The organism is Paenibacillus sp. AGC31 (assembly GCF_057334655.1).
In genome coordinates, this window is the sequence record NZ_JBHFJH010000001.1 from 57,672 (window position 1) to 115,342 (window position 57,671).

43 protein-coding genes (2 of these 43 cut by a window edge) are annotated in these 57,671 nt (G+C 46.4%); 11 read left to right on the forward strand and 32 right to left on the reverse strand.

Annotated elements, in window-relative coordinates:
- The 6 genes from ACE04G_RS00235 to spoVAC form a co-directional block, all read right to left on the reverse strand.
- On the reverse strand, positions 1–70 hold the 5' end (the start) of the coding sequence (locus ACE04G_RS00235; protein WP_449003550.1) for a DUF4129 domain-containing transglutaminase family protein. The gene continues 2,144 nt to the left of window position 1, outside the view; only the first 70 of its 2,214 coding nucleotides appear in the window; the start codon lies at positions 68–70; the stop codon falls past the left edge of the window.
- Positions 67–1,251 carry a DUF58 domain-containing protein gene (locus tag ACE04G_RS00240; RefSeq protein WP_237175703.1) on the reverse strand — a complete coding sequence of 395 codons (1,185 nt, stop codon included), beginning with the start codon at positions 1,249–1,251 and terminating at the stop codon, positions 67–69. Before ACE04G_RS00240 ends, ACE04G_RS00235 begins: the two co-directional genes overlap by 4 nt.
- A 66-nt stretch (positions 1,252–1,317) precedes the next feature.
- The gene (locus tag ACE04G_RS00245; protein ID WP_221821935.1) at positions 1,318–2,274 is read right to left on the reverse strand and encodes an AAA family ATPase; all 957 of its coding nucleotides are present in this window, start codon (positions 2,272–2,274) and stop codon (positions 1,318–1,320) included.
- Positions 2,275–2,482: 208 nt separating this feature from the next.
- On the reverse strand, positions 2,483–2,833 hold the full coding sequence (spoVAE, locus tag ACE04G_RS00250; RefSeq protein WP_036615159.1) for a stage V sporulation protein AE: 351 nt from the start codon (positions 2,831–2,833) through the stop codon (positions 2,483–2,485).
- 5 nt (positions 2,834–2,838) lie between these two features.
- Positions 2,839–3,855 carry a stage V sporulation protein AD gene (spoVAD, locus tag ACE04G_RS00255; protein ID WP_076214289.1) on the reverse strand — a complete coding sequence of 339 codons (1,017 nt, stop codon included), beginning with the start codon at positions 3,853–3,855 and terminating at the stop codon, positions 2,839–2,841.
- Positions 3,852–4,355: a stage V sporulation protein AC gene (gene spoVAC, locus ACE04G_RS00260; protein ID WP_036615164.1), complete on the reverse strand. Its 504-nt coding sequence runs from the start codon at positions 4,353–4,355 to the stop codon at positions 3,852–3,854. Before spoVAC ends, spoVAD begins: the two co-directional genes overlap by 4 nt.
- 579 nt (positions 4,356–4,934) lie before the next feature.
- Here spoVAC and ACE04G_RS00265 point away from each other — a divergent pair.
- Positions 4,935–6,008 (forward strand): M42 family metallopeptidase, encoded by a 1,074-nt coding sequence (locus ACE04G_RS00265; RefSeq protein ID WP_076214286.1) that lies wholly within the window; start codon positions 4,935–4,937, stop codon positions 6,006–6,008.
- A 159-nt stretch (positions 6,009–6,167) separates the two neighbouring features.
- Complete coding sequence (locus tag ACE04G_RS00270) at positions 6,168–6,488, forward strand: hypothetical protein (RefSeq protein ID WP_076214284.1); 321 nt, start codon at positions 6,168–6,170, stop codon at positions 6,486–6,488.
- A 230-nt stretch (positions 6,489–6,718) separates the two neighbouring features.
- Here ACE04G_RS00270 and ACE04G_RS00275 read toward each other — a convergent pair whose 3' ends face one another.
- Positions 6,719–7,426, reverse strand: coding sequence for a metal-dependent hydrolase (locus ACE04G_RS00275; protein WP_036615169.1), 708 nt, complete (start codon positions 7,424–7,426; stop codon positions 6,719–6,721).
- 274 nt (positions 7,427–7,700) lie between these two features.
- Between ACE04G_RS00275 and nirB the strand changes: the two genes are divergently transcribed.
- The 4 genes from nirB (at position 7,701) to ACE04G_RS00295 (ending at position 12,185) form a co-directional block, all read left to right on the forward strand.
- On the forward strand, positions 7,701–10,130 hold the full coding sequence (gene nirB, locus ACE04G_RS00280) for a nitrite reductase large subunit NirB (protein ID WP_405130490.1): 2,430 nt from the start codon (positions 7,701–7,703) through the stop codon (positions 10,128–10,130).
- 58 nt (positions 10,131–10,188) lie between these two features.
- On the forward strand, positions 10,189–10,515 hold the full coding sequence (gene nirD / locus ACE04G_RS00285) for a nitrite reductase small subunit NirD (RefSeq protein WP_449003549.1): 327 nt from the start codon (positions 10,189–10,191) through the stop codon (positions 10,513–10,515).
- 49 nt (positions 10,516–10,564) lie between these two features.
- Positions 10,565–11,347, forward strand: coding sequence for a formate/nitrite transporter family protein (locus ACE04G_RS00290; RefSeq protein ID WP_339305110.1), 783 nt, complete (start codon positions 10,565–10,567; stop codon positions 11,345–11,347).
- Between the two features lie 208 nt (positions 11,348–11,555).
- Positions 11,556–12,185, forward strand: a complete 630-nt coding sequence (locus tag ACE04G_RS00295) for a YfbR-like 5'-deoxynucleotidase (protein ID WP_221821926.1) — start codon at positions 11,556–11,558, stop codon at positions 12,183–12,185.
- On the opposite strand, the gene ACE04G_RS00300 is transcribed toward ACE04G_RS00295, so the two are convergent.
- Both ACE04G_RS00300 and ACE04G_RS00305 read right to left on the reverse strand, forming a co-directional pair.
- On the reverse strand, positions 12,186–12,995 hold the full coding sequence (locus ACE04G_RS00300) for a response regulator transcription factor (RefSeq protein ID WP_083677409.1): 810 nt from the start codon (positions 12,993–12,995) through the stop codon (positions 12,186–12,188).
- A 4-nt stretch (positions 12,996–12,999) separates the two neighbouring features.
- On the reverse strand, positions 13,000–14,877 hold the full coding sequence (locus ACE04G_RS00305; protein WP_449003548.1) for a cache domain-containing sensor histidine kinase: 1,878 nt from the start codon (positions 14,875–14,877) through the stop codon (positions 13,000–13,002).
- A 178-nt stretch (positions 14,878–15,055) separates the two neighbouring features.
- On the opposite strand from ACE04G_RS00305, the gene ACE04G_RS00310 reads away from it, so the two are divergent.
- The 3 genes from ACE04G_RS00310 to ACE04G_RS00320 all read left to right on the forward strand — a co-directional run bounded on the left by ACE04G_RS00310 (position 15,056) and on the right by ACE04G_RS00320 (position 18,159).
- Positions 15,056–16,360: an ABC transporter substrate-binding protein gene (locus ACE04G_RS00310; protein ID WP_449003547.1), complete on the forward strand. Its 1,305-nt coding sequence runs from the start codon at positions 15,056–15,058 to the stop codon at positions 16,358–16,360.
- Positions 16,361–16,460: 100 nt separating this feature from the next.
- Entirely contained in the window at positions 16,461–17,333 is an 873-nt protein-coding gene (locus ACE04G_RS00315; protein WP_449003546.1) for a carbohydrate ABC transporter permease, read from the forward strand.
- 1 nt (position 17,334) lies between these two features.
- Positions 17,335–18,159, forward strand: a complete 825-nt coding sequence (locus tag ACE04G_RS00320; protein WP_017687163.1) for a carbohydrate ABC transporter permease — start codon at positions 17,335–17,337, stop codon at positions 18,157–18,159.
- A 161-nt stretch (positions 18,160–18,320) separates the two neighbouring features.
- Here ACE04G_RS00320 and ACE04G_RS00325 read toward each other — a convergent pair whose 3' ends face one another.
- From ACE04G_RS00325 to ACE04G_RS00405, 17 genes are all read right to left on the reverse strand, one after another.
- On the reverse strand, positions 18,321–19,649 hold the full coding sequence (locus tag ACE04G_RS00325) for an MFS transporter (RefSeq protein ID WP_221821919.1): 1,329 nt from the start codon (positions 19,647–19,649) through the stop codon (positions 18,321–18,323).
- Positions 19,650–19,669: 20 nt separating this feature from the next.
- A complete protein-coding gene (locus ACE04G_RS00330) occupies positions 19,670–20,305 on the reverse strand; it encodes a TetR/AcrR family transcriptional regulator (RefSeq protein WP_076214243.1) in 636 nt (211 codons plus the stop codon).
- A 60-nt stretch (positions 20,306–20,365) separates the two neighbouring features.
- Positions 20,366–21,133 carry an ABC transporter ATP-binding protein gene (locus tag ACE04G_RS00335; protein ID WP_047843824.1) on the reverse strand — a complete coding sequence of 256 codons (768 nt, stop codon included), beginning with the start codon at positions 21,131–21,133 and terminating at the stop codon, positions 20,366–20,368.
- 12 nt (positions 21,134–21,145) lie between these two features.
- Complete coding sequence (locus ACE04G_RS00340; protein ID WP_486094108.1) at positions 21,146–23,479, reverse strand: ABC transporter permease; 2,334 nt, start codon at positions 23,477–23,479, stop codon at positions 21,146–21,148.
- A 35-nt stretch (positions 23,480–23,514) separates the two neighbouring features.
- A complete protein-coding gene (locus ACE04G_RS00345; RefSeq protein ID WP_221821916.1) occupies positions 23,515–24,255 on the reverse strand; it encodes a thioesterase II family protein in 741 nt (246 codons plus the stop codon).
- Between the two features lie 25 nt (positions 24,256–24,280).
- Complete coding sequence (locus ACE04G_RS00350; protein ID WP_179086485.1) at positions 24,281–25,165, reverse strand: hypothetical protein; 885 nt, start codon at positions 25,163–25,165, stop codon at positions 24,281–24,283.
- Positions 25,162–25,425: an acyl carrier protein gene (locus ACE04G_RS00355; protein WP_017687156.1), complete on the reverse strand. Its 264-nt coding sequence runs from the start codon at positions 25,423–25,425 to the stop codon at positions 25,162–25,164. The genes ACE04G_RS00350 and ACE04G_RS00355 overlap by 4 nt, the downstream gene beginning before the upstream one ends.
- A 15-nt stretch (positions 25,426–25,440) precedes the next feature.
- Entirely contained in the window at positions 25,441–25,692 is a 252-nt protein-coding gene (locus ACE04G_RS00360; RefSeq protein ID WP_486094109.1) for a hypothetical protein, read from the reverse strand.
- On the reverse strand, positions 25,662–25,994 hold the full coding sequence (locus ACE04G_RS00365; protein WP_313771468.1) for an HAD-IIIC family phosphatase: 333 nt from the start codon (positions 25,992–25,994) through the stop codon (positions 25,662–25,664). Before ACE04G_RS00365 ends, ACE04G_RS00360 begins: the two co-directional genes overlap by 31 nt.
- A gap of 19 nt (positions 25,995–26,013) precedes the next feature.
- Positions 26,014–26,865 carry a 3-hydroxyacyl-CoA dehydrogenase family protein gene (locus tag ACE04G_RS00370; protein ID WP_449003543.1) on the reverse strand — a complete coding sequence of 284 codons (852 nt, stop codon included), beginning with the start codon at positions 26,863–26,865 and terminating at the stop codon, positions 26,014–26,016.
- A gap of 28 nt (positions 26,866–26,893) precedes the next feature.
- Entirely contained in the window at positions 26,894–28,213 is a 1,320-nt protein-coding gene (locus ACE04G_RS00375) for an aspartate aminotransferase family protein (protein ID WP_449003542.1), read from the reverse strand.
- Positions 28,210–29,190 carry an ACP S-malonyltransferase gene (locus tag ACE04G_RS00380; protein ID WP_449003541.1) on the reverse strand — a complete coding sequence of 327 codons (981 nt, stop codon included), beginning with the start codon at positions 29,188–29,190 and terminating at the stop codon, positions 28,210–28,212. The genes ACE04G_RS00375 and ACE04G_RS00380 overlap by 4 nt, the downstream gene beginning before the upstream one ends.
- Positions 29,187–30,338: an acyl-CoA dehydrogenase family protein gene (locus tag ACE04G_RS00385; RefSeq protein ID WP_449003540.1), complete on the reverse strand. Its 1,152-nt coding sequence runs from the start codon at positions 30,336–30,338 to the stop codon at positions 29,187–29,189. The genes ACE04G_RS00380 and ACE04G_RS00385 overlap by 4 nt, the downstream gene beginning before the upstream one ends.
- Entirely contained in the window at positions 30,335–30,592 is a 258-nt protein-coding gene (locus tag ACE04G_RS00390; protein ID WP_036668520.1) for an acyl carrier protein, read from the reverse strand. The genes ACE04G_RS00385 and ACE04G_RS00390 overlap by 4 nt, the downstream gene beginning before the upstream one ends.
- On the reverse strand, positions 30,589–34,785 hold the full coding sequence (locus ACE04G_RS00395; protein ID WP_449003539.1) for a non-ribosomal peptide synthetase: 4,197 nt from the start codon (positions 34,783–34,785) through the stop codon (positions 30,589–30,591). Before ACE04G_RS00395 ends, ACE04G_RS00390 begins: the two co-directional genes overlap by 4 nt.
- A complete protein-coding gene (locus tag ACE04G_RS00400) occupies positions 34,775–51,568 on the reverse strand; it encodes an amino acid adenylation domain-containing protein (RefSeq protein WP_449003576.1) in 16,794 nt (5,597 codons plus the stop codon). Before ACE04G_RS00400 ends, ACE04G_RS00395 begins: the two co-directional genes overlap by 11 nt.
- A 62-nt stretch (positions 51,569–51,630) precedes the next feature.
- Entirely contained in the window at positions 51,631–52,107 is a 477-nt protein-coding gene (locus tag ACE04G_RS00405) for a DUF6790 family protein (protein WP_237174316.1), read from the reverse strand.
- 423 nt (positions 52,108–52,530) lie between these two features.
- Between ACE04G_RS00405 and ACE04G_RS00410 the strand changes: the two genes are divergently transcribed.
- Together ACE04G_RS00410 and ACE04G_RS00415 are read left to right on the forward strand one after the other, a co-directional pair.
- Complete coding sequence (locus ACE04G_RS00410) at positions 52,531–52,956, forward strand: Rrf2 family transcriptional regulator (RefSeq protein ID WP_221821910.1); 426 nt, start codon at positions 52,531–52,533, stop codon at positions 52,954–52,956.
- 111 nt (positions 52,957–53,067) lie between these two features.
- The gene (locus ACE04G_RS00415; RefSeq protein WP_221821908.1) at positions 53,068–53,922 is read left to right on the forward strand and encodes an SDR family oxidoreductase; all 855 of its coding nucleotides are present in this window, start codon (positions 53,068–53,070) and stop codon (positions 53,920–53,922) included.
- Positions 53,923–54,094: 172 nt separating this feature from the next.
- Here the strand turns inward: ACE04G_RS00415 and ACE04G_RS00420 are convergent, their stop codons facing one another.
- From ACE04G_RS00420 to ACE04G_RS00445, 6 genes are all read right to left on the reverse strand, one after another.
- Positions 54,095–54,634: an RNA 2'-phosphotransferase gene (locus ACE04G_RS00420; RefSeq protein WP_449003538.1), complete on the reverse strand. Its 540-nt coding sequence runs from the start codon at positions 54,632–54,634 to the stop codon at positions 54,095–54,097.
- Between the two features lie 32 nt (positions 54,635–54,666).
- Positions 54,667–55,107: an Imm48 family immunity protein gene (gene imm48, locus ACE04G_RS00425; protein WP_449003537.1), complete on the reverse strand. Its 441-nt coding sequence runs from the start codon at positions 55,105–55,107 to the stop codon at positions 54,667–54,669.
- Between the two features lie 179 nt (positions 55,108–55,286).
- Positions 55,287–56,183: a nucleotidyl transferase AbiEii/AbiGii toxin family protein gene (locus tag ACE04G_RS00430; protein ID WP_449003536.1), complete on the reverse strand. Its 897-nt coding sequence runs from the start codon at positions 56,181–56,183 to the stop codon at positions 55,287–55,289.
- A 37-nt stretch (positions 56,184–56,220) separates the two neighbouring features.
- Entirely contained in the window at positions 56,221–56,802 is a 582-nt protein-coding gene (locus ACE04G_RS00435) for a hypothetical protein (protein ID WP_449003535.1), read from the reverse strand.
- A 203-nt stretch (positions 56,803–57,005) separates the two neighbouring features.
- On the reverse strand, positions 57,006–57,479 hold the full coding sequence (locus tag ACE04G_RS00440; protein WP_449003534.1) for an SMI1/KNR4 family protein: 474 nt from the start codon (positions 57,477–57,479) through the stop codon (positions 57,006–57,008).
- A gap of 64 nt (positions 57,480–57,543) precedes the next feature.
- Positions 57,544–57,671 carry the 3' end of a DUF6985 domain-containing protein gene (locus ACE04G_RS00445; RefSeq protein WP_449003533.1) on the reverse strand. Its footprint extends 154 nt past the window's final position, so 128 of the gene's 282 nt are visible here — the last part of the coding sequence; its start codon lies beyond the right edge, outside the window — the gene reads right to left on this strand; the stop codon is at positions 57,544–57,546.

Sequence of the window (57,671 nt, forward strand, 5' to 3'; positions counted from 1 at the left end):
TCCAGAGCAACGACGCTGCATGATACCAGGATCGTTTGCCTGCAACACTTTCATTTCCTTTTGTACTCATACAGAACCTCCCCCCATCACCGTTGGAAGCTCCTGCAAGTGAGAAACAGTGAATGACCTCGTGCCTCTTCCACGCAACATGGCATTCCACTCGGCACTCCGGCGGGATTCACTGGTATCGATCAGAATATGACATGGAGTCATGCCCCGCGTATCGGCCCAGCGCAACAGTTCCATTATTTTTTCATCCTTCTGGGGAGAAATCACGACAAAGTAGGCTCCCTGAGGCAGTTGACGTGCGATTCTTTCCACGCCGGGCAACAGATGGGTATCCTGACCGTTATATTGAATATCCACCAGATGATGCATCATCTTCTGTCGTTCCATCAGACTTTCACTGGGGGCCATGAAGGATGTCTGTTCTGACAATGTCAACAAACCCATCCCCATTCGTTCCCTGACACCATACTCCAGCAGAGAGGCAGCCGTGGAAACGGCAATTTCGAAAGCATCCCCATGTTCATAACTTGATGCCAGCGCATCCAGAACCAGAATGGTTTTGGGCACAGACTCATGTTCAAACTCCTTGGACTTCCAGTTCCCTGTCTTTGCCGTGGCATTCCAGTGAATGCGGGAAAGTCGATCTCCGTATACGTAGTCACGTACACCATTGATCTGAGTGGTCTCTCTCCGTGAACGGGTTAACGCCGTCTGAGGACCGGATAACCGTGATTTGCGGTCGTAGAGCTGCCAATATGGAATAAATACCGTTCTTGGCAGTACGCGAAACTCACCTTTGGCCTTAAACTTTCCTCGATGTTCAATCAGTCCAAATATGTCCTCGCTGGCACATTCCGTTTCTGAAAAAACATACTTTCCCCGCTCAAGTGGCGGTGTCTGAAAAGACAACTCGCCATTACCTCGCATATTGGGAATCAAACTTTCCTTGAATGACCACGATTCTCCGTTATGTCGATGCAGCATTTCACGTACAACAACATAGGGAAGCGGGAGGAATCCCGGAATCGTCAGACTCAGCTGTACTTGAACCTGGTCACCCGCATGCAGCAATTCTTCGTGGTCTGGACCAGAAGATAACCTACGAACTCCTTGAGCACGTCTTACCCCGCTAAATCCAGCAATGGCGAGATACACACAGAGCAGGGTCACCATCGACAGCAACATAAGGGATGTCTTCCCGCCCTGAAACAAAACATAAGCCAGACAGCACATCCACACCATTGCGATGCTCCATACGCGTGGGTGGCGTAACCCTCTATTGACTGTTCTAAAAAGCGGCTTCATGAACTATTGCCCCATGGAGACGGGCACGCGTACTTGCTGGAGTACGGCTTTCAAAACGGCCTCGGAACTCATACTGTCCAGTCTCGATTCGGGACGAAGCACAATACGATGAGAGATCACATAAGGGGCCATCGTTTTCACATCATCCGGAAGTACATAATCACGTTCCTGCAAGAAAGCAAAGGCTTTTACGGCCATCATGAACGATATGGCTGCCCGTGGGCTGGCACCCAGCAATACAGATGGGTGGGAGCGGGTTTGGCGAACAACATCCAACAAATAGTCCATAACCGGATCACCGATAAAGACCTCTTTAATCTCCTGCTGGATTGCCGAGATCTGGTCCATATGAGTCACGGATTCAAGGCGATCTACAGGCTGACCGAGCTGATGCTGTTTCAATAGAATTTTCTCAATTTCCTTATCAGGATAACCTAGACTTATTTTCAACATAAACCGGTCGAGTTGTGCTTCCGGCAAAGTATACGTACCTTCAAAATCAATCGGATTCTGAGTTGCACAGAGCATGAATGGATGTGGCAGATCATACGTATCACCATCAACGGTTACACTGCGCTCCTCCATCACTTCGAGCAGAGCCGATTGGGTTTTTGTTGTGGCCCGGTTAATCTCATCAGCTAGCAAAATGTTGGTCATCACAGGACCTGGCCGGAAGTAAAACCGCTCATCCTTCGGATGAAACACAGATACCCCCGTAATATCACTTGGTAGAATATCAGGATTACATTGAATGCGTCGGTACTCACCACGCATGGATTTCGATAATGCCTTGATTAATTGCGTTTTGCCAGTTCCCGGTACGTCTTCAATCAGAACGTGCCCGCCTGCAAGCAAAGCTGTAAGTAAAAGTTGAATTTCAAAGGATTTCCCCATAATACAGGATTCCAGATTTGAACGAACTGCGGATATGATTTGGATCGACTCTTTGCGCACAGGCATGTGGTCTAACCTCCTAAAAAAGCATACAGATTTCCTTTTATTGTACATGATCCAGAGTCACGAGTACACTCGAAGGAACTCACAATTTGTTTCCAGCCCGTCAGATTCACCGCAGTTCTCGCATGAATACGACAAAAAAGGCCCGGATAGAAGTTATCCGAAGCCTTTGTTGAATCGCAATATGTTCAAGTAGATTTCTCATTCTATGTTAGCCTTTTGGTCTAACGACCAATGCCGCGAGAAAAGAAAAGATGATCGCTGACGAAATCCCCGCCGCAGTCAGATCGAAAATCCCTGTAATCACACCCAGCCATCCCTCTTTTTCCAGCTCCGTCAATGCCCCGTGCACTAAGGAATTACCGAAACTTGTGATGGGGATGGTTGCACCCGCACCTGCAAATTTAACCAGGGGGTCATACACGCCAAATGCATCCGCAAGCGCACCTGTCACAACAAGTGTACTCATGGTATGAGCTGGCGTCAGTTTAACCCCATCCATTAGAAGCTGTCCGATAACACAGATTAAACCGCCAACAATAAATGCCCACAAGAACTGCATTACCCTTATCCCTCCTTTTCTATGGCTACGGCATGTGCAATACAAGGAATACTTTCACCCTGCTGGTACGAAATCGGAGATAACAGCGCACCCGTAGCAACGACGAGCACCCGTTTAAGATCACCCTTCTGCATCCGGTTCAAAATGTGACCATAGGTGACGGTGGCAGAACATCCGCAGCCACTTCCACCGGCAACAACATAAGGCTGTTTCTCCCGATCATAGATCATCAGGCCGCAGTCATTAAAAACCGTCTGTTCCATGGGAATGCCTTCTTTTTGCAAAAGCTCTTTCGTAATTGGCAGACCAACGGAAGCCAGATCCCCGGTCACAATGAGATCATAATAGCCGGGTTCCAATCCCGTATCCCTGAAATGAGAGATTATGGTGTCGGCTGCTGCTGGCGCCATGGCTGAACCCATGTTAAAGGGATCTTTGATGCCCAAATCCATAATGCGTCCAATCGTGGCTTTGGTAACAACGGGACCATCACCAGTACGGGAGACCACACCACACCCTGATCCTGTGACGGTATATTGCGCATAAGGCGGCTTTTGGGAACCATACTCCGTCGGATACCGAAATTGTTTTTCCACCGTACAGTTGTGGCTCACCGTTCCTGCAAGGACATAATCTCCAGCTCCGGAGTCAACAATCATGGACGCTAACGCTAACGTTTCCATGGAAGTAGAACAGGCTCCAAAGACACCCAGGTAAGGCACACCCAGTTTTCGCGCTGAAAAGGAACTGCTGATAATCTGATTCATCAGATCTCCACCCACAAAAAATTGAAGCTCTTCCTTGGTAATATTTGCATTAACCAAAGCCAGCTGAGAGGCCTGTTCGAGCAGTTTGCGTTCTCCCTTTTCCCACGTTTTCTCGCCGATCTCGAGATTGTCATAGACATAATCGAAATCAGATGACAGTGGACCCTCGCCTTCTTCTGGTCCTACAACTGCGGCTTTACCGATGATCCGCGGACGATTCTCAAACTGCCATGTCTGGCGACCCAATCGTTTCACAGGTGCCCACCTCCAAATCCCAAAAAGGCGTAAACAATCCCTACGACAAATGCTGCCACGACACCAAACACGATAACGGAACCAGCAAGTTTAAACATGTTGGCCCCTACACCGAGCACCAGTCCTTCAGCACGATGTTCCAGTGCAGCAGAACACATGGAATTGGCAAAGCCGGTAACCGGCACAGCAGTTCCTGCTCCTGCCCATTGAGCCATTTTATCGTAAACGCCGAGACACGTTAGAATAACCGATATGAGAATCATGACCGCCACTGTAGGACTGGAAGCTTCCTTTGATGTCATGTCGAAACCGGCCATAAAAGCCTCTTGAATGGCCTGTCCAATCAAACAGACAGTACCCCCAACCAGAAATGCTTTGAGGCAATTTTTCAGGATTGGACGAGGCGGCTCATGTTTTTTTGCGACTTTTTTGTACTCCTTTTCATCCATGGACAGGGACGACGATTTTTTTTCGCTTCCGGATGCAGATTGAGCTGGCAAGATACAAGACCTCCTCTATGTGAAATGGTTCAAAGCTACGGCTGAATGCCAATGTGTGTAATCCTATATTCATTGTTTGTTAATAATCGGAAGGTTATGTATCCGGCGACAGACAGCATATGTTTCCAACAAGATCATGTTGTGGAAGCAGGATGCGAATATGCCGGTTCTGAGGACTTCTAGATACGTTCTATAAATAAAGAAGAACAATCACGAGCAAGATAAAAAGAACGATAAACAGTACTTTTTCCGTGCCCTCTTCTGGAGGTTTCATTGGATATTTAGCTCCTTCCTGAAACAGACAAACAAATATCGAACATAAAGAACATCACAAAATGATGACATCTTCTCCATCTATTCATATTCATCGAAGTGTCATCAGGACTATGACTAAAGCGGATAGAATCATGAAACTTGGACACGGTAAGCGCCCAAAACATGCCTTAAATACGTGACATAAACATGGACAATCACTTGCGCAAGGTTCATACTGTAATGTGACCAGTGGTTAAATAACAACAGGCGGGTAGCCGTTCTACTGTGACCTGAAATACATACCAACAGAGGAGTTGTTGACACATGAATGAAAAAACGATGGATATGTTTCGTACGTTGACGGAATTTCCTTCCGCATCCGGTTTTGAACGTGAGCTTCGCGGCTGGATGAAAGATAAGCTTTCCGCTTATACCGATGAGTTCGTCCAGGATCGCCTGGGGAGTCTATTTGGAGTATTACGCGGGGAGGAATCCGGTCCCAAAGTTATGGTAGCCGGACACTTTGACGAAGTAGGTTTCATGACTACGGGCATTACGGAAACAGGCATGATCAAATTCCGCCCACTGGGTGGATGGTGGAGTCAGGCTGTACTGTCTCAACGATTGGAAATTATCACACCTGATCGTCGGATTACCGGAGTCGTAGGTTCTACACCTACACACTTGCTGGATGAGTCGCAGCGGAACAAACCTGTGGATCTGAACACCATGTATCTCGACATTGGGGCGGACAACCGTGCGGAAGCAGAATCTTGGGGCATCCACCCAGGTATGCAGATTGTGCCGATCTGTGAATTCACACCTATGGCCAATCCTAAGAAAATTATGGCTAAAGCGTGGGATAATCGTTACGGCGTAGGACTTGCACTTGAACTGGTTGAAGCGCTTCACAAGGAAAAACTGCCTAACACACTCTATGCTGGTGCAACGGTTCAAGAAGAACTGGGGCTTCGCGGTGCACGTACGGCGGCCAACTTGATTCAGCCTGATATCTTCTTTGCACTTGACTGTAGCGCGGCGAATGATATGACAGGTGACAAACAGTCCTTTGGACATATCGGAGAAGGCGCATTGCTTCGTATTTTTGACCCGGGTATGTTCACCCATCGCGGAATGGTGGAATATGTTCAAGATACGGCTTCATCCAATCAGATCAAAATGCAGTATTTCATCTCACCAGGTGGTACCGATGCAGGTCAAGTTCACCTGAGTGGCATTGGTGTACCGTCAACAGTGATTGGTATCTGCGCACGTTATATCCATACCTCATCTTCCATCATTCATACGGATGACTACGATGCAGCCAAAGAACTGATCGTGAAGCTGGTCAAAGGTCTTGATCGGACAACGATGAATACCATAATTAATAACGCGTAATAGCTGACAAGAGACCTCCTAACAATCGGGAGGTCTCTTTTTTATATTCACAACGATATCAGTTAGACACGTAGATTAATAGGCCGAACATTATAGGGAATTACACATAAGATACAATAACGGAAGATGAATTAAACACCAAGCAGCGGGGGACCTGTTATGGCAGTGAGAAGGAATGGAAAATCGAATAAAGGCTCCAAAAAAACAAATGCCGCAAACACCCTTCTCAATGGCAACCTTAAAGGAAGAAATCTGGAACTTATCGTTGCAGCATTACTGGTCAGTGGGAAGTTAAGAGTGGATGCGGTCACGTTGTTTCGAGAAGCTACACTGGTCGTTGAACTGGTCGGACAATATAAAACGTTACAAAATATCACACCATCGAATCAAGACAAACTGGTGCAATTCCTGGATGAGATTGGTGGGGACATGACGTTGAATGATGTTATACGGGCTTTCCAACAAAGAATCAATTCTTAACGCCAAGAAATGAGGTTGAAGTGATGTCTGACTTTGACGGAAATGGGTTCGCTGAACTACTGATTATTGTCATTCTTGTTGTTTTATTTGTATTCGGTTCTTCCGATATTGACGACCTGACTGATTCTCCTTCTCAATCCTGAATTGGCTAGGTTAATACGATCCATTCATTATGAATTGCATTCCTGTAAACGCCAGCCCACAATATGCGGGCTGGCGTTTTTGGATGGCTATAGAAATAGCGGTGAGAATGCAATCCAGGCCAAAATAAGAGTAAGCACAATGCAGACATTCTCTACAACGGCCCCACGCTTGGTCCCTGTACTCATCAGATTCACCCGTATGCGCCACTTGAGCGGTGGTAACGGACGAATACCCCGATTGGTTAGTGAATCGGCCAACAGATGCATCGCATATGCCGTGCCTCCCGCTACCCAGATCTCCGGTCCCTGCTGCTGGGTCGTGCTGTACAACAAGCCCGCCCATATTGCGGTTCCGTACAGGGTATGTGTCAGTCCCCTATGAGTCAGTGTGGTGCAGAGCATTAACAAACTGCCTGCAATCAAGTTCCACGGTGCGAACGCGTGACCATAAAAGACCAGCCCGAGTCCAATCGCAAACATCAACACTTTGCGAAGCGAACGCGAAGGCAGGAATGACACAAGCGCAATGAGGATCGCAAGCAACAGGTTCCATGGTTTGGCATGAACATAGAAGTACACAAATACAGCTGTGGGCAACAGAATCGTCTGTAACAGCCTGATCAGACTGTTAGGCAAGGCTCTGGATACCAGCAGCGAATTCGGCTCATCAATGTCAGGCAATAACGAACCAATCAGAGCAACCGTAACTGCCGGCGCTGTCACCGGCATACCGGCCAACTGCAGAACAGAAAGTGACACGCCTGTCCCGATAATAAGGTGGGATCTTCCCATCATGATGCAAAAACGTCCTTTCGAAGAAATCGGGAACAATACGGCCCATTTCCGATTTTACAACGAAAACAAAATAAGAACAATAGTTCGCATTTCTTATTTGTTAAAAATAAATATCACTTTCTGTGATGGGGCTCACACTATTATATTTATGACTCTTTTATCTTTATTAGTGAATTAAATCACATAAACTGTCGTCAACTACTTGTATAATTTCAAATATAAACCACTAAAATTGTTGGTAATGTACAGCGTCTAACCAAGGAGGCATACACACATGAACGGAAAAAAAGAGAAACTCGTTATCATAGGTAACGGAATGGCAGGAATCAGTACCGTAGAACAAATTTTGAAATTAACTACACGATTTGATATTACTGTTTTTGGCACAGAGCCCTACCCTAACTACAACCGCATTATGTTGTCCTATGTATTGGAAGGAAGCAAAACACTGGATGACATCGTCCTGAATGATCTCCACTGGTATCAGGATTATGGTATTACCCTCCATACAGGAACAACCGTAACCCGAATTGATTCGGATACCCATGAGGTTGTGACGGAGGATGGAACTCGCTTCCCTTATGACAAAATCATCATTGCGACAGGCTCTAACTCCTTTATTCTCCCCGTACCTGGACATGACAAAGAAGGTGTTGTCGGTTTCCGCGATATCGCCGATTGCAATGTCATGCTGGAAGCTGCTAAACAGTATAAACGAGCGGCCGTTATAGGCGGCGGACTGCTAGGCCTTGAAGCTGCCAAAGGGTTGGTACAACTTGGCATGGAAGTTACCGTAGTGCACTTGATGCAGGATCTGATGGAGCGTCAGCTTGATCCGCAAGCTTCAGCCATGTTGAAGGCGGAACTCGAACGTCAGGGTATCCGGTTCAAAATGGGTGCGCAGACTTCCGAACTGCTGGGGGGCGAACGGGTTGAAGGGATACGTTTTGCAGATGATACGGTTCTGAATGTTGATTTTGTGGTCATGGCTGTAGGCATTAAACCCAATACGGCTGTAGCCCGCGAAAGCGGTATGGAAGTCAACCGGGGTATTGTCGTGGATGACTATATGCAGACTTCACTTGAGAATGTGTACTCGGTCGGGGAATGTACAGAGCACCGCGGGGTATGTTACGGCCTCGTTGCCCCATTGTTCGAGCAAGGTATGATTCTGGCGAAACATATCTGCGGGGTTGAAACGGCTCCTTATGAAGGTTCTGTTGTATCTACGAAATTGAAAATTTCGGGTGTAGACGTCTTTTCAACCGGTGAATTCATCGACAGTCCCGAGCACACCGTCATTTCGCACAAAGATGACTGGAAACGGACTTACAAAAAAATTCTGCTTCGTGATAATAAAATGGTCGGCGCCGTGCTCTTCGGTGACATTACGGATTCTGCCGAATTGCAGAAGCTGATTAAACAACAGACCGAAATGACCGAAGAATTGTATGGTTCACTCATGGGTACAGGCTGCGGCGGTCATAAGAAAGCAACCTCTGTTGAAACGATGCCCGAGGACGAGATCGTCTGTGGATGTAACGGGGTAACCAAAGGAACCATTGTGGATGTCATTACAAACCAGGGCCTTACTACTGTAGATGAAATCAAAGCCTGTACCGGTGCAACCCGCTCTTGTGGTGGGTGTAAACCGGTTGTGGAACAGATTCTGCAATATGTACTTGGAGACAGTTTCAGCAGTGGAGCCAAACAGGGAATATGCGGATGTACTTCCATGGGACGGGATGAGATTGTAGCCGAGATTCGTGCAAAGGGATTACAAACAACCAAAGAGGTCATGAATGTACTGGGTTGGAGTCAACCTGAAGGCTGTTCCAAATGTCGTCCGGCGATCAACTACTACCTTGGCATGATTGCACCAGATACACACGAAGATGAGAAAGAATCCCGTTTTGTTAATGAACGTATGAACGCGAATATTCAAAAGGATGGAACGTATACGGTTGTACCTCGGATGTATGGCGGGGTGACTACACCAGCGGACCTCAAACGAATCGCTGATGTATCAGTCAAATATGATGTGAAAGCAGTCAAAGTGACTGGCGGTCAGCGTCTCGACTTGATTGGTGTTAAAAAAGAAGATTTGACCAAAGTCTGGGCTGAACTGGATATGCCTTCAGGTTATGCATACGCCAAATCGCTGCGTACGGTCAAAACATGTGTCGGCTCCCAATTCTGCCGATTCGGTACACAGGATTCCATGGCCATGGGCGCTCGCATTGAACGTAAATTCGAACGTCTGGATCTGCCAGCCAAGTTTAAATATGCTGTCAATGGTTGTCCGCGGAACTGTGCAGAGGCATGTACCAAAGATATCGGTATCGTTGGTAACGACGGAGGTTGGGAAATCTTCATTGGTGGTAACGGTGGTATTAAAGCAAGACTGGCTGATTCCCTATGTAAAGTGAAAACGGATGAAGAGTTAATTGAACTGTGCGGAGCCATCATGCAATATTATCGCGAGACAGGTAACTATCTGGAACGGACGTCCGAGTGGGTGGAACGCATGGGTCTGGAGCATATTCGTTCGGTGGTTGTGGATAACCTTGAGGAACGTAAAGCGTTGATGCAGCGGATTGAATTTGCACTTGAGCATGTTGAAGAACCTTGGCAAAAAGCGATTCGCAATGAAGAAGGCCAAAGCAAAATGTTCCATGGTATCGAAGTATCGGCTCGTCCATAAGTAAGTTCGCAAGATTAATATTGCCGGAATGTTAAATATAGATAAGGAGTGGTTTAAGATGACGACCAAACAATCAGGCACCTACTTCCCTGCCGGAGTAGTTGAAGAATTCCTGCCACGAATCGGAAGAGTAGTTGAAATTAAGGATCAACAGCTTGCTGTCTTTCGTGCATCGGATGGAACCATCTTCGCTGCGGATAATCACAACCCCCACCCTAAGGGTGGGCCGCTGGCTGAAGGTATCGTGTCCGGACATTATCTGTACGATCCACTGTATGATTGGAAAATCGACCTGACTACCGGTATTGTGCAAGCACCGGACAACGGTCAAGTACAGATGTATCCGGTGAAAGTAGAGAATGGTCAAGTCTGGATTGCAATATAGCTCCATTGAAACGTTCAAAGATTGATGCAAAATAATGGGGGAAACCGTGATGTATACACCAAGTGTTGAGGGAATTATTGAAGCTGCGGTTAAAAAACGGGACCAAATGAACGCAAGCCTGCCACGTTATATGGTTGCTGCCTTGATGGCTGGTGCCTATGTAGGACTTGGCATCGTTCTGATCTTCAGTATTGGTGCTCCGCTCCTTGCAGCTCAGTCACCACTGCAAACCATGTTGATGGGCATGTCCTTCGGACTCGCGCTCACGCTGGTCATTTTTGCCGGATCGGAACTTTTCACAGGTAACAATATGTTCTTTACCATGAGTACGCTGGCTGGCCGAACCACAGTGAACGAAACGTTGAAGAACTGGGGGCTCGTCTTTGTTGGTAACCTGCTCGGCGCAATTCTATTAAGTCTACTTATAGTCGGTAGCGGCCTGTTTAAAACGGCCACACCGGAACATCTGCTGTTTGCCGTCTCTGCCAAAAAGATGGCAGCGCCCGTATCCGAGTTATTCTTCCGAGGCATTCTCTGTAACTGGCTCGTCTGTCTGGCGATCTGGATGGCCGCTCGCTCCAAAGAAGATATCGCCAAACTTGTTCTTATCTGGTGGTGTCTGTACGCATTTATCGCAAGTGGTTATGAGCACAGTGTTGCCAATATGACTTTGCTGTCTTTATCCTGGTTGCTGCCAAACCACCCGGATACAATCACGATGGCAGGCTGGTTCCACAACATGATTCCGGTAACGCTTGGTAATATTATCGGCGGTGCCCTCTTTGTCGGCATGGCGTACTGGTATACTTCTCCGGTACGAAAAAAGGCATAATAGTTGATCTATTGCACTTATCTACGTTAAGTAGCATAACATTTGCACAGATGAAGCCACGATGGATGACGAGCTCACGTTCAGTCACCCATCGTGGCTTTTTGGCTTCATTTTACATTCAATGTATACATCGTTAATCCGTGGTTAATATAACTGAAGTATAGTCAGTGTATACGCCCACCTAACTTGTAAAGGATGATCTCTTCTTATGGGAATTCATACGTACTTCAGATCACTGAATGATCTTGAACGCATTATTCGGACCCCTGGCAAATTCAAGTTCGAAGAACATTGTGTATCCGCCCATTCCTGGAAAGTGGTTCAGTACGCCAAAACGTTGGCCGATATTGAAGAACAGCAAGGCGTAAGCATTGATTGGAAAAAGTTATACGAGATTACCAGCAGTCATGATTATGGCGAAATCTTCATCGGTGATATCAAAACACCAGTCAAACATTATTCACTGGAGCTGCGTTCGATGCTGCAAAAGGTGGAAGAAGGCATGGTTGAACATTTCATTAATGAAAATATTCCTGAAGAGTTCCAGCCTATTTTCCGCAGACAGCTGCGTGAGGGCAAAGACCAATCGGTTGAAGGACTGATTCTCGAAGTCGCAGACAAGATGGATCAGGTATATGAAGCCTTTGCTGAGCTCCAACGTGGCAATACGGAGAAAGAATTTATCGTTATGTACCGTTATGCCTTGGTCAAAATCAAAAATATCGACCTCCACTGTGTACAGTATTTCCTGGAACAGATTCTCCCCGACATGATCGAAGAAGGTATTCGCTCCCCATTTGATATTCGCAAAATAACCGAAGAAGCTCTGGCCCAGTAATTAGCTCAAGTCAACATGGTTCTCATCATCCATGGACAGAGCTTTTTTTCGTTCCTGCAATTGTAGTCGGTATTCGCTAGGGTACATGCCCGTTTTGTTTTTGAAGATCCGGCTGAAATAGTGGGAGTCACTATACCCTACCGCTCCACCAATGGTCTTGATATCCATATTCTCGTGAGTGACGAGCATACGCTTCGCTTCATTAATCCGCAGACCTGTCATATATTTCAGGGGAGTCTCCCCCGTCACCTTCTTGAAGCACTTTCCCAGATAGTCCACACTAAAATGCATCTGTCCCGCCATGTCCTGGAGTGTAATCTCATGCATGTAATTCTGCTTCAAATACAACTTAACAGCCTCTGCGATATCCTCCGGCTTCACCTGCTCATCCAGCACGGCACTGACATGGGCAAGCGAATCCACAGCGCTCCCAAGCTTCAATTCCATCGCATCCAGCAGTGTCCGAAGCTGTTCTTCCGATAATGGTTTGAGCAGATAATCCTCCACCTTGTAACTGATTGCCTGCCGTGCATATTCGAATTCATGGTAACCACTCAGAATGACAATTTTCACATGCGGATAGGCAAAATACAGATGTTTGGCGAGTTCCAATCCATTCATTACCGGCATCTGTATATCAGTTACAACCAGATCAGGTACGGAATGTTCAATGAGCTGTAACGCTTCCTGACCGTTCCTCGCTTCACCAATCACCTCGAACCGGGTATCCAGCTCTCTGAATTTGCGCGAGACATTCCGGCGAATCAAGGCTTCATCTTCCACAATAATCGTTCTATATTTGATTGTCATGGGTTCAGTCATGCTCCTTTCGAATGGAACCGCCTATAGTAATCTGGACACCGCCGGAAGGCTTGTTCGTAATCTGCATGTGGGCTGCTGTGCCATACCATAATTTCAATCGGACCCATATATTCTTGAGTCCCATGCCGTTAATTTCGAGGTCAGGCATACGCTCCCACTCCTGTGACTGTTCGATATAATGCATGATCTTGGCAAGTGCCTCGGGTTCCATGCCAGGCCCGTTGTCTTCCACGTGGATCTGCCAGGTCTGCTGTACCGGATCCAACTCTCCAGTAATATTCAGTTTCCATGGAGGGGTATCACCCAGTCCATATTTCATGGCATTTTCGAGTAGTGGTTGTACCATTAACATTGGAACCTGAATATGTTGCATCTCATCCGGAATATGAAACTCATAGTGTAGATCATCCTCGAACCTAATCTTCATACACTCCAGATATCGCTCACAATAATCCAATTCTTGAGACAGGGGAACTCCGTTCTTACCCGGAGTAGAAATATAACGCAGCATAGACGCAATATTGGCACAGAACGCGACAATCTGCTCATTCATGCCTTCTTCCGCCATGATGCTAATATTAGTGATGTTGTTGTAGAGAAAATGCGGGTTCATCTGGGATTGCAACGCCAGTAATCTCGCTTCTGTCTCCTGAGATTTCATCGCCAGCCTGTCCTGAAAAGACTGTACAAGCTGTTGATTCAGCCGTATAAACGTATCATTCAGCTCATCCATCTCCCGAATAGAACCGGGATGCTCCAGCTTGAACAATTGACCGGAATCCTGACCCGATACCAGATCATTCTCACCCGTTTTCTGAATAATGCGCTGCAAACGATGCAGCGGCAAAGTAACCCTTTTGGAAATCAGATACGAGAGAACCAGAATCAGCATGAGAGTAGCTAACGTGGCACCGATAAACATCACAGCCATCCGATTGAGACTCGCGAAAAGGGATTGTTTGGACTGCATGACAATAACGGTCCATCCCGTCTCCTGTGACGTCATGTACGTCATCATTTGTTTGGACTGACTCAAAGGATCGGTAATCTCCTGCATCGTATCAGGTGGAAATGAAAGATTTTGAATCAAGTCCACATCATCGAAATGGCCTGCTTGAGAAACATCGGCATCCGAAGAAAGTGGATACAACCGTGTATTTTGTTCATCCACTACATAGATCCGAAGATCGTTGTTATTCGCCTGCAATTCATTCAAATGCTGGAACAGGGTTCCGGCATCCTGCAAAATCTCAACGACACCCTGGCTGACATAATTGCCATCTTTGTATACCCGGGTAAGCGAAATGTAAGGTTGATCTGATTTACCCTCGCCCGTCGGCATGGGCAAAGCTCCGCCCTCTAACAATTGGATCACCCGCCAGCCACTCCGCTCCCAGGTTTCCTTGTACCACGGTCGCTGAGTCAGGTCTACCGACAGTTGACCGTTGAATGCACCCGCTCCCAGCATCTTGCCATTCACATCATAGATATTGGCCTGTTGAGCTGTGTTGGAGCTGCTGATGATCGCAAGAATGACATCAATCAGAGTGGTTGTATCCTTATACAATGCCGGATCACTCGTCATTGTCTGCTCACTATCCTCCGCTGGTGCCAAGTAGTGACTGAAGTGTTCTTTGACCAGATTGGAATACACAATATTCATGGAGAAGTTGTTCATTTTCACCACTTCCTGATCCAGGTTACTGACGATTGATACCCCCAGTTGTCTCTGCTGTTCTTCACTTCGATGACGGATGTCACTTGCGAGAAAAACATACAGGAGTCCTGCCACAATGAGCGAAAAAATAATGAATACCGCAGAGTAATAGACAAACAGACTTTGCTGAAGCGTTCCAAATCGATATCGCAAATCCCCACACACCTCGTCCTATGATGATAATTGTCACACCATTCGAAAATGTCCACCCAACAGAACGCTTTTGTCTATTGAGCACATCCCTTGTTCACAGTAAAGTTATCCACATAAGAATACGCTTACATTAAGCGTTTCGGCAAGTGACAATTTTCTTTATATTCCGGGAGGTTCAATGATGAGAAAACGATTTCTATTTCCGCTTGCAAGTGTGCTCCTGCTCTCCACTCTGCTGCTTGCCGGGTGCAACTCAGGTAAAAGTACGGAAGGCTCGGGTAAGGTGACACTAACGTTTGGAACAAGCCAATCCGGTATTCCACGTACAGGCATCATGCAGACGATGGCCAAGGAATATGAGCAGGAGACGGGTGTCAAAATCGACTTTCAGGTGGTACCTGACGCACAGTGGCGTGACCTGATCAAGGTGAAGCTGGCCTCTGGTGAAGCACCTGACATTTTCAATGTCGATGTGGACCCATTGAGCATGCCGGCTAACGTAAGACCAGAGGAAAATGCCATTGACCTGACCAATGAGGAATTCACAGGTCGGATGTCTGAAGAGATTTTGCCAACCGTCAGTCACAATGACAAGGTGTACGGGGTTTCTTTTGCGCCAACAAAAATCTGGTATGTATACTATAACAAACGTATCTTCCAAGAGCTCGGCATAGAGCCTCCTACATCCTATGCCGAATTCAAGGCAATCAGCCAGAAAATTAAGGATAAAGACATTATTCCGTTCTATCAAGCACCTGCCAGCGGGTGGTATCAGGTTCTGCCTTTGTTCGAAACGGGACCTAACTATGAGCAAACAACAGCAGGAACCTACGAGAAATTAAACAACAATGAGATGAAAGTAGCTGATATGACGCAACTCAAGACGGTCATTGAACAGTTGAAAGAATTTGCGGATCTCGGTTATTTCGGCAAAGACTTCTTGTCTAATACCGTTGAAGCGGGAATTGAAGCGTTTGGTCAGGAGAAAGCGGCTATGCTGCTGCGGGTGCCAGGTACGGAAAAGGAAGTGTCCGAAGCGTATCCGGAAATGGAAGACAATATGGGATTCTTCGTCATGCCATGGGGTGACAATCAGACGATTGGAGTGAACCCGGGCGGATCGGCCGCGATGTTTGGTAACAAAAACAGTAAACATCCCGAAGAAGTGCTGAAATTCTTCCGCTGGATTACCGAGCATGATCATCTGCAGCGTGTGTTCGATGAAGGTGAAGGCAACCTGACGATCTGCTGGCCGGAAATCGAACCAAAGCTGACACAGGACTATATTGATTATGAGAAAAATCATGAAAAAGGTACGGTCATGCAGGCCGCTGTGAAATACATTGATCCACAATGGATGGATATTGGCAAAGACTTGTCGGGCATGTTCGCTGGCGCAATGACATCGGATCAGATTCTGCAAAATATTGATAAACGCCGTGCTGAACAAGCCAAAGTGCTGAAAGATGAGAAGTGGCAGTAACCACGCATATTTCAGATAAACACAAACGCACAACAACGTTACATGTAGCGGGCGTTTGCCCGCTCATGTATTTTGGCAGGAAGGAAAGGTGTTACCGGTTATGAATGCAAACAAAATCTATCCCTGGTATTTCTCATCCGGAGCGATTGTATTATATCTGCTGTTCATCGTTGCTCCCGCCCTGCTGGGCATCTATTATTCCTTCACTGACTGGAACAGTTACAGTTCGGAGAAGAACTTTATCGGTCTGGAGCATTTCCGTACCATATTGTTGGGTGATCCGACCTATCTTCTTTTTATCAAAAACACAGTCCTGTTCACCCTCGTGACATCCATCGCCAAGACGGTTCTCGGCTTGTTTCTGGCCCTGCTGCTGGTCAGCGGTGTAAAGGCCGCCAATCTGCATCGGATGATCATCTTCTCCCCGCAGGTGCTGTCGTTCCTGATAGTTGGACTTGTGTTCAAAAGTCTGCTCGACCCCAACAACGGGTTCGTTAACGTAACCCTACGTTCCATGGGACTGGACGTTCTCGCCCAGAATTGGCTGGGCTCCCTGACCTGGGCCATGCCATCCATCATGGCAGTGGATACATGGAAAGGCATGGGGTACATCATGGTGCTGTTCATCGCCGGACTACTCGCCATTCCACGTGATTATTACGAAGCAGCATCCATTGATGGGGCCGGCTTCGGGCAGAAGCTGTTCCGAATCACCATTCCGATGCTGATGCCTACGATCACCATCGCCACGGTACTCAATATTACGTATGGGCTGAGAGTATTCGATGCCGTATACGTGCTAACCAACGGTGGCCCTGGTAACGCAACAGATGTCATTAACACAGCGGTCTATTCCTCTTTTGCCAAAGGATATTGGGGACTCGGAAGTGCGCTATCTACCATTCTGTTTGTCATCATGGCGATCATCTCCTTTTTCATCATTCGTTTGATGAACCGAAAGGTGGAATACTGACATGCGATTAAGAAAAAGATTAGCTTCGATCGGGTTAAATGTACTCGCCTGGCTGCTCAGCCTGGTGGTCCTGATTCCTTTTGTCGTCATTGTACTGAATTCATTCAAGTCGGACGCCGAGGCCAAAGTGCTTAAACTGACGTTGCCCGAGAAGTTTATTTTCGAAAATTACAAAATCGTCTATGAACAGGGACACTTGGGAGGTTCTTTTTTCAACAGTCTGCTGCATTCCGGGGCCTCCTCCCTGCTATTGGTGTTTGTTGTGGCCTTCTCGGCCTTCACGTTATCACGCAACCATTCGAAGCTCAGCAAGTTTCTGTACTTCTTCCTGATTCTTGGTATCACCCTACCGCTCAACTACATTCCGCTGATGGAAGTCATGAAGTCCATGGGTATGATCAATTCACATGTCGGCATGATTCTGCTCTATACGGCTATGGGGATTCCAATCTCGCTGTTCATTACATATGCATTCGTGTCTAACATTCCGAAGGAGCTGGATGAAGCCGCGATCATGGACGGATGTAATGGGATCAAGCTGTTCCTGAGAATCATTGTACCTTTGTTAACCTCGGTGCTGGTAACGGTATTTGTTCTTAATTTCCTGAGTGTCTGGAATGAGTTTACTGCCCCACTTTATATGCTGAATACAGTGGAGATGTGGCCGATGACGCTGGCTGTATATAACTTCTTTGGACAATTCAGTGCCCAGTGGAATTTGGTCAGTGCCGATATCGTGCTCACGTCATTGCCTGTGTTGATTGTGTTCCTCATTGGGCAAAAGTATATTGTAGGAGGACTAACTTCTGGGGCGGTTAAAGGATAAGCTCCACCGACAATCCAAATACACAAACGCATCTTGTCTAAGTACATCTGCTGACTCCTCAGCACAAAAAGCCCTTGTCTGCTCATCGTGTGAATAACTTCTTCGTACAGAAGAAGTATCACACGCTGCTGCGGACAAGGGCTTACGCAGTTGGATTCGAATTAATCGTGCGCCAACCCGCCAACATCGGATGGAGCTGTTATATCTGGGCTCTGCTCCAGAGATTTGATCATTTTCAAACGGGATGTGATTATTGCGATCAGAATAACAAACAGACCCGCGATGATAAACAGAAAGGCAATACCTCTGCCTGGCCCAGTTCCAATAATTTGACCAACAGACGAAGCCAGTGCTCCCCCCTCCATCAGCAATGGATTAAACACATGGTCGGCCAGAAATCCAGCCAAACTGTACGCGACAATAAACCCGAGTTGTGACAGAATACCAATGATTCCCCATACCCTGCCCTGCTTATCGTTGGCGATATTGTTTCGCACCAGCACATCTGCGCTCATATTGACAAACGGCAGCGATGACAGGAACAGAAAACCTGCGAAGATAATAAAATAAATGTTGGTGGATATCCCCAGAAGCGAGAAGGACAAACCGCACAAAATCAGACCCATCACAAGCACACTTGCGTATCTCTTTGTTATTGTAAATATGCCGATGCATAAGCTGCTAATCAGCATGCCGATGGCGCTAACAGACTGAAATGTTCCAAGTGTCTTTGCATCCGTGAATGACAGAAGCATCGGACCAATGAGTGTCTCCAGGAATCCCAGATAAAAGGTGACAAGAGAAATAATCACCACAAGCAACAATACTCCCTTGTTGGTTACAACTTCCTTCCAGCCCTCTTGAATATCGGTAATCCAGTTTTTTCCTTCTCGATCCTCTCGCTCCACCTTCATGCTCTTCCGAATAACCAGCACAGCCAGAATGGCAACCAGGAATGTCAGAATATTAATGACCAGAATGACTTCAATGGTTGTTATACTAAGCAGAATACCCGCAATGATGGGTGAAAACAGGAACTTCGAGGATTCAGCCAGTTGTACAAGACCGCTGCCTTTTGAGAATTGATCCTTATCCAGCAGGTCCGTAGCAGAGGCCTTATATGCCGGGCTCTGCAACGCGGAAAACACGGAACTAAAGGCCACTCCCACATAGATATGCCATAATTGGATATCACCTGTAAGCATAATGGACAGAATGAAAATCAAACCGGCTGCCGACCCCAGGTCGCCGATAATCATCATCGTTCGACGGTCGAATCGGTCTGCCAGTACACCTCCAATAGGTCGAAGCAGGATATTCGGCAGAAACGTGAATAAGGTAATCAATGCAACACTTGTTGCCGTATTCGTTTTTTCGAAGGCATACACCCCCAGGGAGAAGGCTGTAAGTCCAATCCCAATCATGGAGATGAGCTGACCAAACCATACGACCAGAAACTTTTTAAATGATTTTTGAACGGTATGTTCCATGGATGATACTCCTTTCTCGGCTAACCTTGATTCGGAAAATAAAGACGAGTGACGTAGGCGAAGCTACCTTGTTCTGCTCCCAGCACACGTTCCATAATATGTGTGAATGCTTCAACCTTTTTTTGGAGTTCTTCCTCCTCCCATTGAAAGATGCCTCGATCCAGCAAAAATTGTGAAGATACGAGCAGGAATTCGATGGATTCCTTTGGGTTAGGTGTATGAAATACCCCCTCCTGAATGCCCTGCTCTACCACCTCGGCCAAGATGGGACTTAATCGAATTACCGTCTCTACAAGACTCTTTTGGTGCATCTCCACATTATGAACACTGTGCAATTGCTCGATGAGATCATGTTTTCTGCCGTCTGGCTGATTCTGCGCCATCATGATGCGAAAAATTTTGTCATGGGCGTTTAGTTTGGGATCGGACACCACGTGCCTGGCCGATGCCTCCCCGCTCAGAATAAAACGCATCACGATGGCGTTCATAACCTCTTCCTTGGACTGAAAATAATAATAAAATGTACCCTTGGCAATGTTGCACGCCTGAAGGATATCCATAACCGTAGCTTTGGTATATCCCTTTGTTACGAACAGAATCTCGGCGGCATCCAAAATCTCATTCCTGCGTTCTTCCGGGTTTTTTATCAGTCTCATATCCTGGCCTCCGATACATTCGACCGACTGTCGGTCTATTGTAGTCATGAAGTTCTTTTTTTAGAACCCCATTTCAGTCAACCATTGCGCCAAATGGCTTTCCCTTGTTTTTAGATCCTGACGCTCTCTTGCATATTTCCCAATATTTCTGTCTGCAACCAGCTTACCGTCCATCATAAACAGCACACGTTCCGATCTGGCAGCGACTTTCACATCATGGGTCACCAGCAGAATGGTTGTACCCGTTGCATTGATATCGCCCAGAATATCCATGATCTCATACGTTGATTTGGAATTCAGCGCCCCCGTTGGTTCATCGCCGAATAAAATATCTGGATTATTAATCAGCGCACGGCAGATGGCAATCCGTTGAAGCTGTCCGCCTGAGGCTTGGGTGATGTTATGCCCAGCAAGCTCATCAATCCCCATTTTTTTCATCAATGACATCGCCCGTGTATTAATCGTTTCTCTGCTGCTATTCTTGGCCAGATACGCGGAAAGTACAATATTGTCTAACAGATTCAGATTTTTGAGCAGATGAATATTTTGAAAGATGAATCCCATCTTGGTCAAACGTAGACTTGCCAGATCCCTCTCCTCAAATGCCGATATTTTTTTGCCATTAAAATAGACACTTCCAGCACTAATCTGATCCATACCACTTATGTTGTACAGTAAGGTAGACTTGCCTGAGCCAGATGGCCCCATGATGGAAACAAATTCTCCCTTTTTTAATTGAAGGTTGATATCTTTTAAGATGTTATGTTCTTCATTCTCGCCGATCGCTACGGATTTATTCACGTCTTTAGCCTCAAGTATAGTTGTCATCGTTAATCCTCCCTATTCGACAATCATTTTGGATATGCTCGTTTCCTTGATCGATTGGATGCTAATCCATGCTGTTAGTACAATCGTGCCTGCAAGTAACAATGGACACAAAATATATGCCTGTAACGGGTTAACAACAAAAACAATATTGGAAGCACCAAACGTCGACATAATGGCACTAACCAGCAACGGACCCAGCGTATTGGACAATATCGTTCCAGTAACAACCCCTAAGATTAATATGACAAGTGACATCACGACATACTTGAACTTGATTTTAGACAAGGCAAACCCAAGGCTTCTCAGTACAGCAATGTCGTTGTTGTCCTTGGCTACTAACATCTGAAGGAACAGTGCTGTAATTAAAATAGATATGAAGACACCGATGACCAAGGCCAGCATCGTCACCAATTTCAATTGTTGGATGGTTCCGCCTAACGTCTGATCCAGATAACCTTGAAGATCGGTTACTTTGGCTGGCGAGAAAGCCGCCTCATATTCAGCAATTTTGGTAGCCATGTCCCCGCGATTATTCAGATCCAAACTGACCACATACCACAACACACTATCCTTGTTGTAAGGCAATAAGGCTTTCGCTGTTTTCCCACCATTTGTAACGTCCTGATATATTCCGCTGACCGTCATCATCTGGTCCTTGCCATTAACCAGCAAGGTAAGTTGCTCACCAGTCTTCAGGCGCAGCTCGCTACTGTTGGCATCCGATAACGCAATTTCATTCTCGGTTGTTGGCGCATTACCGCTAACATAAGACAATGGGAAAATACTGAAATCTCCAGTTTCTACACTCAGATTGTCGTAACTTCCTTCCGCATTTTTAATCTTGAACTGGCTTGTTACCAATGGGGAATACGTTTTGATGTCTTTATCATTTTGAATCTGGGCAACCAGATTATCGTAACGCTGCTCCACATCGTCTGTGTGCCTCAAGTCAATGCGAATATCACTTTGTCCAACACCCATATAAGAGATAAAACTTGGCGCCTGCAAAGTGTTCAGGAAGTTGACCGGCACAATCATAATAAATGAACTGACTACAAAGACGAACAACAATAATCGGAACATCTTGATTCGCTGTATCACTTCCTTCAGACCAAGAAAGACAGGTACGGAAGACCAGCGATTGCGGGACAAACTAAGCCGGTTTCGAATGATCTGTGTATCTCCCAGGCTCCCGGTACGGAGAGCATCCACCGCGGAGATGGAACGAAAACGCCGCAATACCGTTCGACAGAACAGAACAACCATGGCAAATATTATTCCAGCGGCTAATAACGGAATCGCGAAATGCAACAGGGTTGCGGGTGCTTTTCCCATATACAACATGATGTTGGAAACAAATAGTCTGTTAACGCCAAGTGATGCAATGTAACCAAGCACGGATGCAAATCCGGCCATAAATACATACTTCATCAGATACAGTCTCTTAATATCCTTCTCTGCGATTCCAATCGCTTTCATGACACTAATCTCACGATAATCCTCTTCGATGGTCGCAAGCATCGTGAATCGGATGCAGAGCATCGCAATCAGAATCAGCACAAGACTGACCAGAATAATAACGGCTGCAATGACTCCGTCAGTCATGGCATTCAGTACCTGGAACAGACCATAGGTTACGACTGGACCTGCATTGGGAAGTCCGGCATTTTGGTAAGCCTGGGTAAATTCACTCGTCAGTCCGGGATCCGTCAACCGGAATTCGATGAGATACTCCATCTCTCCGATGCTCTGCTTCAGTTCCTGCAAATTCCCTGCACTCACAATAAAACGTTTGGAGTGCACAACCGATGGATTCATCTGAGCATCACGGACAAAATCAACGATGGTATAATAACGCTCAAATTGACCATTATCGATCCGAACCTGGTCGCCCACGCTCAATTTTTTTTGCTGCATGTAATATACCGGAACCGCGATCTCGCCATCGTTCACCTGAATAATCTCACTGTCCAGATTCAACAAATAGTCGAAACCCTGATTCTGTGTAACAAAGTCAATGTCCATAACACTGTTCTTTTCGGACTCTGCTCCGAGGAACAGATTAGAGCCGTCAATGTTGACCATTTCCACAATCTGATGTTGCTGGACCATGGCATTTTCTTCAGCCCATGTGTTTACTTTGGCCTGATCGATCTCTCCGGCATGCATTTGTACAAAGTGTGGTGTTTTGGATTCAGAGAACAGATATTGGATGGAACTTGTCAGTTCCATAATCATTCGTGACCCCGAAGATACCAGCAAGGCGGCCAGCAGTACAAAAATAAATAACGCAGCCGTAATCCCTTTTTTTCTCGTTATATCGTTTCTCAGCATTCGTAGCAGCATAAACGAACATGGCTCCTCTCATCTACAAGTTGTTCCTATTTATCTGGAGTCATAAAGCTTGTCAGACAATGCGCCACCGTTGAAGGTTGATGCATCATGAACATGTGAGCACCCTCTTTGATGGTTTGAAGCTTCATGGATGTGCCAAAATATCGGCCCCATCTCAACGCGGATTGAAGGGTAACGGTACGATCCCGTTCTCCCCACAGATACAACACCGGCAATGAGAGCGGCTCATATTCAAGCGTTGCTGCAGATTCCAGCATCCTGAAATCCGCCCGGATGACGGGCAGAAAATAATTCAATAATTCTTTTTCATGTATCAGTTCTTGCGGGAGAGCTTCATAGGAAAACAGATGATCAATCAGATTTTCGTCTGACATCCGATCATAATTCTGCATCCCGCATTCGTCAGGCGTGTTGCAGGCTGATAACACAAGCCGCAGCGTTTTAGCTACATCTGGACGTTCCTGATATAAGCGCTGCGCAACGAAGTAGGCTGTAATCCCTCCCAGACTATGTCCAAATAACAGACTGCCAGGCTGTATAATATCCAGCAGCTTGCTGGTATACAGTTCTACGAGTTGCTGCATATGCTCCAGGGGTGTTTCGGTGTTCAGACCATGACCCGGGGACGTAAACGCCCAAATTTCCGTGTCAGGAAGGTACGGCACTAGGGGCTGAAAACTGTTGGAGTTGCCACCGAGATAAGGAAAACAGACCATCTGTCTGTTTCCCTCCCCCTTTTGTAGCTGCTCCAAGTAGATCGGTTCCATCACTTATCCACCACCATAACCAGGCTTACTTTCTTTCCAGAACATATGCAGGGAATGTCTGAAGTGAAGTATCCACATTTTTACGCTTGAAGATGACATGTATGACAATAGCCGATATTGCAAAAAAGAAGAATTGCATAATTTGAACTTGCGGATTAAAGTAGTACAAATCAATTTGACTTCCTGTGGCTACAAGCCAGAATGCAAGCAGATAAAACAGAAGTGTACCTTTGGTTGCATTGAAGATATAACTTTGGAACACGATAAATGCCATAAGCTGAACAACATAGTATATGTAAGTGGTTGAGGTGCCAAAAGAGGAAATCAAGTATCCCGGAAGCACCCATAATCCGAACAACAGGCCGGTAATCAGACCACTTGTTATATTATTTTTTAACTTCCCTTGCAAGAATGGAAGCAAAAATCCGATCCAGCCAAACAGCCCACCAATCAGCCCCGTCTCCTTGATCAGATTCACAATCCCCAACCAGATCATTTCAGGTACACTATATGTCAACTCAGGAACCGGTATGCCGAATAACAAAGAACCAAAGTGCATTGTTGATGCAAAGATGATGGAAATTCCAATAATGAGCGGTATCCAGAACAGGTCCTGTCTGCGCGGAACCAGCTTCATAAACATTCCTTTTAATGCTTCCGTTCCGCCCATCACATAACATGTAATTAATCCGGCAATGGAAGGTGAATACAGAGCAACGATCGCAAGTGGATGCATCAAGGTTAACTCACCTGTTATGGGTACAATAAAATCCGCAAAGAACATGAACAAACTTGCGATTCCATAACATGTGCCAAAGGAAATTCCCAAAAACAAATACATATATTTGTTGGACGGGCTGGTTGCCGGACTTGTGACTGGACGAATGGATGCCTGATTAGCTGTAATCATAGTGCCGCCTCCTTCTCAGTCAACTTTCTCTCAATAAGATCATGCAAACGGTTAATCGTGCAGAAATTAGCCAAATCCAGATCTTCATTTGCTATCTCAATCTGGAATCTACGCTCTACAAAGTCCACCAAACGCATCGCAAAGAGCGAATTGACGAACCGTTGCTCAAAATAATTGTCATTATCATTAATTTGAGTGTCTTCATGATCCATGGTGAGGTTGTTCCCGATAAACTCCCGAATTTCCTGACGATAATCCACTGCCCTTCCCCCTTGTTATTGATGTTGCCCCTCGGGCACCAAAACCTCAATGTAATCTGGAAACGCTACAGCCTGCTGTAAATCGTGATGAAACAGTACTCTTCCTTCCTGATCTGCAGATTGCTGCTTGAAACCGGCAAAGTGGTAGCTGATATTCATCATCCGGTTCCTTCCGGTATCCCTGAAGTCCGCAAGCATCTGTTTGCCCTGCTTCTGAGCTTCACGCATGATATACGTTAGCAGTACACTCCCTGCTCCCCTGGACAAATGGCATCCATACCGATATTAATGTTCTGCTGAATCCGCTGAACAGAGACGGACTTCGTATCCCAATGGATCTCGGGATATAGGAAATATTCGGCGATGCCCAGTTCGTTAAGTTTCGCCCAAGCTAGCTCTGCATCATTTTTACTGGCAACAGAGTGCAAAATACCTCGCTGGTCCAGTTTTTCAATCACCTCCTTTAAGCCCGGCTTCAGTTGCACATCTGCAGATTCAAGCAAAACCCCATCCCATATGGTGTGGTCCAAATCCCAAACGATACACTTGATATCCTTGAGCTTTTCCATGGTCATGCCACCCTTCATCTTAGTAGGCGTAGAATCCTTGACCCGTCTTCCGCCCCCACTGTCCTGCATCAACCATTTTCTGCAACATCGGACAGCATCGGAATTTGGGGTCCTGATAGCTGTCGTACAATACTTTCAATGAATGCACGACCGTATCCAGACCAATCAGATCCGCCGTCTCCAGCGGCCCCATCTGATAATTGAAGCCCTTCTTCATAATGGCGTCCACCTGCTCGGGTGTAGCGATTCCATCCTGTACAATGTACGCCGCTTCATTCATTAACAAGTGCGAGAGGCGATTAGAAACAAACCCGGGCAGATCCTCTATGACAACTGGACTTTTATCAAGAGTTTCCAAAAACGCTACCATCTCATGTTCCGTACCCTGCGTTGTATGATGTCCTTTGATCACCTCCACCATGGATTTAACAGGAACTGGATTCATCAGATGCACCCCAATGACTCGACCTGGGTCAGGCAAAAATGAAGCGAGCTTTGTCACGGAAATACAGCTTGTATTTAGCGCAAATAAAGCATCCGGACGAACCTTGTGGGATAGTCGTGCGTAAACTTCCTTTTTCAACTCCAGGTTTTCGGTTACATTTTCAATAATGATACTTGCCTCTTCCACACCTTCATCTTGTGTCTGGAACGAGATCCGTTCCATGATCTGATCCAGGGGCACCTGACTGTACCCTTGCTTCAGAAAGCAAGCTGAACGATATTCACGACGTATAACATCAGGGGCGTGTTCGATGACCGACGCCGAAATATCCTGCAAAATTACACGATAACCAGCCCTCGCGACATCCAGTGCTGTGGCGCATCCCATCACCCCTGCGCCAATGATTGCAATGAGTCGATTATGCATGCCTAATCACCTCCTTATTGAGCTACCATCAGATCAGCTCGTCGTAGATCTCTTTCATTTCTGCAAGCGCTGCAGGGACACGCTCACCGAACCAGGCAACATCTTGCATATCAAGCAAGATATTCGGATACATCCGCGAGAGCGTAGATACCAGAATACCGTGCTCAGCAAGCTTGCTATTTAACAAAATATCAAAAGACATCAATTCAAACGTATAATCAGCCGTATCCGTAAGCGGCTCCGTGCAGCAGTGATAAGAAGCACAGCCAGACGGCCCTTGAACAATTAAAGGCAGACCTACCTTCACTGCTTCCTGGCAGAGTATGTCATGCATCATCTCAGCGTGGCGGTTCATGCTGTGCATCGCCTGTCCTCCATTGCGTCCCAACATTTCCAACGTAGCTTTTACAGCAGCTGTACCTAATGGATAGCCATTAAACGTACCCGCATGAATTACTTTTTTGTCTACAAGCAACTTCATGATATCCGCTCGGCCAACCAGGGCTGACACCGGAACTCCGCCACCCGCGATTGCCTTCCCAAGTGTAGTCAGATCAGGCGTTACACCGAATAACTGTTGGGCACCACCGAGACCCATACGGAATCCTGTTATAATCTCATCAAAAATGAGCACGACCTGGTACTGATCACATAAATGTCTGACTTTTTGCAGATAACCCGGAGCAGGCATGACTCCGCCTCCATTTACACAAACCGGCTCCATGATTACTGCTGCAATGTCGTCTCCATGTTGGCGAAATAGTTCCTCCAGACGGGGTGCGTCATTCCATGGCAAGAGGTAGGATTGAGATTCCATGGCATCCCTTGCCCTCCCCTTTGTTCCTTTCATGTCACCAGGATAGTCTGAAGGTACAGGCAGACCTGTACGTGCAGTCTTGCCACCCATAATATTGTCCGCATTGCCATGATAATGGCCTTCAAAACGTACAAAGCGATTTTTACCTGTCCACGCCCGGGCAAGACGAAGTGCATTCTGGACAATCTCCGTGCCTGATAACCCAAAACGAATCATCTCTGCTGAAGGTACATATTGATGGATCAGTTCCAGAGCCTCTGCATCCAGATCGCAATGACTTACGGAAAGAACACGGTCAATGGTATCCTTCAGACACTCGTTATACTCCTCGTTGCCGTGGCCAACGATGAGGGCACCAAAGCGGGCATATAGATCCAAATACTCGTTGCCGTTCATGTCCGTCACTCTGCTTCGGGAAGCATGCTTGAAATGGAGCGGTGTCTCTTCCCAAGGAAGGTGGAAATTATAGTGCACACCGCCAGGCAGCCATTGTTTCACCCGCTGATTGTACTGCATCATCTCCGTGATCATCCCTTATCGCCTCCCCCACTTGTCTGGTTTACTGCTTCATATCGCTCCAGTAACCTGGACCGATCTTGCGGATCATCCAGCGAATAGGCTGCAGGCAAGGTGTTATTCTCAGCCAGCATATTTCTTACGCTCTGGCCTGGACCGATATCGATCCATACCGTCGCTCCCAGATTTTGAATGCGTGCCAATGCCTGATTCCAGCGAATGGGTTGCAAAAGCTGGCTGCTCAGCAGCTTAGGAATGTCCTCGGCTCCGCGAATGAACTCACCATGTACTGTTGAGCAGATGGGAAACACCGGTGCAGAGAAGGAAATCCCTGCAAGCATCTCTTCAAGCTCAGGCTGAATGAACTGCATCAACTCGCTATGATAAGGTGCATCTGCCTTCATTGGCATCATGCGAAAAGGAATGAATTCCCCACCGTAGCCATCCACCTGATCATCCAGCAGTTGAAGACCCTTCGCAGTACCTGCGACGACAAACTGTCCCGGTGAATTATAACCGGAGATCGTCACATACTCGTTCTGACGAATATTCTCGACTAATTCTTCAAGCGCTGCTTGGGTTACATCAACGACAATACCCGCTCTTCCTTTTTGCTCCTGAATGGAGCGATGCATCAACGCACCACGCTGAGCTGTAAAACGAATTCCATCAGCAAATCGCAATGCTCCCGCCGCTACTAAAGCCGAAATCTCCCCCAAACTGTGACCTACTGCATAATCTGGAGTCATTCCAGTCCGGCGAACAAATGAGTCAAATAAAACGTAGCTTGCCGTCAGTACAGCAGGCTGAGCATATTCAGAGACCGTCAATTGATCCAGGGTCCCTTCCATAACCAGTGCCTTCAAATCAAATCCGATCACCTCGCTCGCTTCTGCAAAGATCTGATTCGCCTCCGGCTCACTGCCCAACAACTCGCTGCACATTCCGATATACTGGCTTCCCTGGCCGGGAAATAGCGCACAGAACGTCATACGCTACCGCCACGCTTGTAATAGGCTTTTAATCCGTAATGCGAGATCATCTCCTGCTGCATCTGAGAGGAACCTTCAATAATCTCCAGAATTTTGGCTTCCTTATACAGCCTGGCAACAGGATATTGGTTACTAATTCCGTTCGCACCATGAACCTGTAGCGCATCACTTGCAACTTCAACAGCAACTTTGGACGTAAAATATTTGGCGATCGTTGTCTCCATGGCGGCCTGCGGGTCCTTGGCTTCTCTCAGCTCGGCTGCCCGTAAACATAATGCTCGTGCTGCATGGACTTTTGTCACCGCATCTCCAATCATGCCGCGAATCAGCTGAAAATGACTCAGCTTCTGATCAAATTGCTTCCGCTTCCTTGAGTAAGTCACCATGGCATCCAGCGCTTCCTGCGCAATCGCCAGCCCTGCCCAGGCAATGCTATATCTGCCCTGGTCCAGCGCCCCGGTTACGATGTACTCAAAACCTCCATTCAGACGTCCAATAATGTGATTCTTTGGTACACGCACCTCATGGAGATCAATCTCAGCTATACCTGTCTCTCCCGCAACCATGACACCTTCAATAGGTTGGGTCTGTACACCCTCAAACTGGCGTTCGACCCAAAAAGCAGTGCTTCGTCCCTGATTCGAGGCAATAATGATAAATACATCTGCCAGATGTCCAAACGTGATCCACTTCTTTTTTCCATTCAAAACATAACAGTCCGATTCTTCTCTCCACTCGGTCTTTACACTTTTGGCATCTGAACCAACTTCCGGTTCAGTCAGGCCAAAGGCAGCAATCCATTCTCCCTTCACCAACTTGGGCAGCCAGGACGATTTTTGCTCAGGCGTTCCGAAACGTACCAAAGTTTCACTTACAAGTGAAGTATGTACCGTTAACAAGCTGCGAACGGCTGGAAGAGCCTTGCCAAATACTTCAGTCAACAGCCCGTACGCCCTAGGACCGAGACCCATGCCGCCATATTCAGCCGGGATCGAGGCAGCCAAGTAACCTTTTTCAGCCATGGCACGGATCAATGTTCTGGGAATGGCTTGCTGCTCCTGAATCTGTTGAGCATAAGGACGAATCTCACGGGCAGCAAACAATTCAGCTTCATGAATAATCTCTTGCTCTACATCCACTTCAATCATTCGGCAACCCCCTCTTGAAGAAGAGATTCATTGAGATAGGCAGCGAATTCGGCAATTGTTTTGTATTCAAACAACGCAACCGGACTGATGTCAACTTGAAGATGCTTACGCGCACGATTAATGATCTTGAGCGCCTGCACAGATGAGACACCAATTTTCAAAAAATTCATCTCTTCATCGATGTCCTCTGGCTCCTGATTCAACGCAGCAGCAATCTCACTTTTGAGAAAAAGCTCAATTTCTTCTTTTGTCATATCATGACCTCCGTTCCCTGATTCACATCTATCCAATGTACATACGGCTCGAATGGGTGTGCTGGCAGATGTACAATCTGGCCAGAGCCATTCGGATGTAACTGTTCCCAATCCAGCGCAGCACCACGTACATAAAGCTGTCCCAGCAATAAAGCAAGCTGATCCTCCATGGTAAGTGTCGGCTCGGCAGACAGGCGGATGAAGCTCTCCTTGCCACTGTATTCAAGCTGCTGCTCTGTCTGATCTGCAGCAATCATAATTACAATGTCGGCGTTTGCCATCTTGCCAGGTGTGTCTTGCAGACTGTCTAACGTCACTCTGTTGTTCACTGGAATGGATTGGCTTGCATGAGCGCTGTGATGTTCCTCGCCATCCAGATGTATTCTGGATACAAGTTCCTCTCCTGCAGCTATTCCTCGAATCTCTTGAATGGAAGGGACCAGACGTACAAGTGTCTCAAGCAAGATCACCCAGTAGTTCAAGGTTGATACCGTATCTTCATTAGAATCGTCTGGCCTGAGTACCTTACGAGCTTGAGCTTCATCTTCTCCGAGAATCTCATGCCCCCCAACCACAATATTGACACGAGCAGCTCGGTTTCTAGGCTTGAAGCCAAATTCCATTTCTTCGATGTTCCACTCTCCGGTTGAACTGACAGCTACTGCTGCACGATACCGATAATGTTTTCTATATCTGTTCCGGGTATAACAAAGATCCTCTAGTGCCAGGTCCGCATGTTTCTTCACATATTGCTCCGTGTTATCAATCAGCTTTTTTAAAGCCTGCTCTGATTTGGCAGAGAACGTTAACAATTGGCCCCGTGCCGAGGCAGCTGCACGGACAGGGGCTTTCCATTCTTCCAGCACAATGTGGGCATTCGTACCTCCCAGGCCAAATGAACTGATGCCTGCCTTCCGTGTTTTTCCTTCAGGTACATCCCACGTTTTATGCTCGCTAACGATATGGAACGGCGATTGCTCCAGTCGGAGGGCCGGATTCGGATTATCCATATGCAGACTTGGTGCCAGTTCCCCATGCTGCATACTGAGAAGAACCTTGGCAAGACTGGCTCCACTGGAGGCTGCAAATAAATGACCAATATTGGTTTTGACTGAACCTAATCCAATCGAATTATCGCTTGTATCTCCCTTTTCCCGGAACAGTCGGAGCAAGGCATTCACCTCAATTGGATCTCCAATCCTTGTCCCCGATCCATGTGCTTCAATATAAGAAATCTCGCTGGGGTTTAGGTTGGCGTCGCGATAAGCGGCACGGAGTACCTCATATTGCCCCTGAGGGTTGGGTGCCATAATGCCCAGGGAATATCCGTCGTTATTCACCGCTGTCCCGCGAATCACACCATAAACATGTTTATTGTTGCGAATTGCCTCTGTTAGCGGCTCTATATATACAACAACAGCACCTTCTCCCAAGACTGAACCATCTGCTTCCCGGTCAAATACCTTCGTATGTTGAGTGGAAGAACAGATTCCAGCATTGCGTGATAGTTGATGAACATGCGATGTAGCCAAAATGTTCGCTCCACCTACAACTGCTCCAGAGATACGCTTGTCCTGAATGGCCGCCACAGCTTGTGTCAGTGCCACCAGAAAAGAAGAACATGCTGTATCTATCGACAGTGCCGGCCCTGTAAAATTGTACATGTGTGAAATGGAGGCCGCTGCTATATTGGACATATTGCCTACCATAGCGTGAGAATGAACAGCCTTTCCAAGACTCCGGTTCATATAATCAATAACCAGATCGAAGTATGTGCTTGGGTTAATCCCTACATACACACCCACATCACGCTTATCCTCATGGTCCACGAGCATACCCGCATCCTCCAGCGCCTCATGAGCAACTTCCAGCAGCTTGCGATGCTGCGGATCCATAAATGCAGCTTGTTCAGACGAGATTTCAAAGAACTCATGATCAAACGTATCCGGTTGCTTCAGTTCCCCAATCCAGTCATCCCAACCGGGTTGCTTGGAACGTGTTGCACGCTCTAAACTAACCCGGTCAACACTATCTAACCCGTTAACCAGATTGCCCCAGAACTGCTCTTGGGTGTCGGCATCAGGCAGACGCAGAGACAGTCCGGTAATAGCAATAGCACGATGTACATTCAGGTGATTATCTGTGGTTTCAGCTTGTTCAAAGTCCTTCGTGTCTGCTGGAAGTTCCTGCAGATATTCCACCATCTCACGTACTGTACTGCAAAAAACAAGTAGTTCTTGTCCTAATTCACGTCCCATATGTGCAGACAGCTTGTCAAGTAATTGATAAGAGAGAATGGAATTGCCTCCAAGTGCGAGAAAAGAAGTATCCATCTCAATCTTTCCTGCGGGCAATTGAAGAATTTCGGCCCAGGCTTTGCGTACGGTATACTCCAAAGAGGATGCGGAAACCGTCTCGTGTTGTTGTTGCGTGTTTTCGCGAATCAGCTCTTCAATGGCCTCGATGTCCTTGGTAAATACTCCACGCTCATATTCGTTTCTCAGCATGAAGCGCTGGACCTTGCCACTCGTCGTTTTGGGAATAACCTTGATTGGGAGAACATGGGTTATCTCAATACCCAATCCAGCCCTCATACGTTGGATCAGATCCTGTCGTACATCCAGAAACTGTGGAGTGCCCGATTTGTATTTAACAAATACAAGCAGCTCTTCTACTTGTTTGAGGCTGTTAAAGTGCCCGACTACCGTCAGATTCCCTCTCGGAATGCTGCTATTCTGGTACAAAATTTCTTCAAGATCATGCGCATAATGGTTCTGTCCCCGAATAAACACAATGTCCTTGATTCGTCCGCTTACAACCAGGGAGCCATCAGCCATATAACCCAAGTCTCCAGTGCGAAGCCACCCATCCACATACATTTCACGATTGATCTCCGGAAGACTGTAATATCCGGAGGTTACCGATTCCCCACGGATCTGGATTTCGCCAACGACCCGCTCATCCAGCACTTCACCCTGTTCATCCGCAATCCGGATCTGAATCCCTGTCATGGGATATCCTTCATGGACAAATTCGATCACATCCGAAGTATGGCTATCACTGCTAGGCAGCTGTACTGGCACAGCCAGTCCTTCCTGCACCAGCCGCGAACGCGAAATACGTTCAATTCGCGGCTCTTCCCCCAGTCTGGAGGTACATACACCTACTGTCGCTTCTGCCATGCCATACGCAGGAAACATCATATTGGAACGATAGCCACAAGAGCTGAATTTTTTGACAAATCGCTCGATAACAGACGTTGATATAGGCTCTGCACCATTCAAGGTCATACGCAGTGAAGACAGATCAAGCGTTGAGAGCTTGGAATCCGGGATCTTCTGAACCATCCATTCGAAACCGAAATTGGTACAGCAAAACCATTTTCCCTGATGCTCCGTAATCTTGCGCAAGAACAGATAAGGCGACCGTACGAAGGTATAAGGTGACATCACCATAATGTTGGCTCCACTCAGGACGGGTGTCAGATGCTGTCCAAATATCCCCATATCATGCGTATGCGGCAACCAGGTAAACACATTATCTCCTTCTTCAGCTCCAAGAAAAGTCTTGCATGCAATACTGTTGGCGATAATATTGTGATTTGTTAACTGCACACCTTTGGGAATTCCCGTGCTTCCTGATGAGAATTGCAGGAACACAATGTCATCAGGAGAGGTTGGGCATAGATCAGCCATCTGCTGGCCTGCTTGAAGCTGGTTCACGCTAATCAACATAAGACCTTTGAATACCGGACTTTCCGCAAGCTGTTTATACTTGGGCATGTAGGCTTCCTCGACGATAACGACTGGACGCCCGAGTACCTCCCACACTTTCGTGAATTTCTCCAGACCGGCTGAGCCTGGTTCCCAGGCAGCCGGAGGACTAACCGGGGCGACAATAATGCCCCCCAGCATACAAGCCCAAAAGGTACGGTAAAATTCCTGTGACTGGTCAATTTCCAAAATAACAACCTGTCCTTGTTGGATGTCTTGCTCCTGAAGAGACTGCAGGTACTTGCGCGCCTGCATCAGTAATTCAGGATATGATTCAAACTGTTCGTCACCTGAAGAGCTGATATAGGTCATTCCCTTTTCTGGATGAGTATCTGCAATGTAGATTAGCATCTCAGCCACTGTTGAATAATGTTCTGGCACAATCAGCTCGGGTCCTCGCTGTATGGATTTACTGGACATGTTGCACCTCCATTGCCTCATTGTGAACTACCACTCTCACATCGCTACCAAGCTTGTCATCAATCAGCTGTTTCATACGTTTGATGTCCAGACCAGCCTGACAGGCCAGATGTACGTACAGACACTCTTCGTCGTAGCGAATAACCCATTCGAATTGGGCGAGTCCCGAATTCGAATCTTGGTCATCCGACGACTGAGACGACATTGGGATCGCTTCGCTACTGGAGATGAAGCCTTGATAATTAAACAGAATCATCTGACGCGTCTCCTGTTCTGCTTGCCTGTAGGCAGTTCCCAATTGTTCCTGTATGCCATCATATTGTGCCGAGAGGGAAGAATCATGTGTAAGTGCCATAAAGTTAATGCTGTGTTGCTTCGTAAATTCCAGACGTTCCAACAGATCTTCCTGTGTGAATTCACTGTCTACCAGCACTGGAATCAGATCTAGGAATTCTCCCACATAATCATAGTAGGATTCTTCGCCATACTCCCTTCCGTAATGCACCAGGGCTATTGGCAATTGGCTTATGTTCAGATAAGCCGCAATGATGTTGGAAAAAGTTTTAAAGCATGTCCACCAAACATCTGCAGGCTCCTTCCCTGCAAGGGACAACTCGACAGTCATCGCTGAAGGCGACAATGTTTCTGTTTCCTTCAACTTGTTCATGACGATGGCGTTACATCTATTCCATGCCTGAAGCGAAAATTGTTTCTCCATTTCATCTTCTGATACCCCTATGGGGCCTTGAGACAGAAAATTTACATAATCCTCATAATTTCGTACTTGGTACAGAAGATCACTCTCGATCTCTATACCTTGCGGTCTATATAATGCCTTCGACTCAAGTTGCTGCTTGATGATCTGGGCACTCATACCATCAAACGCAAGGTGATCAAAACTCCAAATCAGCTTATGCTCTGTTGCTCCTGTACGCAAAATACACAGACGCCAAGGTAGTTCCTTCAACGTATACGTTTTGTGTAACAGAGACTGAACCAGTTTGTACTCCAACTGCTCAATCGTAGCCGAAGCATAATGACGAATATCAAGATATGGGATAAGCTGTTGCAGCATGTCCGCCGCTAACGATATATCACATGGATGCCAATACAATTGTTCTTCCTCATATATCATGCTGTGCAGCAACTGATGCCGGGATATAACCCCAAGAATCAGGTGTTTTACAGCTTGTTCATTCAATTCGCCTTCCAGCGTTGTTGTAAATCCGCTTGCTCGTGAAGTCGTAGAAGCATGTGCTTGTTGAATTGGAGATAGTGGGAATTGACCCATAGGGGTCATGCCCGCCATAAAAGATGAAACCTGATTGCAGCTGTTTAAGACATGCAGGACCAGGCTGTCCAGTTGTTTCTCATGAAGTGTTATGTCCTGTGGTATGACTATCGGGGACTGAATATGCAGGCTATCTTCGGACCAAACTGACGCCGGAGGATTAATATCTACCAATTTGGCAAGTCCTCTAACTGTCGGATATTGGAATAATTCGTTCACATTGATGGCAATTCCTTCTTTTGCCAAAATTTGAGTGAATGCAATCGCTTTGAGCGAATGCCCCCCATTTTGAAAGAAGTGATCTTCCACACCAATGCCTGGATTACCCAGGATCTGTCGCATGGCGGCAAGAATGACACGCTCTGTTTTTGCCCGAGGTGAACTCACCTCCAGAGACCTTTGCTGCTCTTCAACCAAATGCTCGGACAATGCCCTTCGGTCCACTTTGCCATTGGCATTAATCGGAAGATGATCCATTCGAATAATTCGTGCAGGCACCATGTACTCTGGCAGCTGCTGGTGAAGTTCTCTTCGAATATACTCAGCATCTGCTCCAGTATCGGTTGTATAAAAAGCGGCAATGTATAGACTTCCTGATGGTTCTGTAACTGTCATGACAAAGGCATCACGAACTCCCGAAAGACGCTCCATGCAATTGCCTATCTCCGATAACTCAATGCGGAAACCTCTGATTTTGACCTGGAAATCCGAACGTTCAATAAAAATCAGACTGCCGTCAGCCAGACGTTTGACGATGTCACCTGTCCGATACATTCGTTCTCCCTTGCGGAAGGGATCATCAAGAAAGTGTTTTCGCGTAAGATCCTCACGGTTAAGATATCCAATACCTACCGCATCCCCACTGATATACAGTTCACCTGGAACGTTGGGTGGCACAGGCTTCAGCTCATCATCCAGAACATACAAAGCTGTGTTAGACAGGGGGTAACCTATGGGCAGTGAGCCAGTATAAGGCTCTGTTTGCTGTAATAAGTGGTAGGAGGCAAAAAAGGTTGCTTCCGTTGGCCCATATCCATTTAACAGCCTGCCCGGCCCCACGCATGCAAGCGCTTTGTTGGCATGACTCACCGATGCAGCTTCACCACCAAACATCACTCTACGCACATTCTTCAAGCAATCAGCATCCCAATCCACCAGCATATTAAACAAGGATGTTGGAATATAAAATACTGAAATCCGTTGCTGTTGGATGACATCCGCCAAACGAGCCATATCCAAAATGGTCTCTTTTGAGATTAATACAAGAGTAGCGCCATTTATTAATGAAGCAAAAATATCGAAAATGGAACCGTCAAACGCATAGTTAGAAATTTGCAGGATACGATCCTCTGGCACAACGGTGACAAAATTACTATTTTTCATGACTTTGGTCACATTGCGATGACTCATCACAGTCCCTTTCGGGGTTCCTGTTGACCCTGATGTATAAATGATATAAGCCGGGTCAAGAGCAGTCTTGTTCATATGTTCAACGGGCTCCTGCATGTCTCCTGAATCAAATGCTGCCAGTTCATCTGCGGGCACGATACAAGAAACTACAGATTGCCATGTGGAGGCATACGCCGTTTCAGTCAATAACACAGCCGCATCGGAATCTTGCAAAATAAATTCAATTCTCGATGGCGGCGAAGCCGGGTCGATCGGAACATAACTGCAACCCACTTGGAGTGTAGCAAGAATACTGATCATCTGGATCGGTCCACGGTCCAGAATGAGAGCAATACTAGAGCCTGATTTCACCCCTTGTCCAAGCAATCTGAACGCCAGCCACTGAACACGTTCATACAGATCCGCATAGCTCCATTCACCGTCTTCCCAGACCAATGCTGTCTTCTGTGCATGCACATGAACTTGTTCCTCGAATAATTGGGAAATGGTCGCATCTCGCGGATACTGGGTAGCATTATCGTTGACTCCGTACAGCAGCCATTCCTCTTCCTCCGGTGTAGTGAGCTTAATCTGACCAATTCGTTCATTATCCCCTGTTGTGATCTGAGACAGGATATACCGGAATTTATCCAGCATCAGTTCCATGGACTCGGCTTTAAACAAATCTGAGCGATAGTCAAGTTCAACCGTGTAACATTGTTTATGTTCGACCAGTGTCCAAGTCAGATCAAATTTGGCATCCACCTTACCTTCGACCCATGGTTCAAGCATCAGTTCCCCGGCTTCAGGATCATCGGTTCCCATATTAATGTAATTTAGCACCACATCAAATAGGGGGTTGCGGCTTAAATCACCGAATAGACCAAGTTGTTCCACCAGTGCTTCATAAGGATATTGTTGATGCTCATAACAGGATAACAGCTTGCCTCGCATCTCATTCAAATACGCCTCTGTGGAGCATTCTCTGTCCATGCTGGTGCGAATGGCAAGCATGTTCACGAACATACCCATAACGTTATTGAGTTCTGGCTTCTCACGCCCCGCAACCGCTGTACCAACGACCAAGTCGTCTTGACCCGTATACTTCCAGATTAATAGATTCAAAGTTGCCATGAACAACATATAGGGTGTAAGCCCTTGTTGAGTACAGAAGTCATTGACCTGTGTGCTTAACGACTCACCAAGTTCAATGGAACGTCTGTCTCCGCTGTAGGATGACGCGCCATGTCTTGGGAAGTCTGTAAGCAATTCAACCGGTGCAGGCATGTCTTCGAATTCCCGTATCCAAAAATCGGCGTCTTCAACAGATTGTCCATGTGACGCAGCTTCATCACGCCATTCCGCATAATCCTTATACTGAATATCAAGAGATTGCAATGTTTCTCCTCTGTACATGCGAGCAAAATCCTGCATCAGGATAGCAATGGAACTCTGATCCGAAATGATATGATGCATGTCGATGAATAAGATGTGTTCCTCTTGAGAAAGGCGAATGAGCTTAACACGAACCAATGGTGCGCTGGTCAGATCAAAAGGCTTGATCCATTCCATGACCTGTTCTAACCCTGCCGTTTCTAATTCCAGCAACTCCACCACGCTTGGAACCTGATCCTCCACAATTTGGAAAAGCTCACCGTCAATCATTTCAAATCTGGTACGGAATGCTTCATGTCTCTCTACCAGTGCATCCATTATTACTCTGAATTGCGTAGGGTCAAGTTTTCCCCTTACCCTATAGGAACTGGCGAGATTGTACGCTGTACTCTCCCCTTTCATCCACTCATGCACCACATACATTCTTCGCTGTGCAGAAGTGGTCTTGTATTTCTCTTTCTTAGGTACAGGCAAGATTGGGTTCACTGAATCAGAGTGGCTTGTAACCTGATGTTCAGCAATCCATTGAACCATGTGTTCAAACACAGAATGATCAAAAACCTCTTCCAGCCCCAAATTCAGTCCAAACATTTCTTTAATCCTCGACGCCAAGGTAATCGCTTTTAATGAATGACCCCCAAGCTCAAAGAAATCATCTTCAAGGCCGACTGCTCCATTACCAAGCAACTCCTGCCACAATTGCGACAATATATGCCTTATCTCATCATCAGTCCGTTGAACCCTGACTTTCCCAGCTGGAGATTGGTCTAATGCTGTGATAGAACCCGCTGCAACCTGTGACATACCTGCAAGCTGATACAACGCAACATCATGTTGATGAACAATGGGGTCAAAGGAATACGTCGGCAGGGAGATTTTTTGCCTGCGCCCCGTTCCGTTTAACTGTTCCCAATCCAACTCCATGCCAGAGCACCAGCAAAAAGCAAGTACTTTCATTAAATACACGTCTGCCTCAAGCAAGCTCTGACGATCTCCAGTAAGAGCTATGATGTTTGGCTCTGATAATGAATCCGGGACTATTTGGTCTGTATCCTGCTGTTGATTCGAAACGATCCACAGCGTATGCCCAGCAGATTCAGAAAGCGTCTTGCGATTTAGCAGCGTAAACAGGAAATTTGGAGATAACAGTGGTGCAATGCTCGACGCAAGGTCTGTTACAGTTGCATCTGTCATCCTTCCTGTCATAGCATCTGACAATGCTCCTTCTTCTAGTGACCAATGCTCCAGATTGTATAGAAGCCCCACGGCATGTACTGGATCAAGTGCATCACTAATGACCAACCCCACCAGTTCGCCAACGCCTTGTCCACAGACAGCATCCGGCTTGATACCAAGCTGCATCACGGTTTGATAAAGAGCATATTGCACAACAAAGCACTGCATGCGCTCAAGCCTTGAATCGGTTAACGATCGCCCTATGCCTTGGCGAATGGCATACTGTTCCTTGGACTCAAAGAGGTTCAGTATCTCTTCAAAGTGCTGTTTAAATATCTCTGATACCTGGCTGCGATACACAGAAGCATATAGTTCCCGAATCTTGCGAGCTTCCCAACTTGCATTCCCGCTAAGGTAAAACATGACCTTAGGCTTCCCATTCATCACACTTGCCTGTGTCTCGAACTCTATAGACTGCTCACTTGGCGGAATATAACCGTCCACAACGATCAGTGCTTTACGATGAATGAATCTGCTTCTTCCCTTTTGCAGAGTCCACGCAGCATTGGGCAACTGCTCCGGCAATGCATGGATCGCCTGTAGAACCGAATCGTACGTGCGTTCCAGCGCAGATTCACTCTTGGCCGAGAAGGGCAGCAGAAGCAAAGATTCATAACTCGCTTGGCTCTCTTGGACGGGTGGTTGCTCCAGAATGACGTGAGCATTGGTCCCCCCGATCCCAAACGAACTGACACCCGCTCGCAGGATACCCTTCGCCTCTTCTAATGGCTGTGGCTCCTTGTTGATATAGAAGGGACTATGCTCCAGCTCCAACATCGGATTCGTCCGATTCATGTGAATCTGTGGCGGAACCACCCGGTGATAAAGCGTCAGTACGGTTTTAATAAAACCGGCGACACCTGCTGCCGCATCAAGATGTCCAATATTGGCTTTCACAGAACCTAGAGCACAATAATTTCTACGATCTGTTCCCCATGACTGCCTGAGCGCTTCGATTTCAATCGGGTCACCCAATTTGGTTCCTGTTCCATGCGCCTCCAGATAGGAGATCTCTTTTGGAGATACTCCCGAACGATGCAGGGCAGATTGAATAACCTTGACCTGCCCGGCCACACTCGGTGCCGTATATCCAATTTTGTCCATGCCATCATTATTAATCGCTGAACCTTTAATGACTGCATAGATATGATCTCCATCTCTCTGCGCGTCGCGGAGTGACTTGAGCACAACCATTCCGCATCCATTACCAGACACAGTACCAGATGCCTGCTCATCAAACGGTCTGCAATGACCATCCTTGGAATAAATCATGCCTTCATGCCAGTGATAACCTTCTTTGAGCGGATAGGAGATAGAGACACCTCCCGCAAGTGCCACATCACACTCTCCCCGAATCAAAGATTCAGCAGCTTGGTGGATAGCGACCAAAGAAGTCGAACATGCGGTCTGGACTGCCATACTCGGCCCTCTCAGATTTAATTTGTGAGATACTCGGGTTGTAATATAGTCCTTTTCATTTAAAGTCATGGCTTCAAAAGCCTGTAGCAAATTACCGGAACGACCTAGAAATTGCACCATCCATGGTAAGCTCAGTCCACTTCCGGCAAACAATCCTATAGATCCCTCATAACTGTAAGGATCACATCCGGCATGCTCAAGCGCCTCCCATGAGCACTGATGCAGCAGCCGTATTTGCGGATCCATCATATTGGATTCCTGATGCGGATATTCGAAAAATCCGGAGTCAAAATACTCAGTGTCTTGCAGTACACCTTTGGCCCGTACATAATCGGGATGTTTGAAGTCTTCCGGTCGTACACCCGCAGCGGTTAGATCATCTTCATCCAGACGGGTGATACCGTCCTTACCTGCCATTAGGTTATCCCAGAACTCCTCAATATTTCTTGAACCGGGAAAATGCCCTGCCATGCCAATGACTGCGATATCCGACGAAGAAGGAATTCTGCTACTGTGTTCTGAGGCAAACTGGATACTCTGTTCCGGTCTGCTCTGATCTGGTCTGCTCTGTTCCACTTTGCTGTGTTCAACTGTGCTCATCACATACTCTTTGGGAGCTGTTGTCGGGTCCGGGTTCGTAACAGGATATCCAGTCGAAGCGATATGCCCGCTCTCCTCTTGTACCTGTTGTGTAACTGTCGGCAGCACGTGCTCAGCCACCAGATGATTGACCAGTGATGCAATGGAGGAATGCTCAAACAATTGCACCAGCGGAACGCTTTTATCCAGATAGGTATTCAGCCGATTATTGATCAGAATAAGCCCCAGCGAGTTGCCTCCAATGTCAAAAAAGTGATCATGGATATTAACCGTATCCAGATTCAATATTTCCTTCCACGCTGCAATAAGCATCTGCTCCAGATCAACTTTTGCCCGCTCGATTCCTTGAATCGATGAGCCATAAACCAGAGCCGGGTTAGCCCTCTCTCCCGTTTCAAAATCAGCCAGACGAAGGGCATTGCGATTCAGTTTGCCATTAGGCAGCACAGGCAGATTTTCCAGACGAATCAAGCGAGAAGGCATCATGTACTGTGGAAGCCGCTGCTTTAACCAGGTCCGAAGCTGTACGTCTTCATCCCCCATAACGGAAGGCCCAATCCCAGGCTTCAGACTGTAGAAAAGGATTAATTGCAATGAATGTGACTCGGCCCCTTCTACCTTAACGACAGCTTCTCTTACACGTTCATAATTCATCGCTGCCTGCTCAATCTCATTCAGTTCAATCCGGTAGCCACGAATCTTCACCTGCTGATCCAACCGTCCCATTAACTCAACATCCCCATCCGGCAGTATACGGGCCAGATCGCCAGTTCGGTACAAACGGCCTCCCAAAACATTGGAGTTTGCCATGAATCGGGCATCGGTCTCAGCTGCATTATGCAGATAACCGCGGGATAATCCTTTTCCTGCAATGCACAGCTCTCCATAACTGCCAGGTGGCAGTATTTCACCTTCATCATTCAGAATATAAATCTCTGTATTGGTAATGGGCTTGCCAATGGTAATTGCGGCTGTGTCATTCAATTCTTTGGTCGTTGACCAGATTGTAGTTTCCGTTGGTCCATACATGTTAAAGACTCGAGCGGGCGTAAGCCGCTTCAGATCGGTGAGAAGTCCCACAGGGACATTTTCCCCTCCGGTAAGAACACACCGCAGATTGCCCAGCGTCTGAGCGAATTCCGGATTTTCGACAAATGCCTTAATGCGTGAGACCGTGCTAAGAATGTGTGTAACACCATGTTCACGTATTCGACGGGAAGCAAGAGCCGGGTCAAGCTGCTCCTGCTCATTGGCCAGATACAACGAATATCCGGTGCATAATGGTGTCCACACTTCAAATCCGAAAATATCAAAAGATATGGTCGTTACACTGATGATGCGATCTGTCTCATGTGCAAAAATATGTCGGTGCCTGATGTCCTCAACAAAATTGACCATTGCCTCATGAGTAATCATGACCCCTTTGGGACGCCCCGTCGATCCTGAGGTAAAAATCACACAGGACAGATCCGAAGACAGGAGGCTTATGTCCGGGTTAACGGATGAGCGCACATCCTGGGCAGTTGGATCATACACAAATCGCTCTCTGCTAAAAGTCACTGTGCCTTCTTCATCAGGCGTACACAGCAATACGTTCATTCGGCTATCTTCGATCATATTCACGATGCGCTGCTGCGGAAAAGCAGGGTCCAGAGGCACATAAGCCGCCCCAGCTTTCAGCACCGCCAATAGCATAATGATCAACGATTCATCTCGTCTGGATAATATGCCTACAGGTTCATCCCGGCGCACACCTTGATCAATCAGCTTCCAAGCCAGCGTATTAGCTTTTTCATTAAGCTCCCTGTAGGTAAAAGCGGCTCCGGATGATACAAGGAGAGCTTTCTTGTCTGGTGTGAGTTCTGCCTGCAGCTCGAACAGCCGATGCAGACCCACCGCAGGATAGTAATCCAGACGTGGACCAGCAAGACGATGGACTGGGTGCTCGTGAGAACGTTCGTTTCTCTCAAACAGTTCGCTCAGAGACAGATTGGGCTGTTGTACAACCTCTTCGCAGAGTCCGATAAACTCCTGCATCATACCTTCAACTGTGTCCCGGCGGAACAGATCCAGCGAGTATTCGATATATCCTTCAATCACCTGCTTCTCCCTGTTTTCTTGACAGGTCATTAACAGATCATAAGTAGACGTACCCGTCTCCACGGGAAAAGAACTGAATTGCAAACCATGAAGTTCAAGTCCATGCAAATCCATGTTCTGATAATCAAAACAAACATCAAATACCGGATTTCGGTTCAACTCACGTGTCACGCCCAGTTGTGCCACAAGCTCATTAAACGGATATTCCTGATACGCAAAAGCATCCAGTGTATGTTGTTTAAGTTCGCGTAAAAAATCAGTATACGTACGATCAAACGTTGGGAAATTCCGCATCGCAATCATATTAACAAACATGCCTACCGTCTCTTTCCACTCCTCTTGCATCCTTCCTGCAACAGGCGTTCCTACCACAATGTCCTGCTGATCTGAGCGGTGTGCGAGAAGAAGATTCCACACACTTAGCATTACCATATACATGGATGCTTCCGATGAGGAAGCCAGCTCGTGCAAGTGTTGTGTTACCGAACGATTCAACGTGAAATGGAGACGTCCCCCTTGCATGGATCGCTGTGATGGACGCTCATGGTCAAGTGGAAGCTCCAGCACAGGTAAAGAAGGGCCAAGATGGTCCAGCCAGTACGTTTGATGTGAAATGTATTCCTGTGAAGCAAGACGTTGCTGCTGCCATACCGCGTAATCTTTGTACTGCAATCGGACTACATGCTCTTTGCCAAAATATAAATCATTGAAGTCACGAGTAATGATTTCGACAGATGTACCATCCGCGATAATATGGTGAATATCAAAGAATAACAGATGCCTGCGCTCGCCTATCTTAATCAGTTCAACCCGCATAAGCGGAGCTCTCCCCAGATCAAAAGGACGAATCAATGTCTCGATCATCGCAGGCAACTCTTGGTCATCTGCCACATGCTGCTCTGCGTAGCCCATACTTAAGCGAACCGAAGGTTGGATGATCTGAACGATCTCAACGCCCCGTATCTCAAACGATGTTCTGAGCGCCTCATGATGTTGCATCAACTTCTGCAAAGCAGCCTCAACTCTTATACGGTCCAATTCACCTTCAATAATGGTTGCAGACGGTAGGTTGTATGCCGTATTGCCTGGATCAAGCATCGCTTGTGTGAACATACGCATCTGTGCAGAAGAGATTGGATAAGCATCCATAGTGGGTGCAGATTGAATTATCTGTTGGTCCACTTTTGGTTTCGCCATGACATAGAGATGCTCCGCCAGTTGAATAGGCGTTGAATGATTGAAAATATCTGCTACCTCAGGCTGAATTCCTAAATGAGACCGGATCCATGCAGACAAGCTGACTGCTTTGAGAGAATCTCCTCCAACCGCAAAGAAATTAACCTCTTCATCTAGATCATCGATGCCAAAAATCGTTCGATATGCATCAAGGACAATCTGCTTCAGTTGGTCTGAACCGCCAGTAAAAACTGTCCCTTTTATTAGAGTAGAGCCACTTCCCTTTCCCTGATCTGCATGCTGCCTATCATCCCCGGTACCCATTCCTTCCACTACTGATGAGCTAGAAAGAGAAACACCCACAGGATAGGATTGTTTGTTGAAAACATAAGTAGGCAGAGAGCATTTGCGTCGTACCGTCTGCCCTTTGAGCACCTTCCAGTCCGGTTCAATGCCTTCGCACCATAACTCCGCAAGTCTGCGGTTCACATAGATACTGTCCTGCTCCGTCTCCCTTACGTGACGCAGCATATTCAGTACCGTCTGGGAATCTCTTGATAGACTGTGCTGTCTGGCAAAGGAGCCTAGCGTTCGTCCTGCACCTACTTCAATTAATACAGCCCGCTCATCCTTCAGCACTTCAGCCAGGTTTGATTCAAATAACACCGGCTGTAAAATATGACGGGACCAATAGTCAGGTTGTGTGATTTCATCTCCAAGCGCCCATGTTCCACTGGTGTTGGACAGTAAAGGGATCTGTGGCGTATGAAGTGAATGCTCTGCTATATAACGTCTAAATTCCTCAGCGGCCTGATTCATCATTGGCGTATGGAATGCATGGGAAGTCTTCACACGAATGCACTTCCAGCCCAGTCCTTCAGCCTTGGCTTCCATCCGTGAAATGGCTTCAGCTGTCCCACCAATCACACTGGAACCTGTAGTATTCACCAGGGCAAGCCACATGTCTTCCTCCAGTTGTGACTTCACCTGCTGTGCATCCGCCATAATGGCAAGCATAACCCCGGGTTGTTGTTGTTGCATCAGACGTCCGCGAAGTCGAACTAACTTGACTGCATCTCCGAGTTCGAACACACCCGCTACCGCTGCAGCAGCCAATTCACCAATGCTGTGTCCGATCATGCCATCTGGCTTGATGCCCAGATCCAGCAGTGACTTGGCCAGCGCATAACTTGTCATGAACAGTGCGAATTGGCTGTACTCCGTCTGGTTTATTCGCTCAGGCTGCTGATCACCGTATACAACGGAAAGCATATCTTCTCGTTCTTCCGCGGGCAGAAGGTCCAATATTTCCTGAATATAACTTCTGAAGATTGGAGCCAGGCCTGCTTGCTCTGTAGATCTGTATAGTTCTGCACCCATTCCCTGATACTGACTGCCCTGTCCGGGGAACATAAAGTATACGGGACGAGTGCCTTGAGCCGAATGGTATACGCGTGCTTTTCCCAGCTGCTGTATCAGCTTGTCCGGATTATCTTTCCATGTCTTATCCAGAATGAGTGCCTTACGATACGCAAAAACAGATCTACCTGACTGCAAGGTCCACGCTGCGTTCGATACAGATTGATTCGGCTGCTGAGTCAGATGTTCCATAATCCGTTCAGCGGTGCGGTTCAGCGAGTACTCTGTTTTGGCGGAAAAAAGCAATATATTTACGTCATCATCCGGACTGCACTTCTCCATCTTGGGAGCCTCCTCCAATACCATGTGAGCATTCGTGCCCCCCACACCAAATGAATTGATTCCTGCGCGCATGACTCCAACATTGCCCTGTTTCCAGTCCACCCCTTGTGCATTAACTTTAAATGGCGTATTCAAAAAATCAATTTTGGGATTAGGTTGCTCATAATTCGCTGTTCCAGGGATATAACCTTGTCCAAGACTGAGCGCTACCTTGATTAAACCAACCACACCTGCGGCAGTATCCATATGTCCCACATTGCCTTTGACCGAACCCAGATAACAAAATTGCTTTTGGTCGGAAGCAAAGGCCCGAGTTAACGAGTTTACTTCAATTGGATCACCAAGCAACGTTCCCGTACCATGTGCTTCGATATAACTCACCGTTTCCGGGTCTACTCCGGCTACCTTATAAGCATCCTGAATGACTTCAGCCTGTCCGCTTACGCTTGGAGCAAGAAAACTAAGTTTCTCTTGTCCGTCATTGTTAATTGCTGAGCCTTTAATAACCCCGTAGATATGATCTCCGTCCCGCAGAGCATCGGTTACCCGCTTCAGCACCACAATTCCCATACCATTGGAGAAGACGGTTCCACTCGCTGCCGCATCAAATGGACGACAGTGTCCATCTGTGGAGAACATCATGCCATCCTCAAATATGTAACCCCCTTCATTGGGCAACTCCACGGTGATCCCACCAGCCACGGCCACATCACATTCTCCAACGATCAAAGATTGACATGCCAGATGAGGTGTAACCAATGAAGTAGAACATCCCGTTAGAGCGGTATAGGCCGGCCCTTTTAAGTTCAGCTTATAAGCCATTCGGGTAGCGAGAAAATGATTGGTGCTGAGGGTAAATGCTTCGTATTTACTGCTATAGTTAGCATCGTTAAAAAGCACTTGACGGTACCATTCGAAGTCATCGGACCCGCCAAGGAACACACCCACCTTACCCGCTTCATCCGGCCTGCAGCCTGCATCCTCCAGCGCTTCCCATATTCCCTGATACAGAAGTCTGAATTGGGGAGACATCATTTTGGCTTCACCGGGAGTATAGTCAAAGAACCCTGCATCAAACTCATCGATGCCGTTGGCACGTCCTTTTGCCTTGACATAACGAGGTGAACGCAGCAACGCTTCCTCGACACCAAGCTCCCTCAATTCATCATCACTATAAAAGTGAATGCTTTCCCGCCGTTCAACAAGGTTACTCCAGAACTCCCTTATATCCTCAGCACCCGGCACATTCACCGCCATGCCCACAATTGCAATGTCCTCACGCATAATGCCGTCTTTTCGTTGAAACAATTGTTCCCTTTCAGTCGGTATCCGAACTCCCTCATCTTTCGGTCCCAGCGCTGCAAATTGACGCAATGTCGGGCATTCGAAAAAACGAGGCACAGGGAACTCCACATCGGTATAATGCTTAAGTTTATTGTGAGCCTGAATGACAGAAAATGAATTTCCGCCCAATTCAAAGAAATGGTCATCGCGCCCTACTCTCTCAACACCGAGCACTTCGGTCCACACTTCGGCTATAACCTTCTCAAGCTCAGAAGACGGAGCGGTATAGAACGTACTGGAAGCGTGAGCATGCGTGATATCTGCCATGAGTGCCTTCCGGTCAATCTTCCCACTGCTATTCAATGGAAATTCGGATTTATGTACAAAAACGGATGGTATCATATATGCCGGTAACAAACGAGACAGATGCTCTCTCAATTCGACAGAAGGTAGCTCCTGCTCTGACAGATAGTAGGCATACAGCAAGCCGGACCTACCTTCAAATGATTTCATGACTACCACGGTCTGGATGACACCCGGATAGGATGACAGGGTATTCTCAATTTCGCCTGTCTCCAGTCTGGCTCCCTGAATTTTAACCTGAAAATCAATGCGTCCCAGATATTCGATCGTACCACTTGGGAGTGAACGTACCAGATCCCCTGTACGGTACATGTACCTGAAATGCTCTGCGTCCTGTCCTTCTTGAAAGAAAGGATTAGGGACAAACTTCTCTCGGGTCATCTGTTCCAGATTCAGATATCCACGTGCAAGCCCAACACCGCTAAGACAAAGCTCCCCTGGAATACCTAACGGCTGAAGCTCACCTTGATTTCCGACGACATACCATCTGGACTCATTGAGCGGGTAGCCAATCGGTACATTGCCCAAGCCTTCGTAATGGCTTAATGGATAATGAGAAACCCATATGGTGCATTCGGTTGGACCATAAACATTTTCAAGACTTGCTCTAATGCCTAACCTGTTAAATTTCTCAATGATGTCTGGCGTGACTGCCTCTCCGCCAACAAACATCCATTTCAGCGTTTCCAATGCTGACAGATCGGAGCGAAGCTCCATCGTTTCCAGAAAAAGACGGAATAACGTTGGAACAAAGTTGATGTGCGTAACCTTATGTGATGCCACCGTAGACACAATACGAGCAGGGTCTTTTTCTGCTCCAGGCTCAAGAATACTTAGTGCGCCTTCACCCATGAACCAGCCAAAAAGTTCCGTGGCCGACACATCAAAGGTATATGCTGTTTTCAGCAAGTAAACATCCTGCGCCTGCATTGGAAAACGACGCTCCAGATCAAGCAGTGTATTAACTACGCTATGATTTTCAATCATGACTCCTTTGGGCTTGCCTGTTGATCCGGACGTGTACATGATATAGGCAAGGCTATGCGGATTCAGCGCCTCTTCGAGGTTTGAGACATCCCCCGTATAGGCCTGATCGCCCTCAACGTAGATGTACTGGACATCCAGAGTCTCGTCATCTTTTTCGGGCTGCATAGCCAGCACTATGGATATGTCTGCATCCGATATAATATAGTCCTTTCTGGACAAAGGGTAGGAAGGGTCTACAGGTACAAAAGCACATCCGGCTTTTAATACAGCCAATAGGGCAATGACCATATCCGAGGAACGTGGCATCTGCACGCCAACTGCCGCGTTATCACTTTTTTTACTCGCAACGATCTGCCTAGCCAATTGATTCGCTTTTGCGTTGACCTGCGCATAGGTCTGATGCTGCTTCCCTTCCAATAGAGCTACCCGCTCCGGGAAACGTGCTACTTTATCGTGAAATATATCCATAATATGTTGTGGAGTGTAGGGAAAATAAGAAGTTTGATTGAATCGGTACAGTAGGTTTTCTTTCTCATCTTGCATCAGGAGGCTGAACTCCCTGATTTTTTGCTCAGAATTGGTTACTAGTTGATTCAGCAAATATAGAAATCGTTGGCCCATTCGCTCCATTGAATCTTCACGGAACAAGCTCGGTTTATATTGCAGCTTCAACTGAGCTCCTTGCGGTGAACGACTCAACACCACCATTAGATCTCCTGGAAACGTAACCTTATCCTGATCCAGAATACGAGTTCCGAGCATATCTTCCTCATAGGAATCATAAACAAAGGAGATATCAAACAACGATGGTGATCCGGGTTGAGCCTGTAACATGCTGTCTCTGACAATGAGGTTATTGGGATATCCGATGTTCCTGTACGTATCCATCCAGGTTGTGGCTACTTGTTGCAGCAGAGGTTTTAGAGTTGATTCGAGGTCAATATGGAATCGCATAGGCAACATATGGACAAAACATCCAATCGTTTCTTCCAAGTCCATACCGGGACGATGAGAATATGGGGAGGCAAAGGTGATATCATCTGTACCGACATATTTACTCATAAGAATGCCAAAGGCACCCATAAAGAACATAAAAACGGTTACTTCATTATCTTTGGACATCTGTGTAATATCAGCCATTAACGATTCCGAAATATCAAATCGCAGTTCATGACCAATCCCTTCTTGTACAGAACCTGCTGGAAAGTCATGTTTTAGAGAAAGAGGTTCCGCTCCCTTCATTTTGTTCAACCAGTATTCCTGTTCTTTGGAGTACTTGTTTTCGTGCAGTTTCTTGTTCTCTGCCTCAACATAAGAGATGAATCCTTCATCCAGCTTGACATCCACAGGCTGATCTTCAAGAAGACACGTATATGACTGGATAAGTTTGTTTCTCATCAGTTCAAGCGACAAGCCATCACATATTAAATGATGAATACATAAGGTCAGAATATATCGGCTTTTATCCATCTGAACAATCATTATACGGAACAGAGGACCTTTCTCCAGCTCAAAAGGTGTCCCGATGCATTCATCCACCAGTGCTTCTAACTGTTGTTCCTTTGGATTCTCCTGGTTCTCGCTACTTAGGTCCCACAAGGCAAGTGAATAATCCATATCTTCATGAACGGATAACACGGGTACATCATTTTGAATCTCAATCCGAGTACGCAGCACCACTTGCTCATACATAAGCAATTCGATGGCCCGGCGAAATATCTCCATTTGAAGATGATCAAATTGCATTGAAGCTGAGATGTTATACGAAGCGGGATCATTCACCTGACAATCAAAATAGATTCCCTTTTGTGTTTCGGAAAGTTCAACGGTTTTTTGTACCATCACGACCACACCTCATCGTTTAATTGAGATTCAAGCTGTGTAAGGCAAAAATCAATTACAGCTTAGTACATTACCCAGATTCCACCAGCCAATACGGAGAGAACCGTGATAAACGTTTGATACACCACATCCATAATGAGATTCCCGATACTGTCTCCATCTGCCTTGCGATTTTTAATCATGACATAAGTATGTGACCAAAGACCACTTAATCCGTATATGTACATCGTTACCAATACACCAACCCAAAAGTTCCCTTGGAACCAGATGGCCATAATCCCCATAACTCCAAGCCCTACCTGGGAAAAACCGTATTTAACCTGAAATGGTCCACCAGGCCATCCTAACATTTTGGCTGTCTGATCCGCTCTGGCAATGTTGACAACGTAACCAATCACTCCAACCAATCCAAACGTAACCACAAACTGATGAAGCAGCAACACCCTGCTAATCTCGCTCATTTCTCCGGGAAAACCTAACACATATAGGTGTACTCCCCCTGAAATTAGACCTAACAACCATAGAACCAAAAACCACATGCCTGTCCCACTCCCGCCGTTTGTTATTTGGAATCATTTGTAACTAAATGTACAATCTTGTAGATACACACATTATATAATCGCTTTTACATTTGTCAATTCATACATAATTTTCTATTTTGTCGAAGCTTTTGTCATTTTTCTTCTACTGTACGCAAACAAGAAAACCATATAGTTCCATTTAACTTGAAAATAATAGGAATTTAGCCCTATTATTACATTAAAAGGTTTGAAACCTACTTCTTTTTTAACGCTTCAAAAGAACCACAACTCATTTATTTGACATAGGTGATAGTTCAATTATCATCTGTTTGATCATCTACGATAACAGGATAACAGCAACGATCAATTAACATATGATATAAAAGAATTGACAACCAATCGCTTTGTAACTATTATAGTTACAACGGTGGTGATTATCCCATGAGACAAATCAGCAGTCGCTTTTCCATTGCGGTTCATACCCTGTCCCTGATCGCTGTTATGCCCAATGAATGCACCGGAGATATGATCGCGCAGAGTGTGAATACAAATCCCGTGATTATTCGGCGGATTATGTCCAAGCTGAAACAGGCTGGTCTAATTGACGTCAGACCCGGTGTGGGCGGTGCTTCCTTGTTGAAAGATCCGGCGAACATTACCCTTCTCGATGTATATCGAGCGCTAGAGGTCGTGGAGGATGGGGAATTGTTTAACTTTCACAAACATCCGAATCCGAAATGTCCGGTCGGCAACATGATTGAACACACCTTGCGTGCCGAACTCATTGAGGCTCAGACAGCCATGGAACAGCGCTTGAATCGTGTAACCATACAGCAGATGATGGATCAGATTCATGTCTCTGAATAAAAAAGCTCATCATGAGCTTTTTTTAACCCTTTCGTTGTAATCACACCTGTTATAACATATTTGATTACATCCATATGCAACCAACAACACATATCATAGGAGGAAAAGAAAATGAAAATTTTGGTTACTGGCGCAACAGGTCAATTGGGTTCACTGGTTGTAGAGGCATTGTTAAAAAATTCTGCCAAGGATGTGGCAGTAAGTGTACGTAATCCAGAGAAAGCGGAAGCACTCCGCACTCAAGGCGTTGACGTGCGTCACGGTGATTTCGATCAACCGGAGACGTTAGAGAAAGCTTTTGCCGGTGTAGACCGTCTGTTGCTCATCTCGACTGATGGTGACAATGAAACGCGAATTCGCCAACATCAGGCTGCCATTGACGCCGCCAAGAAAGCAGGCGTGGGTTTCATCGCTTATACAAGCGTTGTGAATGCAGAGAAAAATACCCTTTCCCTGGCGGAAGTTCACCGCGCTACAGAAAAAGCTATTCGTGAATCCGGCATTCCGTATTCCTTCCTGCGTAACAACTGGTACCTGGAAAATGAAGCAGGCAGTGTGCAAGCAGCTACGCAAGGTGCGCCTTGGGTTCATGCCACCAACAACAGCCAAGTAGGCTGGGCTACCCGCAGTGACTACGCCCATGCTGCAGCAGCTGTACTCGCAGGAGAAGGACATGAGAATACTGTGTATGAATTGTCCGGCAAGCTACGCACGCAAGCTGAACTGGCTGCCATTGTTGGTGAAGTGCTTGGACAAGAAATCAACGTGCAGAACGTGGACGATGCCGCTTACGCTGAAATCATGAAAGGCGCAGGTCTACCGGACTTTGTCGTATCGATGCTTGTTGATATGCAAAGTGCCATCCGTGAAGGCGCATTGGCTGTAGAAAGTGATACTTTAGAGAAATTGCTTGGCCGTCCGGCTCAACCACTTAGCGAAGGTATTAAATTAATTGTAGGCAAGTAAGTTTGGGATATGAGAAAGGGACACACCAACAAATGTTGGATGCGTCCCTTTTTGGTGTAGTTAAAGATCAATACAATGATATACACGTTGAACGGATGACTGTACACTCCCCGTTGATTGCGACTGCTGTAATTCAAGATAGGTGTTTATGCTTTCCACAACCGTTCATCACTCATTGCTCAAGAATATAACGTGCGGGAATATGATCGGCCAGCCAGATATTTTCGTTTCCATGATAAAAGAGGATGCCATCCATGGCCGCTTGAGCAGCATTGATTTTCAAAATGACAGGCTGATCATCCCGTCTTCGTCCCACCTGATTGGCCGTATCGATATCTGCGGACAGATGTACATATTGCCTTTGCCACGGCTGTAAGCCATGTTCCATAATAGAATGCACTGCGCGTGCCGGGGTCCCATGGTACAGGGTTTCCGGTGGCTCAGCAGATATCTTCGATATCTTATGAGGTGTCGAATGTCCATACAATGCCCGGATGCGGCCAGAACGGATTTCATGTCTCTTTTTCTCCGAGGCTTGAATCATCTGCTCCAGATCGGCTTGCGTGACTTCCTTCCACTGCGGACTTTCATGTAATGCCACCAGCAATTGCGAGATTTCCACCCAACCCTCTTCGTCCAGTTCCAACTCATACTCCCATGGTGCATGTCGCAGAGCGTATGAGAGTTCCTTGCTTAATTTCATCAGATCCATTGCAATCATCTCCCACATCTAATAAAACTCGTCTATTGCTGCGATTGAACCGCTGTTAAAATCTCCTGAATGTTACGTACCAATCCTTCATCGTCTTCCTGATTGAATTGGCGGTGTCCATCAATCCCACGTTGGATAATCGTATTCATCACCGGATGAACTTCACGATCGGAGGCTACCCGAATCAGATCATCGGCAAAATCAACCGCATGCTGCTCACTGTAATTAAACGGTTTGATCAGCATACGAATGCTCAAGGCATGGGCCTGCGCCTCCGCCAGCTGATCCCGATTAGTGATGCCATACACCGCGCCAAAACCAAAAGCAGCCATGACCTGACGCTCCAGTTCTGTGGTCTGTTCCAATGGCGTGCCCATCAGCTCACATATTTTGTCCACCATCTGCTCCAGCTCGTTTGCCGCCGCAGCCAGAATTACGTCATTAATATCGTCAGCCTTGATAAATTCAGTCATATTGGTTTTCTCCATTTCTGCACCGTATTTGATCCATTCTCTCAGACTCTATGAGAACATTGTATCGGAGATAGGGTGTTCGTTTCAAATTCATCTACGGATAAAGGCGAAGTGAATGCTCCCGAAGCAGTTTTCTTACAGAAAGCTTTTAGGTCTGCTTCTTCAGTGCATGAAGATCTTTATGTATGCGTGGGGCAACTTGGTAAATGTTCATATGCGTCACTGTTAATACCAACGTGATTCATCGTTTGGCGCAACTCCGATACAAACTCCATAAAATACACTTCAGGACTACGGCTTGCGGCATAATACTGCAGGTCATAATCGTAATTTAACCTCGAAAATACATCATGCAGATCGTCAACCAGTATCTTTTTCATATCCTCTCTCGTAATAGCCGGGTCCATGCTGCACTCGTTGGCCAGGGTCTGCATTGTCTCCTTGAGCGCCTGCTGATCGTATAACGGGTTAGACAACAGATGCTGCAAATCATACAAGTCTTTAAACCTGGGCCTCACTATCGTTTGATGCAGCTTCCATGCAATTTGGATGGAGAGTGGTACAGTATAAGGAACGACAAAAGCTTCACCAACCATGGATTGGTACGATAGAGTAACAGGCTTCTCATCCAAGTCGAGGTTAAAAGATATATCAAGATGCAGTTCATCCTCATACTCATTTTCATTCCTTGGTTCACTATCAATATAAAAGGCAAGCTCCGTGTTCACCGTAGGAAAATCATCCGCCATCGCGTAGTCTATTCTGCGCCAGAAGGCGTTCTCACTAAAGCTTCGAAATACGATACCGTCATTCAGGTCCATCTCCGTTACCCGGATCATCCAGTCTGTAAATACTGCATTGGCCTGATCCTCAGTCTCAATTCGACCTGTATACAGAAAGTCGATGTCATCCACATAACGAATATTGGGATTCTCCAAATACTGTCTTGTTAATAAGCTTCCTTTTAATACAAATGGGCTATTCACCAAGGAGGCGCGCTTTAATAGAGCTTCTAACACAACAATGAATCTCTCATCCTCATTTAGGAGGTGCATTTTTATGTTTTTTTCTGACACTCGTTCTCCTCCTCCATTCATCGTACTCAACATCCGATTAGATCCATCCACGATCCAGTTCTTCCCGGCTGTCATAGATGCACAGTTCATATTGCTGTTTTAACAGTTCGATCTTATTCGTATAAAAAATGGCATGGATCTCTCCCACTCTACGATAAAAATGTTCTGCACTCTCATATTCACGGACCGTTACGAATCTCACTTTGCCATCTGCATTAAGTGAGTTCCGTGAGATATGTCCGCCTGAATCGCCGCACAACTGCTTCAATCTGCCCAAATTATCAACATGTACTTTACCATGCCATTCGAAATAAGGCTTGAACTGCGCCAGCATCGGCTGATCAAAATACGTTTCTTCCTTAGCCGGAATTTCCACCTTCGTCCGAACAACTGTGAATCCGTTATCCCGAAACTTGGCGGCAACCTCTTCAATAACATTCTTCACTTCTTCGTAATTCGTGCTATGTACACTGCCTGTAATCATTGGCTGATTAATATATTCACCTTGGTCCAAGACGATCAACACGGGCTTCACGTTCTCTTGATTACAGATGTTGATAAAGGTCTCTGTCTCGTTCTGCTTCAGATCACGCATGGTTACATGATATTCAAATTCCATCAGGTCACTTCCTTACTGATTTTAGTCATCTGTCATTAGACAGATTCTCTTCTCATCTTCTGTTAATTCTCCACTCACATCACTTAACTCGAATATTTCCACAGATCTTCTTTAAGTTTTACAATTCACGTTCAAAACGCTCCACTAGCTTCTCTACAAGAGACTGACAACCGGGTCACGCGTTAACATGAACTAGAACAACCTTATTCACTCAGCAATTCAAAAAATTCTAATATATTGAGCGCGACCTTTTGTGTCACAGGAGAAAACTCCTCTGACTCTTCATGAAACCAAATAACCACAGTAGGCTCTTCTGTTTCTCTAAAATCCAAACAAATAAAATTTCCTGAAAAAAGCGCTGCAATAGGAACTACATTCATTCCCACTAAATCTTCATTATCAGTTAATCTATCACCAATTTGCGTAATAGTAACTTCAATATCATACCATCCATTAATAGGATCAGACTCACTGTCATCCAATATACATAGAAATTTTTCTATTATGTATTCTTGCTGATTCATACTAAACATATTTGTGATTGGTACAGCTCCGTTATGTTCCTTAATAAAGTGCCTATAAGATTCAGGGAATGAAACTCTGAAACTTCGCTCAACTGCATCTAATAAATCATCGCCTGGTAATGGAACGACAATCGTATTAACATCCATTCTCATATGCTTCACTTCCCATTCTCATCTTTTAACACATGCCCCACCACATGGACTTTAACCAGGAAGATCAGAATCCCCTAACAACAACTTCCTTTCGTAAAACTGGATATGATGCTCTTTCTACCATTTGGAAACTCAAAATAGGTTGTAATAAGTTAAATTGCACTTGTTTCCGATCTTGTATCAATGATTGAT

Coding starts and splice junctions, on each gene's coding strand:
- ACE04G_RS00365 (WP_313771468.1), bottom strand. CDS start 25,994: ATGGAAAAGCTCAAGGATATCAAGTGTATCGTTTGGGATTTGGACCAC.
- ACE04G_RS00320 (WP_017687163.1), top strand. CDS start 17,335: ATGCGATTAAGAAAAAGATTAGCTTCGATCGGGTTAAATGTACTCGCC.
- ACE04G_RS00420 (WP_449003538.1), bottom strand. CDS start 54,634: ATGGATCTGATGAAATTAAGCAAGGAACTCTCATACGCTCTGCGACAT.
- imm48 (WP_449003537.1), bottom strand. CDS start 55,107: ATGACTGAATTTATCAAGGCTGACGATATTAATGACGTAATTCTGGCT.
- ACE04G_RS00245 (WP_221821935.1), bottom strand. CDS start 2,274: ATGCCTGTGCGCAAAGAGTCGATCCAAATCATATCCGCAGTTCGTTCA.
- ACE04G_RS00400 (WP_449003576.1), bottom strand. CDS start 51,568: ATGGTACAAAAAACCGTTGAACTTTCCGAAACACAAAAGGGAATCTAT.
- ACE04G_RS00440 (WP_449003534.1), bottom strand. CDS start 57,479: ATGAGAATGGATGTTAATACGATTGTCGTTCCATTACCAGGCGATGAT.
- ACE04G_RS00405 (WP_237174316.1), bottom strand. CDS start 52,107: ATGTGGTTTTTGGTTCTATGGTTGTTAGGTCTAATTTCAGGGGGAGTA.
- ACE04G_RS00410 (WP_221821910.1), top strand. CDS start 52,531: ATGAGACAAATCAGCAGTCGCTTTTCCATTGCGGTTCATACCCTGTCC.
- ACE04G_RS00390 (WP_036668520.1), bottom strand. CDS start 30,592: ATGACAAAAGAAGAAATTGAGCTTTTTCTCAAAAGTGAGATTGCTGCT.
- ACE04G_RS00330 (WP_076214243.1), bottom strand. CDS start 20,305: ATGAGACTGATAAAAAACCCGGAAGAACGCAGGAATGAGATTTTGGAT.
- nirD (WP_449003549.1), top strand. CDS start 10,189: ATGACGACCAAACAATCAGGCACCTACTTCCCTGCCGGAGTAGTTGAA.
- ACE04G_RS00375 (WP_449003542.1), bottom strand. CDS start 28,213: ATGATCACGGAGATGATGCAGTACAATCAGCGGGTGAAACAATGGCTG.
- ACE04G_RS00345 (WP_221821916.1), bottom strand. CDS start 24,255: ATGGAACCGATCTACTTGGAGCAGCTACAAAAGGGGGAGGGAAACAGA.
- ACE04G_RS00340 (WP_486094108.1), bottom strand. CDS start 23,479: ATGCTGCTACGAATGCTGAGAAACGATATAACGAGAAAAAAAGGGATT.
- ACE04G_RS00380 (WP_449003541.1), bottom strand. CDS start 29,190: ATGACGTTCTGTGCGCTATTTCCCGGCCAGGGAAGCCAGTATATCGGA.
- ACE04G_RS00415 (WP_221821908.1), top strand. CDS start 53,068: ATGAAAATTTTGGTTACTGGCGCAACAGGTCAATTGGGTTCACTGGTT.
- nirB (WP_405130490.1), top strand. CDS start 7,701: ATGAACGGAAAAAAAGAGAAACTCGTTATCATAGGTAACGGAATGGCA.
- ACE04G_RS00265 (WP_076214286.1), top strand. CDS start 4,935: ATGAATGAAAAAACGATGGATATGTTTCGTACGTTGACGGAATTTCCT.
- ACE04G_RS00310 (WP_449003547.1), top strand. CDS start 15,056: ATGATGAGAAAACGATTTCTATTTCCGCTTGCAAGTGTGCTCCTGCTC.
- ACE04G_RS00300 (WP_083677409.1), bottom strand. CDS start 12,995: ATGACAATCAAATATAGAACGATTATTGTGGAAGATGAAGCCTTGATT.
- ACE04G_RS00295 (WP_221821926.1), top strand. CDS start 11,556: ATGGGAATTCATACGTACTTCAGATCACTGAATGATCTTGAACGCATT.
- ACE04G_RS00240 (WP_237175703.1), bottom strand. CDS start 1,251: ATGGTGTGGATGTGCTGTCTGGCTTATGTTTTGTTTCAGGGCGGGAAG.
- ACE04G_RS00395 (WP_449003539.1), bottom strand. CDS start 34,785: ATGTCCAGTAAATCCATACAGCGAGGACCCGAGCTGATTGTGCCAGAA.
- ACE04G_RS00435 (WP_449003535.1), bottom strand. CDS start 56,802: ATGGAATTTGAATATCATGTAACCATGCGTGATCTGAAGCAGAACGAG.
- ACE04G_RS00385 (WP_449003540.1), bottom strand. CDS start 30,338: ATGATTGAAGTGGATGTAGAGCAAGAGATTATTCATGAAGCTGAATTG.
- ACE04G_RS00325 (WP_221821919.1), bottom strand. CDS start 19,649: ATGGAACATACCGTTCAAAAATCATTTAAAAAGTTTCTGGTCGTATGG.
- spoVAE (WP_036615159.1), bottom strand. CDS start 2,833: ATGCAGTTCTTGTGGGCATTTATTGTTGGCGGTTTAATCTGTGTTATC.
- ACE04G_RS00335 (WP_047843824.1), bottom strand. CDS start 21,133: ATGACAACTATACTTGAGGCTAAAGACGTGAATAAATCCGTAGCGATC.
- ACE04G_RS00350 (WP_179086485.1), bottom strand. CDS start 25,165: ATGATTACAGCTAATCAGGCATCCATTCGTCCAGTCACAAGTCCGGCA.
- ACE04G_RS00370 (WP_449003543.1), bottom strand. CDS start 26,865: ATGCATAATCGACTCATTGCAATCATTGGCGCAGGGGTGATGGGATGC.
- ACE04G_RS00275 (WP_036615169.1), bottom strand. CDS start 7,426: ATGATGGGAAGATCCCACCTTATTATCGGGACAGGCGTGTCACTTTCT.
- ACE04G_RS00270 (WP_076214284.1), top strand. CDS start 6,168: ATGGCAGTGAGAAGGAATGGAAAATCGAATAAAGGCTCCAAAAAAACA.
- ACE04G_RS00290 (WP_339305110.1), top strand. CDS start 10,565: ATGTATACACCAAGTGTTGAGGGAATTATTGAAGCTGCGGTTAAAAAA.
- ACE04G_RS00315 (WP_449003546.1), top strand. CDS start 16,461: ATGAATGCAAACAAAATCTATCCCTGGTATTTCTCATCCGGAGCGATT.